The organism is Paraciimarium castrense LEGE 11436, from assembly GCF_056633055.1.
This window is the reverse complement of record NZ_JBSJOW010000005.1, coordinates 1-54,961: the sequence shown is the minus strand read 5'-3', so window position 1 is coordinate 54,961 and position 54,961 is coordinate 1. Positions and strand designations below refer to the sequence as shown.

The 54,961-nt window shown below is 69.7% G+C and carries 53 protein-coding genes and 1 riboswitch; of the genes, 18 read left to right on the top strand and 35 right to left on the bottom strand.

The annotated features are described in order from the left end of the window. Positions 1-5 precede the first annotated feature (5 nt). The gene (locus ACWJIO_RS08800; protein ID WP_186698089.1) at positions 6-194 is read left to right on the top strand and encodes a hypothetical protein; all 189 of its coding nucleotides are present in this window, start codon (positions 6-8) and stop codon (positions 192-194) included. 38 nt (positions 195-232) lie between these two features. Here the strand turns inward: ACWJIO_RS08800 and ACWJIO_RS08795 are convergent, their stop codons facing one another. Beyond that, positions 233-739, bottom strand: coding sequence for a DUF2062 domain-containing protein (locus ACWJIO_RS08795; protein WP_480312888.1), 507 nt, complete (start codon positions 737-739; stop codon positions 233-235). Positions 740-747: 8 nt separating this feature from the next. Here ACWJIO_RS08795 and mnmE point away from each other — a divergent pair, with 8 nt between their 5' ends. From mnmE to grrM, 5 genes are all read left to right on the top strand, one after another. Next, the gene (gene mnmE, locus ACWJIO_RS08790; protein ID WP_480312885.1) at positions 748-2,178 is read left to right on the top strand and encodes a tRNA uridine-5-carboxymethylaminomethyl(34) synthesis GTPase MnmE; all 1,431 of its coding nucleotides are present in this window, start codon (positions 748-750) and stop codon (positions 2,176-2,178) included. A gap of 55 nt (positions 2,179-2,233) precedes the next feature. Continuing rightward, positions 2,234-3,097, top strand: a complete 864-nt coding sequence (nadC, locus tag ACWJIO_RS08785) for a carboxylating nicotinate-nucleotide diphosphorylase (protein ID WP_480312882.1) — start codon at positions 2,234-2,236, stop codon at positions 3,095-3,097. Between the two features lie 101 nt (positions 3,098-3,198). Then, positions 3,199-4,230 (top strand): extracellular substrate binding-like orphan protein GrrP, encoded by a 1,032-nt coding sequence (grrP, locus tag ACWJIO_RS08780; RefSeq protein WP_480312881.1) that lies wholly within the window; start codon positions 3,199-3,201, stop codon positions 4,228-4,230. Between the two features lie 66 nt (positions 4,231-4,296). After that, complete coding sequence (gene grrA / locus ACWJIO_RS08775) at positions 4,297-4,773, top strand: GrrA/OscA1 family cyclophane-containing rSAM-modified RiPP (protein WP_480312880.1); 477 nt, start codon at positions 4,297-4,299, stop codon at positions 4,771-4,773. Positions 4,774-4,784: 11 nt separating this feature from the next. Beyond that, positions 4,785-6,008, top strand: coding sequence for a cyclophane-forming radical SAM/SPASM peptide maturase GrrM/OscB (gene grrM, locus ACWJIO_RS08770; protein WP_480312878.1), 1,224 nt, complete (start codon positions 4,785-4,787; stop codon positions 6,006-6,008). Here the strand turns inward: grrM and stpA are convergent. Next, positions 5,998-7,221 carry a glucosylglycerol 3-phosphatase gene (stpA, locus tag ACWJIO_RS08765; protein ID WP_480313171.1) on the bottom strand — a complete coding sequence of 408 codons (1,224 nt, stop codon included), beginning with the start codon at positions 7,219-7,221 and terminating at the stop codon, positions 5,998-6,000. The genes grrM and stpA overlap by 11 nt on opposite strands. A 145-nt stretch (positions 7,222-7,366) precedes the next feature. On the opposite strand from stpA, the gene ACWJIO_RS08760 reads away from it, so the two are divergent. Together ACWJIO_RS08760 and ACWJIO_RS08755 are read left to right on the top strand one after the other, a co-directional pair. Then, positions 7,367-8,914 carry an FGGY family carbohydrate kinase gene (locus ACWJIO_RS08760; protein ID WP_480312877.1) on the top strand — a complete coding sequence of 516 codons (1,548 nt, stop codon included), beginning with the start codon at positions 7,367-7,369 and terminating at the stop codon, positions 8,912-8,914. Next, on the top strand, positions 8,914-10,479 hold the full coding sequence (locus tag ACWJIO_RS08755; RefSeq protein WP_480312875.1) for a glycerol-3-phosphate dehydrogenase/oxidase: 1,566 nt from the start codon (positions 8,914-8,916) through the stop codon (positions 10,477-10,479). Before ACWJIO_RS08760 ends, ACWJIO_RS08755 begins: the two co-directional genes overlap by 1 nt. On the opposite strand, the gene ACWJIO_RS08750 is transcribed toward ACWJIO_RS08755, so the two are convergent. The 9 genes from ACWJIO_RS08750 to ACWJIO_RS08710 all read right to left on the bottom strand — a co-directional run bounded on the left by ACWJIO_RS08750 (position 10,440) and on the right by ACWJIO_RS08710 (position 21,334). After that, positions 10,440-12,149 (bottom strand): alpha-amylase family protein, encoded by a 1,710-nt coding sequence (locus tag ACWJIO_RS08750; protein WP_193912987.1) that lies wholly within the window; start codon positions 12,147-12,149, stop codon positions 10,440-10,442. The genes ACWJIO_RS08755 and ACWJIO_RS08750 overlap by 40 nt on opposite strands. A 69-nt stretch (positions 12,150-12,218) precedes the next feature. Further along, on the bottom strand, positions 12,219-13,208 hold the full coding sequence (locus ACWJIO_RS08745; protein ID WP_480312873.1) for an ABC transporter ATP-binding protein: 990 nt from the start codon (positions 13,206-13,208) through the stop codon (positions 12,219-12,221). Then, entirely contained in the window at positions 13,205-14,041 is an 837-nt protein-coding gene (locus ACWJIO_RS08740) for a carbohydrate ABC transporter permease (RefSeq protein ID WP_480312871.1), read from the bottom strand. Before ACWJIO_RS08740 ends, ACWJIO_RS08745 begins: the two co-directional genes overlap by 4 nt. Beyond that, a complete protein-coding gene (locus ACWJIO_RS08735; RefSeq protein WP_186698069.1) occupies positions 14,038-14,907 on the bottom strand; it encodes a carbohydrate ABC transporter permease in 870 nt (289 codons plus the stop codon). Before ACWJIO_RS08735 ends, ACWJIO_RS08740 begins: the two co-directional genes overlap by 4 nt. Continuing rightward, positions 14,904-16,154 (bottom strand): ABC transporter substrate-binding protein, encoded by a 1,251-nt coding sequence (locus tag ACWJIO_RS08730; protein WP_480313170.1) that lies wholly within the window; start codon positions 16,152-16,154, stop codon positions 14,904-14,906. The genes ACWJIO_RS08735 and ACWJIO_RS08730 overlap by 4 nt, the downstream gene beginning before the upstream one ends. Before the next feature lie 38 nt (positions 16,155-16,192). Beyond that, complete coding sequence (gene ggpS, locus ACWJIO_RS08725) at positions 16,193-17,743, bottom strand: glucosylglycerol-phosphate synthase (protein ID WP_480312868.1); 1,551 nt, start codon at positions 17,741-17,743, stop codon at positions 16,193-16,195. 314 nt (positions 17,744-18,057) lie between these two features. Continuing rightward, the gene (locus ACWJIO_RS08720) at positions 18,058-18,327 is read right to left on the bottom strand and encodes a FeoC-like transcriptional regulator (RefSeq protein ID WP_480312867.1); all 270 of its coding nucleotides are present in this window, start codon (positions 18,325-18,327) and stop codon (positions 18,058-18,060) included. A 12-nt stretch (positions 18,328-18,339) separates the two neighbouring features. Further along, the gene (gene feoB, locus ACWJIO_RS08715) at positions 18,340-20,721 is read right to left on the bottom strand and encodes a Fe(2+) transporter permease subunit FeoB (protein WP_480312865.1); all 2,382 of its coding nucleotides are present in this window, start codon (positions 20,719-20,721) and stop codon (positions 18,340-18,342) included. Further along, entirely contained in the window at positions 20,714-21,334 is a 621-nt protein-coding gene (locus ACWJIO_RS08710; protein WP_480312863.1) for a FeoA family protein, read from the bottom strand. The genes feoB and ACWJIO_RS08710 overlap by 8 nt, the downstream gene beginning before the upstream one ends. A gap of 441 nt (positions 21,335-21,775) precedes the next feature. On the opposite strand from ACWJIO_RS08710, the gene ACWJIO_RS08705 reads away from it, so the two are divergent. From ACWJIO_RS08705 to argS, 3 genes are all read left to right on the top strand, one after another. Further along, positions 21,776-22,480, top strand: coding sequence for a histidine phosphatase family protein (locus tag ACWJIO_RS08705; RefSeq protein WP_480312861.1), 705 nt, complete (start codon positions 21,776-21,778; stop codon positions 22,478-22,480). A 113-nt stretch (positions 22,481-22,593) separates the two neighbouring features. Beyond that, positions 22,594-24,045, top strand: a complete 1,452-nt coding sequence (locus ACWJIO_RS08700) for an iron uptake porin (RefSeq protein WP_480312859.1) — start codon at positions 22,594-22,596, stop codon at positions 24,043-24,045. 576 nt (positions 24,046-24,621) lie between these two features. Beyond that, positions 24,622-26,457 carry an arginine--tRNA ligase gene (argS, locus tag ACWJIO_RS08695; protein WP_480312857.1) on the top strand — a complete coding sequence of 612 codons (1,836 nt, stop codon included), beginning with the start codon at positions 24,622-24,624 and terminating at the stop codon, positions 26,455-26,457. A gap of 36 nt (positions 26,458-26,493) precedes the next feature. Here the strand turns inward: argS and ACWJIO_RS08690 are convergent, their stop codons facing one another. From ACWJIO_RS08690 to ruvB, 8 genes are all read right to left on the bottom strand, one after another. Further along, positions 26,494-27,705 carry a cation:proton antiporter gene (locus tag ACWJIO_RS08690; protein WP_480312856.1) on the bottom strand — a complete coding sequence of 404 codons (1,212 nt, stop codon included), beginning with the start codon at positions 27,703-27,705 and terminating at the stop codon, positions 26,494-26,496. Between the two features lie 38 nt (positions 27,706-27,743). After that, a complete protein-coding gene (locus ACWJIO_RS08685) occupies positions 27,744-28,661 on the bottom strand; it encodes a DUF6492 family protein (protein ID WP_480312854.1) in 918 nt (305 codons plus the stop codon). A 34-nt stretch (positions 28,662-28,695) separates the two neighbouring features. Further along, complete coding sequence (gene thiC, locus ACWJIO_RS08680) at positions 28,696-30,084, bottom strand: phosphomethylpyrimidine synthase ThiC (RefSeq protein WP_480313168.1); 1,389 nt, start codon at positions 30,082-30,084, stop codon at positions 28,696-28,698. Positions 30,085-30,179: 95 nt separating this feature from the next. Then, positions 30,180-30,297, bottom strand: a riboswitch (TPP riboswitch). 42 nt (positions 30,298-30,339) lie between these two features. Beyond that, the gene (locus tag ACWJIO_RS08675) at positions 30,340-30,990 is read right to left on the bottom strand and encodes a HEAT repeat domain-containing protein (protein ID WP_480312853.1); all 651 of its coding nucleotides are present in this window, start codon (positions 30,988-30,990) and stop codon (positions 30,340-30,342) included. Next, on the bottom strand, positions 30,987-31,238 hold the full coding sequence (locus ACWJIO_RS08670) for a DUF3188 domain-containing protein (RefSeq protein ID WP_480312851.1): 252 nt from the start codon (positions 31,236-31,238) through the stop codon (positions 30,987-30,989). The genes ACWJIO_RS08675 and ACWJIO_RS08670 overlap by 4 nt, the downstream gene beginning before the upstream one ends. Then, the gene (locus ACWJIO_RS08665) at positions 31,235-32,527 is read right to left on the bottom strand and encodes an amidohydrolase (protein ID WP_480312849.1); all 1,293 of its coding nucleotides are present in this window, start codon (positions 32,525-32,527) and stop codon (positions 31,235-31,237) included. The genes ACWJIO_RS08670 and ACWJIO_RS08665 overlap by 4 nt, the downstream gene beginning before the upstream one ends. A gap of 27 nt (positions 32,528-32,554) precedes the next feature. Beyond that, positions 32,555-33,400, bottom strand: a complete 846-nt coding sequence (locus tag ACWJIO_RS08660) for a tetratricopeptide repeat protein (RefSeq protein ID WP_480312848.1) — start codon at positions 33,398-33,400, stop codon at positions 32,555-32,557. Continuing rightward, a complete protein-coding gene (gene ruvB / locus ACWJIO_RS08655; protein ID WP_480312847.1) occupies positions 33,397-34,506 on the bottom strand; it encodes a Holliday junction branch migration DNA helicase RuvB in 1,110 nt (369 codons plus the stop codon). Before ruvB ends, ACWJIO_RS08660 begins: the two co-directional genes overlap by 4 nt. A 101-nt stretch (positions 34,507-34,607) precedes the next feature. On the opposite strand from ruvB, the gene smpB reads away from it, so the two are divergent. Next, positions 34,608-35,108, top strand: coding sequence for an SsrA-binding protein SmpB (gene smpB, locus ACWJIO_RS08650; RefSeq protein WP_193913186.1), 501 nt, complete (start codon positions 34,608-34,610; stop codon positions 35,106-35,108). Here smpB and ACWJIO_RS08645 read toward each other — a convergent pair. Both ACWJIO_RS08645 and ACWJIO_RS08640 read right to left on the bottom strand, forming a co-directional pair. Beyond that, positions 35,105-37,225 carry a serine/threonine protein kinase gene (locus tag ACWJIO_RS08645; protein WP_480312845.1) on the bottom strand — a complete coding sequence of 707 codons (2,121 nt, stop codon included), beginning with the start codon at positions 37,223-37,225 and terminating at the stop codon, positions 35,105-35,107. The genes smpB and ACWJIO_RS08645 overlap by 4 nt on opposite strands. Beyond that, positions 37,225-38,226, bottom strand: coding sequence for a cysteine synthase A (locus ACWJIO_RS08640; RefSeq protein WP_480312843.1), 1,002 nt, complete (start codon positions 38,224-38,226; stop codon positions 37,225-37,227). Before ACWJIO_RS08640 ends, ACWJIO_RS08645 begins: the two co-directional genes overlap by 1 nt. Before the next feature lie 67 nt (positions 38,227-38,293). On the opposite strand from ACWJIO_RS08640, the gene egtB reads away from it, so the two are divergent. The 4 genes from egtB to ACWJIO_RS08620 all read left to right on the top strand — a co-directional run bounded on the left by egtB (position 38,294) and on the right by ACWJIO_RS08620 (position 41,398). After that, complete coding sequence (egtB, locus tag ACWJIO_RS08635; RefSeq protein WP_480312842.1) at positions 38,294-39,598, top strand: ergothioneine biosynthesis protein EgtB; 1,305 nt, start codon at positions 38,294-38,296, stop codon at positions 39,596-39,598. A gap of 89 nt (positions 39,599-39,687) precedes the next feature. After that, entirely contained in the window at positions 39,688-40,665 is a 978-nt protein-coding gene (egtD, locus tag ACWJIO_RS08630; RefSeq protein WP_480313166.1) for an L-histidine N(alpha)-methyltransferase, read from the top strand. A 2-nt stretch (positions 40,666-40,667) separates the two neighbouring features. Beyond that, positions 40,668-40,919, top strand: coding sequence for a hercynine metabolism small protein (locus ACWJIO_RS08625; protein ID WP_480312841.1), 252 nt, complete (start codon positions 40,668-40,670; stop codon positions 40,917-40,919). Further along, positions 40,916-41,398 carry a hercynine metabolism protein gene (locus tag ACWJIO_RS08620; RefSeq protein WP_480312840.1) on the top strand — a complete coding sequence of 161 codons (483 nt, stop codon included), beginning with the start codon at positions 40,916-40,918 and terminating at the stop codon, positions 41,396-41,398. The genes ACWJIO_RS08625 and ACWJIO_RS08620 overlap by 4 nt, the downstream gene beginning before the upstream one ends. A gap of 28 nt (positions 41,399-41,426) precedes the next feature. Here ACWJIO_RS08620 and ACWJIO_RS08615 read toward each other — a convergent pair whose 3' ends face one another. From ACWJIO_RS08615 to ACWJIO_RS08585, 7 genes are all read right to left on the bottom strand, one after another. Then, complete coding sequence (locus tag ACWJIO_RS08615) at positions 41,427-41,690, bottom strand: hypothetical protein (protein ID WP_186698038.1); 264 nt, start codon at positions 41,688-41,690, stop codon at positions 41,427-41,429. Between the two features lie 64 nt (positions 41,691-41,754). After that, entirely contained in the window at positions 41,755-43,263 is a 1,509-nt protein-coding gene (lysS, locus tag ACWJIO_RS08610) for a lysine--tRNA ligase (RefSeq protein WP_480312838.1), read from the bottom strand. A 60-nt stretch (positions 43,264-43,323) separates the two neighbouring features. Beyond that, positions 43,324-44,088, bottom strand: a complete 765-nt coding sequence (gene rpaB / locus ACWJIO_RS08605; protein ID WP_480312837.1) for a response regulator transcription factor RpaB — start codon at positions 44,086-44,088, stop codon at positions 43,324-43,326. 163 nt (positions 44,089-44,251) lie between these two features. Then, entirely contained in the window at positions 44,252-45,580 is a 1,329-nt protein-coding gene (locus ACWJIO_RS08600; RefSeq protein WP_480312836.1) for an ABC transporter substrate-binding protein, read from the bottom strand. Further along, positions 45,571-46,101 (bottom strand): rod shape-determining protein MreD, encoded by a 531-nt coding sequence (mreD, locus tag ACWJIO_RS08595; RefSeq protein ID WP_480312834.1) that lies wholly within the window; start codon positions 46,099-46,101, stop codon positions 45,571-45,573. Before mreD ends, ACWJIO_RS08600 begins: the two co-directional genes overlap by 10 nt. Positions 46,102-46,126: 25 nt before the next feature. Then, on the bottom strand, positions 46,127-46,867 hold the full coding sequence (gene mreC / locus ACWJIO_RS08590) for a rod shape-determining protein MreC (RefSeq protein ID WP_480312832.1): 741 nt from the start codon (positions 46,865-46,867) through the stop codon (positions 46,127-46,129). A gap of 5 nt (positions 46,868-46,872) precedes the next feature. Next, positions 46,873-47,919, bottom strand: a complete 1,047-nt coding sequence (locus tag ACWJIO_RS08585; RefSeq protein ID WP_304523750.1) for a rod shape-determining protein — start codon at positions 47,917-47,919, stop codon at positions 46,873-46,875. A 138-nt stretch (positions 47,920-48,057) separates the two neighbouring features. Between ACWJIO_RS08585 and ACWJIO_RS08580 the strand changes: the two genes are divergently transcribed. Further along, positions 48,058-48,465, top strand: a complete 408-nt coding sequence (locus tag ACWJIO_RS08580; protein WP_480312830.1) for a single-stranded DNA-binding protein — start codon at positions 48,058-48,060, stop codon at positions 48,463-48,465. Between the two features lie 63 nt (positions 48,466-48,528). On the opposite strand, the gene ahcY is transcribed toward ACWJIO_RS08580, so the two are convergent. Then, positions 48,529-49,956: an adenosylhomocysteinase gene (ahcY, locus tag ACWJIO_RS08575; RefSeq protein WP_480312828.1), complete on the bottom strand. Its 1,428-nt coding sequence runs from the start codon at positions 49,954-49,956 to the stop codon at positions 48,529-48,531. 123 nt (positions 49,957-50,079) lie between these two features. Here ahcY and tsaE point away from each other — a divergent pair, with 123 nt between their 5' ends. Then, positions 50,080-50,589 (top strand): tRNA (adenosine(37)-N6)-threonylcarbamoyltransferase complex ATPase subunit type 1 TsaE, encoded by a 510-nt coding sequence (gene tsaE / locus ACWJIO_RS08570; protein ID WP_480312827.1) that lies wholly within the window; start codon positions 50,080-50,082, stop codon positions 50,587-50,589. Here tsaE and ACWJIO_RS08565 read toward each other — a convergent pair. The 6 genes from ACWJIO_RS08565 to ACWJIO_RS08540 form a co-directional block, all read right to left on the bottom strand. Next, positions 50,586-51,656: a carbohydrate kinase family protein gene (locus tag ACWJIO_RS08565; RefSeq protein ID WP_480312826.1), complete on the bottom strand. Its 1,071-nt coding sequence runs from the start codon at positions 51,654-51,656 to the stop codon at positions 50,586-50,588. The two genes, tsaE and ACWJIO_RS08565, sit on opposite strands and share 4 nt — an antisense overlap. 47 nt (positions 51,657-51,703) lie before the next feature. After that, a complete protein-coding gene (gene mutT / locus ACWJIO_RS08560; protein WP_480312824.1) occupies positions 51,704-52,858 on the bottom strand; it encodes an 8-oxo-dGTP diphosphatase MutT in 1,155 nt (384 codons plus the stop codon). Positions 52,859-52,937: 79 nt separating this feature from the next. Then, a complete protein-coding gene (locus tag ACWJIO_RS08555) occupies positions 52,938-53,723 on the bottom strand; it encodes a glycosyltransferase family 2 protein (protein ID WP_480312822.1) in 786 nt (261 codons plus the stop codon). Beyond that, positions 53,720-54,253: an NDP-hexose 2,3-dehydratase family protein gene (locus ACWJIO_RS08550; RefSeq protein ID WP_480312820.1), complete on the bottom strand. Its 534-nt coding sequence runs from the start codon at positions 54,251-54,253 to the stop codon at positions 53,720-53,722. Before ACWJIO_RS08550 ends, ACWJIO_RS08555 begins: the two co-directional genes overlap by 4 nt. Next, on the bottom strand, positions 54,253-54,690 hold the full coding sequence (locus tag ACWJIO_RS08545; protein WP_480312819.1) for an NDP-hexose 2,3-dehydratase family protein: 438 nt from the start codon (positions 54,688-54,690) through the stop codon (positions 54,253-54,255). The genes ACWJIO_RS08550 and ACWJIO_RS08545 overlap by 1 nt, the downstream gene beginning before the upstream one ends. Positions 54,691-54,759: 69 nt before the next feature. After that, on the bottom strand, positions 54,760-54,961 hold a 202-nt coding region (locus tag ACWJIO_RS08540), incomplete at its 5' end, for a sigma factor-like helix-turn-helix DNA-binding protein (protein WP_480312818.1).

Genomic DNA, 54,961 nt, shown 5'->3' with positions numbered 1-54,961 from the left:
TGGCCATGACATCTGAACAGGCCGCCGAACTGATTGACCACACCCTCGATCAGGTGCATCAGCGCCTGCAGGATCTCCAGGATCAGTGCCTCAGCGAAGACCATCAGGCCCTGGCTGAGGAGTTCCGCGAATGGCGCCATCCCACCGGTGGCCACATCGACCTGATGGTGTTTCCCGGCCTGGCCAATTCCTGAACCCTCTATCTCATCCGGGTTCCAGAACGAGCCCACGCTCAAGCCGGAGGGGGCGATGGAGGCAGCCCAGCATCCGCGCGAGCCCCGACCTGCACCAGCCAGCGCCAGTAGAGCCAGCCGCCCAGGGGCCCAGCGGCGAGACCCACCAGCAGGGATCCCAGCAACATGCGGCTCACAAAGGCCCAGCCCAGCTGCCAGATCGCCTCACTGCGCAGGCTCTCCATCCCTGGCCAGCCCTGTCCCGGCCCCAGAAACAGGCTGCCCAGCTTGAAGTTGAACCAGTAGAGGGGCAGGTAGGTGAAGGGGTTGCTGATCCAGGTGCCCGCGGCGGCGAGCAGGTGGTTGCCCCGCACCAGGCTCGCCAGGGCCACCCCCAGCAGGGTCTGCAGCCCGAAGAACGGGAAGCAGCCGCAGAACACCCCCGCCGCCAGCCCCCTGGCCCGCTCACCGGGGCTGCCCTCCTGCTGCCACAGCCACTGGATCGCCCGCTGGATGGCACGCACCGCGGGGGCAAGCGGTTGAAACTGGGGAGGACGCAGCGCCATGGAACGGGGTGACAGGCGAGCTGGAGCTGGATGACGAAGCGATCACGGCCAGCGCCCAAGGCGGCGGCACGATCGCAGCGGTCGCCACGGCGATCGCGCCCGGGCAGGGGAGTGTGGCGATCGTAAGAATCTCCGGCCCCCGGGCCGAGGCCATCGGCGCCCGACTGTTCCGGGCGCCGGGGTCCCAGGTGTGGGACACCCATCGGGTGCTCTATGGCCACGTGGTGGATCCGGCCACGCAGGAGCGGGTGGATGAGGCCCTGCTGCTGCTGATGCGGGCGCCGCGCAGCTTCACCCGCGAAACCGTGGTGGAACTCCATTGCCATGGCGGCCTGGTGCCGGTGCAGCGGGTGCTGGAGCTGGTGCTGGCCGCCGGGGCCCGCCGGGCCCAGCCCGGCGAATTCAGCCAGCGGGCCTTTCTGAACGGCCGCCTCGATCTCACCCGGGCCGAGGCGGTGAGCGAGATGATCACGGCCCGCAGCCGCCGCGCCGCCCAGCTGGCCATGGCCGGCCTCGATGGCGGCCTGCAGCGCCGTATCGGCAGCCTGCGGGAGCGGCTGCTCGACCAGCTGGCCGAACTGGAAGCCCGGGTCGACTTCGAAGACGACCTCCCCCGCCTCGACGCCGCTGCCGTAGTGGCCGCCCTTGTGGCGGTGCAGCGGGAGCTGGAGGCCCTGGTGCTGGAGGCGCGTCAGGGCGCGGCCCTGCGGGAGGGGTTGCGGGTGGCGATCGTGGGGCGCCCCAATGTGGGCAAGAGCAGCCTGCTCAACCGCCTCAGCCGCCGCGAGCGGGCGATCGTGACCGACCTGCCCGGCACCACCCGCGACCTGCTGGAGAGCGAGCTCGTGCTCGACGGCGTGCCGCTCACCCTGCTCGACACCGCCGGCATCCGGCCCACCGCCGACGCCGTGGAGCAGCTCGGCATCGCCCGCAGCCACGAGGCCCTGGCCAGCGCCGATGCGGTGCTGCTGTTGTTCGATCTCCAGGCCGGCTGGACCGAGGAGGACGCCGCCCTGCGGAACCTGGTGCCGGAGGGGGTGCCCCTGCTGCTGGTGGGCAACAAGGCGGATCTGATCGCCCCGGATCAGGCAGGGCCGCCTCCAGCCCAGCCCGAGTCGGTGGCGACAAGCCCCGATGGCGTGATCAGCGCGCTGACCGGCGCCGGCAGCGATGCCCTGGTGCAGCAGCTGCTGCGGCGCTGCGGGGCGGGCGATGGGCAGGGTCTCCAGGTGGCCCTCAACGCCCGTCAGCGCGATCTGGCCAGGGAGGCGGCGACTGCCCTGACGGGCAGCCTGGAGGCCGCCGAGCAGGGGCTGCCCTGGGATTTCTGGACCATCGACCTGCGCACGGCGGTGCGGGCCCTCGGCGCCATCACCGGCGAGGAGGTGAACGAGGCGGTGCTGGATCGGGTGTTCTCGCGCTTCTGCATCGGCAAGTGAGCCGGGCAGGCTGCCATGGTCCTGGAGGGTCTGCCCCCCTGCCGCGCTCGCTGCCATGCCACCGCTGAGCCCCCTGCAACTCGAGCCCCTGCTGCGCGCCTGGCTGGCGGAAGATCTGGGCCGCGGCGACCTCACGGCGCCCGCCCTGACGGGGGTGCGCGGCCGGGCCCACTGGGTGGCCAGGCGCGCCGGGGTGTTCAGTGGCGGGGCGTTGGTGGAGCCCCTGTTCCGCCTGCTCGATGCCGAGCTGCAGGTGCGGCTGCTGGTGGGTGATGGCGAGCGGATCCAGGCCGATCAGCGGTTGCTGGAGCTGGAGGGAGATGCCGCGGCCCTGGTGGCAGGCGAGCGCACGGCCCTGAACCTGGCGATGCGCCTGAGCGGCATCGCCACGGCCACCGCCGAGCTGGTGCAGCAGCTGGAGGGCAGCGGCGTGCGTCTGGCCGACACCCGCAAGACAACTCCAGGGCTGCGGCTGCTGGAGAAATACGCCGTGCGCTGTGGCGGCGGCCTCAACCACCGCTTCGGGCTCGACGACGCCGCCATGCTCAAGGAGAACCACCTGGCCTGGGCGGGCGGGGTGGTGCCGGCCCTGGCGGCGGTGCGGGCTGCGGCCCCCTGGCCCGCCCGGGTGATCGTGGAAGCGGAGACGGCCGCCGAGGCCGAGCAGGCGATCCAGGCCGGCGCTGACGCGGTGCTGCTCGATGGCTTCAGCCCTGGTGCCCTGGCCGAGCTGGTGCCGGTCCTGCGCCGGCTGGCCACAGACCTGGGCCGGGCCGTGGTGCTGGAGGCCTCCGGGGTGGAGCCGGCCCAGTTGCGCGCCTGTGCAGCCAGCGGCGTGGACCTGATCTCCAGCAGTGCGCCGATCACCCGCAGCCCCTGGCTGGACATCAGCATGCGCTTTGCGCAGCAGTGGATCTGAGCGGGCGTCGTCGCAATGAAGAATCCCGCAGGCTGCAGCCCGCCGCATGGCCGGATGCCCCAGGCCTTGCCAGAGTCCTGGGGCATCCGGCGTGGCGTGCTTTGTCTTCCCCAGGCCCTTCGGCCGCTCCCTCCCGAGGGGGATCGGCCCATCACGGCAGCCCCCTCGGCCTGAGCTGCCGCCGAGCCCGCCGCCTCGGCCGCGCGCTCTGCAGCACGGCCACCCTGGCAGCCCTGGCCGTGGCTGGGGGGCTGGCGGTTCCGGCTGCCGCCCTGGCGGGAGGAGCCGTGGAACGGGTGGCCCGCTCCGGGGAACTGGTGCTGGTCGGCCCCGCCGACGCGCCGCCCCTGCTGAGCGGTGGCAACGAGGGCCAGCCCCAGGGCTACGCGGTGCTGCTGGGCGAGCGGATCGCCGCCGAGCTGGCCAGGGCCGTGGGCCGTCCCGTGAGGCTCCGGCTGGTCATGGAGCCCGACCTGGCCGCCACCGCCGCTCGGGTGACGGCCGGCACCGCCGACCTGGCCTGCGGCATTCCCTTCAGCTGGGAAGCCGACATGACCGCCGACTTCTCAATGCCCATCGGCGTGTCGGGCCTGCGCCTGCTGGCCCCGGCCGGCCGCTTCGACGGCAATCCCGCCGCCCTGACCGGCCGCCCGATCGGCGTGGTGCGCTCCACCCTGGCGGAGACGGAGCTCGAGGGGATGCAGCCCGAGGCCCGGCTGGTGCCGTTCGCCAACCTGTCCGAGGCCCTCGATGCCCTGGAGGCGAACCGGGTGGAGGGAGTGATCGGTGACACCAAGGTGCTCGCTGCCCTGGCCCGGGCCCGGGGCCTCAAGGACCTGGCGCTGGTGCCCGACGAGCCCTTCGAGAGCTATGGGGTGGCCTGCCTGCTGCCGGAGAACGACTCCGCCTTCCGCAACCTGGTGGATCTGGCCATCGCCCGGCTGCTGCAGGGCTATGTGGACGGCAGGCCAGAAGACGTGGCCGCAGTGGATCGCTGGCTGGCGCCCGGCACCGGCCCCGGCGCTGCCCATGAGCAGGTCGATGAGATCTTCCAGGGGCTGTTGCTGGGCCGGGAGGCGATCAGGCCCCTGCCCGCGGCCGACGGCGATCAGCAGCCCGAACCCGGCAGCTGAAGCGGCCTCTGCTCCCCTTCCCGCCGTTCCTTTTTTCCGTCCGCGCGTCTCTTCCCAGCACCTGTCATGGCCTTTCTGACCCGCTCCCGCCTGTTCGGCCTGCTGCTGCTGGTGTCGTTGCCGCTCGACTGCGCAGCGGCCCTGGCCACCGCCGCCGCGCAGCAGGGATCGACCGCCAGCATCGAGGAGCGGATGCAGCGCATTGCAGCGGTGGTGCGGGACAGGGAGCAGCAGGCCGGCACCGACCTGGAAGGCCAGGATCGTGAGGAACTGGGGCCAGAGGCCGGGCCACCGGACGCCCTGGCCTACGTGTTCGTCAACGCCCCCACCGTGGGCTGGGGCAACGGCGGCTTCCGCAATGGCGGCTTCTACAACGGAGGCTTCCGCAACGGCGGCTTCTTCAATGGCGGCTTCCGCAACGGGGGGTTCCGCAACGGCGGCTTCCGCAATGGCGGTGGCTTCCGTAATGGCGGCTTCCGCAATGGGGGCGGCTTCAGGAATGGGGGCTTCCGCAACGGCGGTGGCTTCCGCAACTTCCGCTGAGCAAGGCCCCGATGAGCGTCACCCCGGTGCCTGAGCTGCCCCCAGCCGAGCTGGCCGCCAGGGAGGCGGCTTCAGGGGAGCTGGCCTATGGGCCGGTGCGGCTGTTGGTGCTGCAGCCCACCCCCTTCTGCAACCTCGACTGCAGTTACTGCTACCTGCCCCAGCGGGACGACCGCACCCGGCTGTCGCTGGAGCTGCTGGAGGCGGCCCTGGAGCGGGTGCTGGAGAGCCCCTTCTTTGACGGGGGATTCACCCTGCTCTGGCATGCGGGCGAGCCGCTCACCATGCCGATCGCCTTCTACGACGCCGCCAGCGCCCGCATCCAGGCCGTGCTGCAGCGCCACGGGCTGCCGCCCTCCACGGTGGTGCAGTCGCTGCAGACCAACGCCACCGTGATCGATGCGGCCTGGTGCGACTGCTTCGAGCGCCACGACATCCACGTGGGCGTGAGCATGGATGGCCCCGCCTTCCTGCACGACGCCCACCGGGTCACCCGCACCGGCCTGCCCAGCCATGCCGCCGTGATGCGGGGGGTGGACTGGCTGCAACGGCGGGGCATCCCCTTCGAGGTGATCTGCGTGCTCACCGCCGCCGGGCTCGACCATGCCGACGCGATCGTCGATTTCTTCCTGCAGCAGGGCATCGGCGACGTGGGCTTCAACATGGAGGAGACCGAGGGCGTCAACACCCAGTCCAGCCTGGAGGTCTCGGCGGGGGAGCGGCCCGCCCTGGAGGCCCGCTACCGCCAGTTCATGGAGCGCGTCTGGGACCGCTGCGGCGACCAGCCCGAGCGGTTGCGGATCCGCGAGTTCGAGGGAATCACCAGCCTGGCCTGCGGCGAAGCCCGCCTGGTGCAGACCGACATGAACACCCCCTTCGCGATCGTGAACGTGGATGCCCGCGGCAACATGTCCACCTTCGATCCGGAGCTGCTGTCGGTGCACACCGAACGCTTCGGCGATTTCTGCTTCGGCCATGTGCTGCGCGACAGCCTGGTGGATCTGGCCGGCACGCCGAAGTTCCAGCAGGTGGAGCGCGAGATCCGCACCGGTGTGGAGCGCTGCCGGGCCAGCTGCGACTATTTCGGCCTCTGCGGTGGCGGCGCCGGCAGCAACAAGTACTGGGAGCACGGCCGCTTCGACGGCACCACCACGCAGCACTGCCGCTACCGCATCCAGCTGGTGGCCGAGGTGGCCCTGGCCGGCATGGAGCGCGAGCTGGGCCTCAACCCCTGAGGGCCTGACCCCGGCGCTCGGCGAGCCTGCCGAACAGCTCCACGTATTGCCGCGGCCCGCCGGCCAGGCTGGCGTCGATGCGCAGGGAATCCTGCGGATCGGTGAGACCCACCAGGCGGCCATCGGCGTGGGAGGGGCGGTCCACGGCGCCGCCGCTGCTGTCCACCAGCACCACCCGGTTGGCCGTGCCGAACACCGCGCCCAGCTCCTGCAGCAGGGTGAGGAAGCCCCGGTCGCTGCCGCCCCGCAGCCAGCCCCCGCCTGGCGCCGGCACCGAGGTGATCGTGTCGCCCACCCCCACCAGGGTGGGCATCAGCGCCGGCTCGAAGGCCGAGCGGGCCAGCTCCAGCAGGCTGGGGTGGTCGTGGGGGGCCGTGCGCACGTTGAAGTCGGCGCCGAGGGGTGGGCTGCCGCTGCGGCGGCCGATGGCCTGATTGAGCAGCACCAGCAGGCCCACCTCCTTGAGGGCGCCGCGCAGCATCAGCTGGAAGTCCGTGGTGCCGGTGCCGGCGGGGCTGGCGGGCTTGAGCTGCTCAGCGCCGTCCCGGCTGCCGAGGTTCGGGGCCAGGTGCAGGAAGAAAGCCTCGCCCAGGCCCGCCGCCGCGGCCTCCGCCAGCACCTCCCCCATCACCGCCAGCGCCAGGGCCTGCAGATCCTGCTGGCGGGCCACGTTCGCCTCCACCGCGGCGAACAGCCCGTTGAGGTTGAGGCTGGGGGAGAGGAGGTTGTCGAGCACGGCCGCCTCCACCAGGGCCTGCCGCCGATCCCCATCCAGGTGGGGCAACAGCGCCGGCAGCCGCTCCAGCAAGGTCCGCCGCAGCCGCTGCGGCACCGCCGCCAGGAAGGCGATCTCCCCGGCCGACACCCCCGGATGGCTCACCCGGCCAAAGCGGTCCTGCAGCTGCACGCCACCGGCCGCCAGCCCGGGCAGGTAGAGACCCTCGGCGGCGGGCTCGGCCAGGCTGGCCAGGGCCTGCTCCACCACCCGGTTGACGCCGCGGCTGCCCTCGTGCTCGCCGTTGGTGAGCACCGCAAACTGCCCCTCCAGCTGCCGCGCCGCGCGGATGTAGGCCGGCTCCAGCCGCCGCTGGCGCGGATCGTGCACCAGCTCCATGCACACCCCGTCGAGGTCCTGCACGATCAGCAGCTCGGCAGGGGCGGCCAGGTCCTCGAGCAGGGCGTCCGGGCTCAGGGGGTTGGGCGAGAGGGGCATGGCGCGGGCTGCCGGGGCGTCGGGCGGCCGGGGGCCGCTGCAGTCACCCTGCCCCATCGGCCCACCGTTGCACTTCCTTGCGGCCGGGTGGATCCCTGGGTTCAGCCCGGCCTGTTGTGGTACCAAACTCAAAACAGGTGGCTGCATGGGTTCTGCCCTCTTTCTGAGCATCGACCAGGGCACCACCAGTTCCCGGGCGGCGCTTTACGACCACCAGGGCCAGCAGGTGGCCTGCTGCAGCGCCCCCCTGGAGTGCCACTACCCGGCGGATGGCTGGGTGGAGCAGCACCCGGAGGCGATCTGGCAGAGCCAGCTGGCCGCTCTGCAGCAGCTGGAGCAGGCGATCAGCCCGGAGCAGCGCCGCGCCGTGGTGGCCTGCGGGATCGCCAACCAGCGTGAAACCACCGTGCTCTGGCGCCGGGGCACCGAGGAGCCCCTGGCCCCGGCGATCGTGTGGCAGGACGGCCGCACCGCCGCCCTCTGCGCCGCCTGGAAGCAGCAGGGGCTGGAGGCCACCATCCGCCAGCGCACCGGCCTGCTGGTGGACCCCTACTTCAGCGCCAGCAAGATTGTGTGGCTGCTGCGCGAGCTGCCGGCGGCGGCGGCGGCAGCGGCGGCCGGGGAGCTGTGTTTCGGCACCGTGGACAGCTGGCTGCTGTGGCGGCTGTGCGGACGCCATGCCACCGACTGCAGCAATGCCAGCCGCACCCTGCTGATGGACCTGGAGCAGCTGCGCTGGGATCTCGAGCTCGCCTCCAGCCTGGGGGTGCCGCCCGATGCCCTGCCGGAGCTGCTGCCGAGCCAGGCCGCCTTCGGCACGATCGCGGCGGGGCTGCCCTTCGCCGGCGTGCCGATCACGGCGGTGCTGGGAGACCAGCAGGCCGCCACCCTGGGCCAGAGCTGCCTGACCAGCGGCGAGGGCAAGTGCACCTACGGCACCGGCGCCTTCCTGGTGATCAACACCGGCGCCACGATCCAGCGCTCCGACGCCGGCCTGCTCAGCACCGTCGGCTGGACCGATGCCGCCGGCCGGCCCACCTACTGCCTGGAGGGCAGCCTTTTCAATGCCGGCACCGCCATTCAGTGGCTGCGCGACGGCCTGCGGCTGATCGAGCGCTCCGACCAGGTGAACGCCCTGGCGGCCAGCTGCAGCAGCAGCGGCGGCGTGATGCTGGTGCCCGCCTTCACCGGCTGGGGCACGCCCCACTGGGATCCGGCGGCGCGGGGCCTGCTGATCGGCCTCAGCCGCGACACCGGCCCGGCCCAGCTCGCCCGGGCCACCCTGGAGGGGATCGCCCTGGCGGTGGCCACCCTGGTGGAGCTGGCCGAAGAGGCCCTGGGCGAGCCCCTGCAGGAGCTCGCTGCCGATGGCGGAGCCGCAGCCGCCGATCTGCTGCTCCAGGCCCAGGCCGATGCCACCGGCCTGCCGGTGCGGCGCCGGGCCGACCTGGAGAGCACGGCGCGGGGCGTGGCCCTGCTGGCCGGGGTGCAGGCTGGAGAGCTGGAGGGCCTGGGCGCCTGGAGCGACCTGGCCGAGGCCCCCGGTGCCCGGCGCTTTGAGCCCGCGATCAGCCCGGAGCAGCGCCAACATCGGCAGCAGCGCTGGCGGTCCGCCGTGGAGCGCAGCCTGCACTGGCATGAACCCGACCAGCCCCTGCAGAGCCCAGTGAATTCCCCTTCCGGAGCAGCCTGATGACCGTGGATCTGCTCGTGATCGGTGGCGGCGCTACCGGGGCCAGCGTGGCGCTTGAGGCCGTGCGCCGTGGCCTCTCGGTGACCCTGGTGGAGGCGGGCGACATCGCCCAGGGCACCAGCAGCCGCAGCACCAAGCTGCTGCACGGCGGCGTGCGCTACCTGGAACTGGCCTTCCGCCGGCTGGACTGGCGCCAGCTGCAGCTGGTGCGGGAGGCACTGGGGGAGCGGGGCCACTGGCTGGAGGCGGTGCCGTTTCTGGCCCACCGGCTGGAGCTGCTGCTGCCCACCGCCGGCTTCATTCAGCAGGCTTACTACGGCATCGGCCTGGGGCTCTACGACCTGTTGGCCGGGCGCCGCGGCATCGGCGCCAGCCGCTGGCTGGCCCGCGGCACCGTGCAGCAGCAGTTGCCCGAGCTGGCTCCCGGCTACAGCGGCGTGGCCTACAGCGATGGTCAGTTCGACGACGCCCGGCTCAACCTGCTGATCGCCCGCACCGCCGCGGGCCTCGGCGTGAGCGTGCACACCCGCACCCGGGTGGTGGAGCTGCTGCGCCAGCAGGACCGCCTCAGCGGCGCGGTGGTGGAAGACCTGCAGACGGGCGAGCGCCGCGAGCTGCAGGCCCGGGTGGTGCTCAACGCCACGGGCATCGGCGCCGACGCGATCCGCCGCATGGCCGATCCCGACCAGGGCCCGCGGCTGCAGGCCAGCCGTGGCATCCACCTGGTGCTGAAGGGAAACCTCTGCCCCGGCGGCACCGGCCTGTTGATTCCCGCCACCGACGACGGCCGGGTGCTGTTCGTGCTGCCCTTCTTCGGCCGCACCCTGGTGGGCACCACCGACACCCCCTGCCCGGTCGGGGAGGCCAACGCCCCCAGCGCCGAGGAGGAGGCCTACCTGCTCAGCTACGTGCGGCGCTGGTTCCCCCAGCACGGAGAGCCGCAGGTGTGCAGCCGCTGGGCAGGGGCCCGCCCCCTGCTGCGCCCGGCCAGCGCGGCCAGCCCCGCTGCGGCGGGTTCCGCCCCGGAAACCTCCACCGTGGTGCGCGAGCACGAGGTGGAGCAGCTCCCCTCCGGGCTGATCAGCGTGATGGGCGGCAAGTGGACCACCTGCCGCCCCATGGCCCTCGATGGCCTGAAGGCCGTGGCAGCCCAGCTGGGCCGTCCCCTGGCGGAGCCCGCCGGACCCACGCCCATCCTTGGTGCCGAAGAGGAGCCTGAGTCCACCCGCCGGGGGCTCGCCGCCCTGAAGCAGCGCCTCGGCGCTGAGCACCCACCGGCCCTGGTGCAGCATCTGCTCGCCAGCCACGGGTTGCAGGCCGAGGCGGTGCTGGCCTGCGCCGCCTCGCCCCAGGAAAGGGAACCCCTGAGCCCGGTGATTCCACTCACCGCCGCGGAAGTGCGCCACGCCGTGCGCCACGAGTGGGCCCGCAGCAGCGACGACGTGCTCTGGCGGCGCTGCCGCCTCGGCTTCGTGGACAGCGCCGAGGCCGAACGGCTGCGGCCCGAGGTGCAGCGGCTGCTGGATCAGGAGCTGGCGGCCACCGGCTCCGCCCTTTCGGGCTGAGGCGGCTCCTCAGCCTCGGACACCATGTCCGCTTCGCCCACGAGCCACCAGAAGAAGCCGTAGGCGGGCAGGTAGATGAACCAGCTGTCATTGGCGGCGGGAAACTCGCAGCCCCACACCACCTCGCGCATGCGGCTGCCCCGCCACTGGCCCAGATCGAGCTGGGTGGAGGCGCCCGTGCCCGACACATTGGCCGCCACCACCATGGTCATGTCGCCGGTGCTGCGGGCGTAGCTCAGCACGGAGGGGTGGTCGCTCTCCAGCAGCTGGAAATCCCCCAGCCGCAGGGCCGGCAACTGCTGGCGGCTGGTGAGCATGCGGTGATGCCAGTTGAGCAGGGAGCCGGAGAGCTGTTGCTGCACGGCCACGTTCACCACCCGGTAGTCGTAGCCGGGGGCGGTGATCGGCGGCAGCACCAGCAGGGGATCGGGCGCCGTGGAGAAGCCGCCGGCGCGGTCCCGCGTCCAGGCCATCGGCGTGCGGTTGGCATCGCGGTCGCGCAGCCCGGGCCAGTCGCCCATGCCCAGCTCATCGCCGTAGTAGAGGCAGGGGATGCCGGGCAGGCTGTAGATGAGGCTGTGCAGCAGGGTGTTGGGGCGCGGATCACCGTTGAGCATCGGCGCCAGCCGACGGTTGATGCCCCAGTTCAGCCAGTGGCCCTCGGCGTTGGGGAAGCCCGTGCACACCGCCTCCACCACCGCATCGCTCACCAGGTGGCCATCGCCCAGCCACAGCTCGTCGTGGTTGCGCAGGGGCAGGGCCCAGCGGCAGCCCGGTACGGCGTTCTGGGCCTCGCGCAGGCAGGTGTAGAGCTGGTCGCAGCGCCCCTGGGCCACCGCCGCGAACAGGTGGGCGGTGAGGGCGAACTCGAAGGCCGCATGCAGCTCCCCCTCCGCCAGGTAGGGAGCCGACTCCTGCACCGGCTGGATCGCCTCGGCCAGCAGCAGCACGTCGCGGTCACAGGCGTCCACCCGCTGCCGCACCCGCCGCAGGAAGGCGTGGGTCTCAGGCAGGCCCTCGCAGCGGCTGCCCTCCTCTTCGAACAGGAAGGGCACCGCGTCGAGCCGGAAGCCGTCGATCCCCTGCTCCAACCAGAAGTCCACCACCGCCAGCATCTCCTCCTGCACGGCGGGGTTGGCGTAGTTGAGGTCGGGCTGGTGGCGCAGGAAGCGGTGCAGGAAGTACTGGCCCGCCACCTCATCCCACTCCCAGTTGGAGCTCTCGTAGCGGCGGAACAGCACGGGGGCGTCGGCGTAGCCGTCGTCGCGATCCCGCCACACGTAGAAGTCGCGCTCGGAGCTGCCGCTCGGCGCCCAGCGGGCCCGCTGGAACCAGGGGTGCAGCACGCTGGTGTGGTTCAGCACCAGATCGAGCACCACCTTGATGCCGAGCCGATGGGCCTGCTCCAGCAGCTGGCGCAGGTCGGCCATGCAGCCCAGATCAGGGTGGATCGACTTGAAGTCGGTGATGTCGTAGCCGCCGTCCTTGAGCGGAGAGGGGTAGATCGGCGTCATCCAGATCGCGTCCACCCCCAGCCAGCTCAGGTAGGGCAGCCTCTCCCTGATGCCGGCCAGATCGCCGATGCCGTCACCATTGGCATCGGCAAAGCTGCGCGGCAGCAACTGGTAGATCACACAGCCTTCCCACCAGTGCGCCACCGGATCAGGCATCAGGCATCCAGACCCTCTCGCTCTGTCTTGGTTTAAGCGCAAATGGCCGCCAGCGCCAGCACCCGGGCCTCAGCAGCGCAGCCCGCTGGCCTGCTGGAAGCGATGTTCGTGGCGCCGGTCCCAGCCCAGCTGCAGCGTGCTGGCGATCGGCTGGCTGCCGTCGCAGGTCCAGCGCAGCTCGCCGTGGGGGCTGCTGAGCGTGAGCTGCTGGCTGGCACCGTGCCACTCGCGGCTGAGCACCTGCACCGGCAGACCGCCCTCGGTGACTGGATACAGGTGCTCGGGGCGGATGCCCACCAGGAGGCCGTGCTGCATCGGCAGCAGGTTGATCTGGGGCCGGCCGATGAAACGGGCCACCGCCACGTTGGCGGGCGTGCCGTAGAGCTCCTGGGGCGTGCCGCACTGCTGCAGGCGTCCCTGCTGCAGCACGGCGATGCGGTCGGCGATGCCCATGGCCTCCTGCTGGTCGTGGGTCACGTACACCACCGGGGCCTGGCTGCCGCAGAGGATCGTGCGCAGCTGGGGGCGCAACTCCTCCCGCAGCTGGGCATCGAGGTTGCTCATCGGTTCATCGAGCAGGAACACCCGCGGCTGGCGCAGCAGGGCCCGGGCCAGGGCCACCCGCTGGCGCTGACCGCCCGAGAGGTCGGCGGGGCGGCGCTGGCTCTGGTCCTCCAGCTGCAGCATGGCCAGCACCCGGGCGATCTCCAGCTGCCGCTGCTGCCGCGGCACCCCCCGCAGCTCCATGCCCAGGGAGAGGTTGCGGGCCACGCTCAGGTGCGGGTAGAGCGCATAGCTCTGGAACACCATGGCCACCTGGCGCCGCCCGGCCGGCAGGGCGGTGATGTCCCGCTCACCCAGCAGGATGCGGCCGCCATCGGGCTGATCGAGGCCGGCGATCAGCCGCAGGATCGTGCTCTTGCCGCAGCCGCTCGGCCCCAGCAGGGCCACACACTCGCCCGGCTCCACCCGCAGGTCGATGCCCGCCAGGATCGAGCGCTGGCCGAGGCGGCGTTCGAGGCCTTCGAGGCGCAGGGCAGGGGCTGGTGCGCTGCTCATCCCTTGATCGCTCCCTGGGTGAGGCCGGCCACGATCTGGCGCTGGAACAGCAGCAACAGGGCCAGCAGCGGCACGCTGCCCAGCACGGTGGCGGCGGCGAAGGCGCCGTAGGGCACCGTAAACACCGAGGAGCCGGCGATGCGGGCCATGGCCGGCGCCAGGGTGAGCAGCTCACTGCGGCTGAGCCAGGTGAGAGCGATCGGAAACTCGTTCCAGCTGAACAGGAACACCAGCAGCGCCGTGCTCACCACCGAGGGCCCCATCAGCGGCAGCAGGATCCAGCGCAGCCGCTGCCAGAGGCTGAAGCCCTCCAGCACGGCGTTCTCCTCCAGCTCCCGCGGCAGCTCCGCAAAGGCCGCCTGCAGCAGCAGCAGGGCCAGGGGCAGCGACAGACCGGCGTAGGGCAGGCACAGGGCCAGCAGGTTGTTGGCCAGTCCCAGCTGCCGCGCCACCTGCAGCAGGGCCAGAAACAGCAGCACGTAGGGGAACACCGCCGCCGCCAGCAGACCGCCGCCCACCAGCAGCCGCAGCAGGCCGCCGCGGCGGCTGAGGGCATAGGCACAGGGGATGGCGAGGGCGAGGGTGAGCAGGGTGCTCAGGGCCCCCACCACGGTGCTGTTGAGCAGGTAGCGCCAGAAGGGGGGATCGCTGCCCAGCACGGCGCCGTAGTTGGCCAGGGTCCAGCCGCGGCCCAGGGCCTCTGCGCCGGCCAGCAGGGCCTCCGGGGTGCGCAGGGAGGTGTAGAGCTGCCAGAGCATGGGCGCCAGACTCCAGATCAGCAGCAGCGCCACCAGGGCCAGGCGACCGCCACGGGGGGAAGGGGCCTGGCTCATGCCGCGCCCTCCCGCCGCCGGCGCTGGCTGAGCACCAGGGCCAGGGCGCAGGCCAGCAGCAGGGCGAACATGCCCAGCATCACCGTGGCGCTGTAGCCGAAGTCGAGAAAGCGCATGGCATTGAGGTAGGCGTAGAGGGCCAGGCTCTCGGTGCTGCTGGCGGGGCCGCCGCCGGTGAGCACGGCCACCAGATCGAACACCCCCAGGGCCTGGGCCAGGCGGAACAGCAGCACGATGAAGATGTAGGGGCGCAGCAGCGGCAGGGTGATCCAGCGCAGGGCCTGCCAGGGGCGGCCACCCTCGAGGGCCAGGGCCTCGTAGAGATCGGCCGGAATGCTCTGCAGCCCGGCCAGCAGCAGCAGGGCCACGAAGGGAGTGGTTTTCCAGACATCGGCCAGCACCACGGCCAGCCAGGCCAGCTGGGGCGACGCCAGGAAGGGCAGGCTCGGCAGGCCGATGGTCTGCAGCAGGCCGTTGATCGGCCCGTTGGGGTCGTTGAAGATCCAGCGCCAGCCCAGGGCCATCACGGTGGTGGGCAGGGCCCAGGGCAGCAGGCTGAGGCTGCGCACCAGGCCCCGGCCCCGCCAGCGCTGATGGAGCAGCAGGGCGATGGCCAGCCCCAGCAGCAGCTCCAGTCCCACCGACACCACCGCGAAGCGCAGGGTCTGGGCGGCGTCCTGCCAGAAGCGGCCGTCGCCGAGCAGCCGCTGCCAGTTGGCCAGCCCCACCGGCACGGGCTCCAGGCCCGTGAACACCGACTGGGCCTGCAGGCTCAGCCAGGCGTAATCCAGGATCGGCCACACGAACACGGCCAGCAGCAGCAGCAGCGCCGGGGCGATCAGCAGCAGGGCGAGGGCCGCACTCATCGCAGCGCCGCCTGGCCGCTCGCCTGCAGCAGCTGCTGGCTGGCTCGCCCAGCCCGGTCCATCGCCTGGGCCGGCGGGGTGTCGCCGGTGATCACGCCACTGAGCTGGCGCTGCACGATGTCGCTGAGCTGGGCGTAGCCGGGGTTGATCGGACGCAGCACCACGGCCTCCAGGGCCTGCTGCAGCACGGGCAGCAGGGGGCGCTCCAGCACGAGCTCCGGGTCGTCGAACAGGGCGGTGAGGGTGGGGGTGTAGCCCCAGCGCCGCACCAGCTGGCGCTGGCTCTCGGCGCCGCTGAGGGCCTGCAGCACCTGCACGGCCTCGGCGGGATGGGGCGTGCCGGCCAGCACCGAGAGTCCCCAGCTGCCCTGGGTGGCGCCGGAGGTCTGACCGGGCTCGGCCACCATGGTGGTGACGCCCACCTTGCCAGCTACGGCGCTCTGGGGCCGTTGCAGCTCCTGCCAGGCGTAGGGCCAGTTGCGCATCAGGGCGGCGTCGCCGGCCTCGAAGCTCTGCAGGGCCTCCGGTTCGGCGAAGTTGGCCACGGCGGCGGGGCTGACGCCCGTGTCGATCAGGGAGCGCATCCAGGCGGCGGCCTGGTCGGCGGCGGGTGTCAGCAATCCCATGCCGGGCTGGTCGGCCTGCCAGGCGCCGCCGAAGCCGTGCAACACCTCCAGGAACACGCAGCTGAGGCCTTCGTACTGGCGGCCCTGCCACACGTAGCCCCAGCGCACCCGGCCTTGGCGCTGCAGCTGCTCCGACACGGCCACCAGCTCGGCGGGGGTGCGGGGCGGGGCGTCCATCAGGTCGGTGCGCCAGTAGAGCAGGCCCATGTCGGCCACCAGGGGCAGGCGCCAGAGGCGGCCATCGATGCGGTTGCCGGCGCGGGCGCCCGGGGCGAGAGGCTCGAGGGCCTCGGCGCCGAGCCAGTCGTCGAGGGGCAGCAACCAGCCGGCGGCGGCGTACTTGGCCGTCCAGGTGACGTCCATCAGCAGCAGGTCGTAGGGGCTGTCCCCCAGCAGCAGGCTGCTGATCGCCAGATCCGACACCGACTCAGTCTCAAAGGGGCCCCGGGTCACGGCGATGCGCAGATCGCGGTGCTCGCGGTTGAAGGCCGCCACCTGCTCGGCGGTGGCATCGGCGAAGGGAGCGGGCATCAGCACCCGCACCGAGGTGGGCTCCTGAGCACCGGCCAGGCTGCGCCAGCCACCCACGGCCCCGGCCAGGGCGACCACCATCCCGAGCATCAGGCCGAGGGCCAGGAGCCAGCGTCTGGAGGGGATGCTCAAATCGCGCGCAGGGTGCCCAGTTGTTGTTCGGCCCAGTGCTGCACCGTGAATTCCTCCACCGCCTCCGACATCGAGGCCATTCTCTGCTTCTGCTCCTCCAGGGGCATCTCCAGGGCCGCGACGATGGCCGCGTCCATGCTGCGGTGGGAGTAGGGGTTGGTGACCACGGCGTCTTCCAGTTCCACCGAGGCCCCGGAGAACTCCGAGAGCACGAGCACCCCGCCCTGGCCCTGGCGGGCGGCGACGTATTCCTTCGCCACCAGGTTGAGGCCGTCCCGCAGCGGCGTGATCCAGCACACGTCGGACTGGCTGAACCAGGCCACCAGCTCGTCGTAGGGGGTGCGGCGGGTGGAAAGGCGCACCGGGGTCCAGTCGATGCGGCCGAAGCGGCCATTGATGCGGCCCACGATCTCCTCCACCGAGCGCTGGATGTCTTCGTAGATGCGCATGCCGCTGGCGGCGGCCACACAGGCGAGGAACAACTCCACTTCACCGTGCCACTGGGGCTGCTGCTCGAGCACGCGCTCGTAGGAGAGCAGCATCTCCTCATTGCCCTTGGTGTAATCCACCCTGGAGGCCGAGATGATCAGCTTGCGGCCGGCATGCTGCTCGGAGATCTGGGCCGCCATGGTCTGCACCTCGGCACTGTCCCTGAGCTCGCGAATCACATCCGGGGAGGTCCCCACCGGTGAGGCCTGGATGTGCACCCGACGACCGTTGTGCTCCAACCAGGGCAACACCGTGGGCTGGGCCAGGGCGCTGCCGTGGTGGCGGAACTTCACGGCCACGGGCACGGGATCCCCACAGCGGGCGCCGCGCAGATTGATGGCGGTGCGGGAGAAGTTGTCGGCGTAGCGGGGGATGTGGAAGCCCACCAGGTCGCAGCAGAGCAGGCTGTCGAGGATTTCGTCCCGCCAGGGCAGGATGCTGAATACGTCGTTGGAGGGGAACGGCGTGTGGTGGAAGAAAGCGATCCGCACATCGGGCCTGAGGGCCCGGATCTGGGCTGGGGCCAGCCAGAGGTTGTAGTCGTGCACCCAGATGGTGGCTCCTTCGGCCGCCTCCTCACAGGCCGCACGGGCAAACGACTGGTTGACCCCTACGAAGGTGTCCCAGTCTGAGTTGTCAACACTGAACAGGCCTGGGAAGCTGTGCAGAATCGGCCAGAAGGATTCCTTCGAGGTCACATGATAGAAGCTTGAAATCTGCTTCTCGGTGAGCGGCAACCGTCGCAAGGTGAACGGGTTGGCCGATGGAACGGTGAGTCGTTCATCAGCGGCATTGGCGGCGTCGTCATCCTGGCGCCAGGAAATCCAGGTGCCGGAGCGCTCCTCCAGAAACAGATTGCGGAGGGTGGGAATGATGCCGTTCGGGCTCTTCTGGTCGACAAACTCAGTGCTGCCATCGGCAGCGGTTTTCAGGTCATAGGGAGAGCGGTGGTACACCAGCACAAAGCTGCTGCTGCCGAAGGCCTGGCTGGAAGCCGAGCGCTCAAGGTTGCTGGGCGTGGTCGGACTGGATGTGGTCGGACTGGGTGTGGCACGCATGGCTTGGGACACTGGCATCAACAGAAGATCGCTGGACTGAAGGGTGTTGGCTGCATGGCGGGTCAGCGTGGGACGAGCCTGCGATCAGCGCGTTCACCAGGCAGGCCGAGGGCCTGATCGCGTCGCCAGCGCTGCGCGCCGAAAATGATTTGCAGAGTCGAATTTAACGTTCCACACTAGATCATGCGTACCATTTTGTCAAGTGCTTTTCATCGTCGCTTGCGCGTCGCTGATGTCCTCAGTGTGCTGGGCAGAGTCACATCAAGCTGATCGATGGGCGGCAAGGATGATGCAGAAGCGATCTCCAGCGAGACTCACTGAGGACACTGCTCCTGCTGACAGGGCCATTGAACCGGTACGTCCGTGTCGCCCATCCAGCGGTAGAACTCCAATGCTTTCTCATCGCAAAGCGTGCAGCCATGGCAGCGCTGCGCACGAGGCAGGCGCTGGGCCCGGCCCTTACGCTCCAGCAGATCCAACATGCCTCGCAGAGCGTCAGCTGGTACACCCAGGCTGGCTTCCATCTGGGTGAGCGAAGCCGCTCGATGGTCTCGTAAGTAATTCTGGAGAAGACTGAGAATCACAGGATCTGGATCTCACAGGGCTTGGGCAGAGGCATCATTCAGCCGCTCGCGCTCCGGGGCCACGGCCCGGGGGCCGATGGCCTTCAAGCCGAGAATGGTGAGGGCAGCAGCCACCATGACGGCCAGAATCCAGCCCATGGACAGGCGCGGATGGCTGGCAAAGGTTCCCACCTGATAGAAGAGGGTGGATGCGGCGTAGGCCAGACCCGTGGTCCAGAGGCCGACAAAGGCTGTCCAGCCCCCGTTGGTTTCCCGGTAGACCGCACCCATGGCGGCCACACAGGGGAAGTAGAGCAGCACAAAGATCAGGTAGGCAAAAGCTCCGATCCTGCCGTTGAAGCGGGTGGCCATGGCGCCGAACGTTCCCACCCCAACCGCTTGCGCCTCGGCCGCTGCATCCACGTTGCTGACATCACCCACATTGATGCCCAGGGGGTCGAGCAGCATGGCGGGAACCTCCGACAAGTTTGCTGGAATGGTGGCCACCGCCTCGGCCAGGCCATCCCAGAAGCGGAAGTCGTCGTCGGCCTGGGGAGCGAGGCCTCGGGCTGCATCATCCTGGACCCCAAGCGTGGAATAGAGCGCATCAAGGGTTCCCACAACGGCCTCCTTGGCAAACACACCGGTGAAGATTCCCACCGTGGCCGGCCAGTTCTCCTGACGGATGCCAAGAGGGCTGAAAACAGGAGTGATTGATCGGCTGACACTGCTGAGCACAGATCGATCACTGTTGTCATTGGAAAAGCTGCCATCAACACCCACTGAACTGAGGATGCTGAGCACCATCACCATGATCACAATCACTTTTCCGGCCCGCATGATGAAGCTTTTCAACCGCTCCCAGGCTCGGATCAGCACCCCTTTGATGGTAGGCATGTGGTAGGCCGGCAACTCCATGACGAAATGGGATGCCTGGCCACGCAGGATGGTGGTTTTCAGGATCAGGCCGGTGAGTACGGCCATGGCAATGCCGATGAGGTAAAGACCAAACACCACGTTCTGACCGGATAAAGGGAAAAAGGCCGCAGCGAATAGGGCGTAGACCGGCAGTCGCGCCCCACAGGACATGAAGGGATTCATCATGATCGTGAGCAACCGATCGCGCCTGTTTTCAAGCGTACGGGTGGCCATGATGGCAGGCACATTACAGCCAAACCCAATCAGCATGGGTACAAATGATTTGCCTGGCAGGCCGATCACGCGCATGAAGCGATCCATCACGAAGGCCGCCCGGGCCATGTAGCCCGAATCCTCCAGAATGGCCAGAAAAAGGAACAGGATTCCAATGATGGGAATGAACGTGGCTACGGTCTGGATGCCGGCACCGACACCTCCGGCGAGGATCAGGATCAGCCATTCAGGCATCCGAGCCGCAGCCAGCAGGGCGCCGAATCCATCCACGAAGATGGTGCCCGCAGCAATGTCAAAGAAATCAATAAATGCTCCACCGATGTTGATCGTCACCAGAAAGAGTGCATACATCACCAGCAGGAAGATGGGGATCCCCAGCCAGCGGTTCAGCACCACCTGATCGATCCGGTCTGACACACTGCGGCTGACGAGACGGGTCTGCCGGGCAACGCCAGAGACCAGCTGCCGGATCCAGCCGTAGCGGCTGTCGGCGAAGACCACATCGATGTCGTCCTGGAGAACCTGGCGGATGCGGCGCCGATGGCTCGCCACCTGCTGGCTCAGCTCGCGCCGGCCGGTTAGCAGGGTCTCGCCCTGGGAACCGCCCTCCAGAAGCTTGAGGGCCAGCCAGCGGTGGTCCGGCGTGAGGCTGCCGGCGCCCACAGCGGCGCTCAGGCAGCCGAGCTGGGGCATCAGGGCGGCGATGGCATCCTCCACCACTGGCGGGTAGGCCACATAGGGCCGGGGTGGCGTCGGGCTCTGCAGCTCACGCTCCACGCCATGCAGGAGGCTCTCCACCCCAATGCCCTTCGCAGCCACAAGCGGAACGACCGGGGATCCCAGCCGCTCGGAGAGGGCGACGCTGTCGGTGGCGAAGCCCGCCTCTTCGGCCACATCAATCATGTTGAGGGCCACGATCATGGGGAGACGCATCTCCATGATCTGGGCAGTGAGATAGAGATTCCGCTCCAGATTCGAGGCATCAACAATATTAATGATCAGATTCACCTTGCCGGAGGTCAGATAATCCCTGGCCACCTTTTCATCGAGGCCTCCCTGGGAATCAGCCAGGTCAAGCGAGTAGATACCAGGCAGATCCACGAGCCGCACCGGCATGGAACCAACCTCGAGCAGGCCTTCCTTGCGCTCGACCGTGACTCCGGGCCAATTGCCAACCCTCTGATTGGTGCCAGTCAGCTCGTTGAACAGGGTTGTCTTGCCACAATTCGGATTGCCACAAAGGGCGATGATGGCTTCAGGCATGGCGTAACACCGTAACGATCAACATGTCAGCTTCATGCTTACGCAGCATGAGTGAGAATCCCCGCACTTTCAATTCCACCGGATCGCCCATCGGGGCATGGCGAGTGACTTCAAACTCGGTTCCAGGAGTGAGGCCCATGGCCAGAAGTTTCTGGCGGTAACTTCTCGAGCCCTGCCGATACCCCTGAACACGGCCGCGGCTGCCTGCGGGGAGGGTCTGCAGCTGCACCTGATCCACCGGGTGCGCTGAGCCGGGCTGCTGCGTGGCTCCCTGGGGTGACATGTCCATGGATGAAGCGAGCGATGGAATGGAGCTTGACGGCGCGTCCGGGGCGATCTGGATGGCTGAGCGGCGTACCCGGATGGCTCGGCTCATCGCCCCATCCAGGGCCAGGCGGGCATTGGCGACCGCCACCAGATGGGAGTCGCGGGCAGCGCGCATCACCACCCGCAGCGGGCAACCCCGATGCAGGCCCATGCTGATCAACCTGTCCCTGAGCTCTGCCTGGGCGCTCACCTCCACAACCCAGAGTGGTTCCTCCAGGCAAGCCTCAGCGAGCAGAAACGACGACGCATCGCAGCTGGATGGGTTGGCTGGATCGCCTGGTTTCACGTACGCCGCGGCGGAGCGCCAGAGCCCGGGCCAGGACCTCCACCACCGCAGGGCAGCCACACCTTTGCCGATATCTGGCCAGGTCAATGCAGACCTCTACTCCTGAACCACACACCTTGTTTAGCCATTTCGACTGCAGATGGCATCGGTCATGACACCCGTAAACGTATGAAATGTCACCCTGACCGATCAAGAGCGCACTCAGTGTGTCCAGCCTGTAATAATCAGCACTTGCAGGAGTGATGCACAAGCCATCGGCTTCTTCCTTGATCCCATAGGGTTCAGACGCGGATTGGCGCTCCTTAGCCTGTGCTCCACCGTCTAACATTTATCTGTGGATGGGTGATGAGATCTGACAAGCATGATTCCATTGAACAAGTTGCTTCTAGTTCCGTTCTAAAGAGGTTTTGCTTCATGTCCCGACTAGTCCTGTCTCTTGCCTTGGGCATCATCGGAGTGTCGGCTGCCCATCAGCCTGCATGGACTGCAGTGAGTGAATCTGAACGCGTCTCAACGCGCACAGGGGGCCAGACCATTGCCCCACTTCGCTTGGCTCAGGCGCTGTCCCCTGGTGAACAGGCCAACGCAGACTTTCAAGATCGAATTAGTGGCAAAGCGCTGCTATCAGCCCTGAAACAGGGAGGCTATGTCATCTATTTTCGTCACGCTCAAACCGTGAAAGACTATGCCGATCAAGCCGATCCCAACATGAGCCTGGGCGAGTGCTCGACCCAGCGTCAGTTGAGCCAGCAGGGCATTCAGGATGCCAGAGATATTGGTGCCGCCTTCACGACCAAGGGCATTCCCGTGAGCAGAGTGATCTCCAGCGAGTACTGTCGCTCCTGGCAGACGGCGAACCTGGCCTTTGGAGGGTATGACAAGAAGGATTCACGTCTGAATTTTCTTCCCTACGAGGAGTACACCGATGACTTGGTTGCTTTGATGAAGAAGAACGTCACTCCCTTACTGACTGAACTTCCAGAACGCGGCAGCAACACAGTGATTGTTGGCCATGACGACATTTTTGAATCTGCAACTGGCATCTATCCAGATCCCCAAGGCATCGCCTATGTGATCAAGCCGGATGGCCGAGGCGGATTCACTCTCGTGGCCAATGTACTGCCAGGGGAATGGGCGCAACTCTGAGCCTGACGACAGCCCGCTTGACCCAACCAGCCAGAAGGCCCACCGGCACAGACCACTGTGTTGAGAATGAGAATCGTTACTACGCTTACCTTTCCTTTTCGTGTGAGGAACCCATGCACCTGTTCCAGCAACTGCTGGTTGCCCCCGCAGCACTTGGACTGCTGGCCCCTGTGGCCGCCACGGCTGCCGAGCTCAACTTCGACGGCGTTGACCGGTACGCCTCCCAGGAGCAGGTGACCAGCATCTCCCAGTTCTCGGACGTGCAGCCCACGGACTGGGCCTACCAGGCTCTCTCCAACCTGGTTGAGCGCTACGGCTGCGTCGCCGGCTACCCCGACGGCACCTACCGCGGCCAGCGGGCCATGACCCGTTTTGAAGCCGCTGCGCTTCTGAACGCCTGTCTCGACCGCGTCACCGAGGTGACCGACGAGCTCAAGCGCCTGATGGCCGAGTTCGAGAAGGAGCTGGCCATCCTCAAGGGTCGCGTCGACGGCCTTGAGGCCAAGGTGGGTGAGCTGGAGGCCAGCCAGTTCTCCACCACCACCAAGCTCAGCGGTCAGGCCACCATGGTGCTGGGTGGCGCCGGGAACACCGGTTTTGGTGACAACATCACCGCCAACTACGACGTTCAGCTCAGCTTCGACACCAGCTTCTCCGGCAAGGACCTGCTGCGCACCACCCTGCGGGCAGGCAACTTCGGCAGCTCTGTGTTCGGCAACGGCAACACCGCCCTGGGCATCAGCTTCGGTGAGGAGGACTCCGCCGACTCCGTATTCATCGATCGTCTCTTCTATCAGTTCCCCATCGGTGAGAACTTCATCGCCACCGTGGGTGCCAACGTTGCCCAGGACGACATCGTGCTCTGGCCCACCGCTTATCCGGTGGACATGGGCCTCGACATCTTCAACTACGCCGGCGCCCAGGCCACCTACAACAAGACCCAGGGTGCCGGAGCCGGCCTGCAGTGGCAGAAGGAAGGATGGGCTTTTACCATGGCCTACGTGTCTGACATCGGTGCAGCCTCCGACTCAACCGTCGGCGCCGGGCGGGACTTTATCGTGACCGCGCAGGGGGGCTACATCGGAGAGAACTGGGGCGGTGCCATTGCCTATACCTACTCTGACTACGATCCGTTCGAGCTCTTCCCCACCAGCGCCAGCAATAACGTGGCCGTGAGCGGCTACTGGCAGCCGAAGGAAGCTGGCTGGGTACCTTCGATCAGCGCCGGTTTCGGCTGGTCGGACATCGACCGCCGCTCCAACGATGAGGCGTGGAGCTGGATGGTGGGCCTCACCTGGGATGACATGTTCATCAAGGGCAACAGCCTGGGCATGGCCTTGGGCAGTGTGGGAGTGGTGGATGGGGGCAAGTGCGGCACGGTGGGAACCTGCAGCAACAGCCTCTGGGTTGATGGGGGCGATGGGAATGACAACCTGGCCTACGAGCTCTGGTACAACTGGCAGGTCACGGACAACATCGCCGTGACTCCCGCCTTTTTCTACATCGAGAACACCGGCACGGATGACACCTTTGGTGGCATGTTGAAAACCACGTTCTCCTTCTAAGGCTGATTCAGCCCGTTTGATAACGATCTCTGGCGCCGAAGCTCTCTGGAGTTTCGGCGCTTTTTCAGCAAGGAGGCAACGCTGAAGCTCAGGCCTGGCCGCCACGCCGGTCTGCAACCTGCGGCATCGCCCGAGGCCTGAGGCCTGGGCTGCGCCCCAGCGGGATCTGCCCCGGCGTCACCGTTCCAGAGCAGGAACCAGCGCTGACCCCGGCGCCAACCACCTGGGGCACCGCTGCGTTGCAAGCGAGGCCGCTGATCGATTGGGGTCATGACGGGAGTGGTGCCGCAGCGTGGCCAGCGAAACGATGGGGATCGGGCAACAGATCACTCTCCAATCAGGCCGAAGCGCGGGCACACCAGCGGAAGCGAGTGCTGCTCCCCACCCCTAGCGCCATTCACCGCTGCGACCCAGGAAGAAAGCGTGAATCGGAGGTGACCCAGGGCAGCCGACGGCGTGCCCGATGTGACATGGCCCTGCAGCCCGGGGGCTGGGGGCACAGCGACGGAAGGCGGAGGGGGATGATCGGAGCCGGATTGTTGTTCCACCCCGGCACACCGGCCGCCCCTGCCACCCATGCTGCGCATCGTCCACGCCCTTGAAGCCCAGCTCACGGCGGCCCTGGAGCGGGCGTTTCCCGATCAGGCGGCGGCGGCGCAGCAGGACGGAGGTCGCCTGGATCCCCAGCTGGCGGCGGCCAGCAAGCCTGAATTCGGCGATTTCCAGGCCAATGGCGCCCTGGCCCTGGCCAAGCCGCTGCGCCAGGCGCCCCGCGCCATCGCCAGCGCACTCGTGGCTGAGCTCGGCACCGACCCCAGCTTCACGGAGCTCTGCCTGGAGCCCCAGATTGCCGGCCCGGGCTTCATCAACCTCACCCTGCGGCAGGAGCGGCTGGCGGCCGAGCTGGCGCAGCGGCTGGATGATCCGCGCCTGGGGGTGCCGAGCGTGCGGGAGCCCGGCGCCGAAGCGCCGGCGCCGGTGATCGTGGACTTCTCCAGCCCCAACATCGCCAAGGAGATGCACGTGGGGCACCTGCGCTCCACGATCATCGGCGACTCCCTGGCCCGGGTGCTGGAGTTTCGCGGCCATCCGGTGCTGCGGCTCAACCACGTGGGCGACTGGGGCACCCAGTTCGGCATGCTGATCACCCATCTCAAGCAGGTGGCGCCGGAGGCCCTCAGCACCGCCGACGCGGTGGACCTGGGCGATCTGGTGGCCTTCTACCGCCAGGCCAAGGCCCGCTTCGATGCCGATGACGCCTTCCAGGCCAGCTCCCGCGAGGAGGTGGTGAAGCTGCAGGGGGGCGATCCGGTGTCGCTGAAGGCCTGGGGGCTGCTGTGCGACCAGAGCCGCCGCGAGTTTCAGAAGCTCTACGACCGCCTCGCCATCGACCTGAGCGAGCGGGGTGAGTCGTTCTACAACCGCTATCTGGCGGCGGTGGTGGCCGATCTGGAGGCCTGTGGCCTGCTGGTGACCGACGACGGCGCCCGCTGCGTGTTCCTCGAAGGCGTGAGTGGAAAAGACGGCAAGCCCCTGCCGGTGATCGTGCAAAAGCGCGACGGCGGCTTCAACTACGCCACCACCGACCTGGCCGCGATCCGCTACCGCTTCGCGGCGCCGCCGGAGGGGGATGGGGCCCGGCGGGTGATCTACGTGACCGATGCGGGCCAGGCGGCCCACTTTGCGGGGGTGTTCCAGGTGGCCGAGAGGGCCGGCTGGATCCCGGCCGGGGCACGCCTGGAGCATGTGCCCTTCGGGCTGGTTCAGGGCGACGACGGCAAGAAGCTGAAGACCCGCGCCGGCGACACCGTGCGCCTGCGCGACCTGCTGGATGAGGCCGTGGAGCGGGCCGAGGCCGACCTGCGCCGAAGGCTCAGCGAGGAAGGCCGCAGCGAAGACGAGGCCTTCATCGAGCAGGTGGCCACCACCGTGGGCCTGGCGGCGGTGAAGTACGCCGATCTCAGCCAGAACCGCAGCACCAACTACCAGTTCAGCTTTGATCGCATGCTGGCGCTGCAGGGCAACACGGCCCCCTACCTGCTCTATTCCGTGGTGCGCATCGCCGGCATCGCCCGCAAGGGGGGCGATGGGGCGGCGGCCGGTTCCGAAGCTGCCGCGGTAGCGGCGGATGCCTCACTGATCTTCAGCGAACCGCAGGAATGGGCCCTGGTGCGGGAGCTGCTCAAGCTCGATGGCGTGATCGTGGAGGTGGAGGAGGAGCTGCTGCCCAACCGCCTGTGCAGTTACCTGTTCGAGCTCAGCCAGGTGTTCAACCGCTTCTACGACCAGGTGCCCGTTCTCAAGGCACCTGAGCCGGCCCGCGCCTCCCGCCTGGCCCTCTGCCAACTCACCGCCGCCACCCTGAAGCTGGGCATGGGGCTGCTGGGCATTCCCACCCTGGAGCGGATGTGAGCGCAAGGGGGGCGGCGCCGCAGAGGCCCGCTCAGCTCAGCCCGAGAACTCGACAGGACTGCCGGACGGTGCAGGCGCGATCTCCCCAAGCCCCCGCATCAGCGGCGTGATCGACAGCCCCTGCACGATCACCGAGAAGGCCACAACCGCAAAGGCCGTTGTCACCACGGCGTCGCGGTAGGGAAGGCTGGTGGGCAAGCCCAGGGCGAGCGCCAGGGCGAGGGCACCGCGCAGGCCGCCCCAGAAGAGCACGTGCTGGTGGTTGGCCTTCACCCGCAGCGGCGACGAACCGAACAGCACACAGCAGCCATAGGTGGAGAGGGCCCGGCCGGCCAGCACCAGGCCAATGGCGATGCCGATCGGCAGCAGCACCCGGGAGAAATTCTGGTGGGCCTCCAGCATTCCCATCAGCAGGAAGATCAGCGAATTCACCACGAAGGCGGCGTACTCCCAGAAGGATTCCACCGCTTCGCGGCCTTTGGGGGAGATGGCGCCCAGGGGCCCGAGGTTGCCCAGCATGATGCCGGCGGTGAGGGTGGCCAGCACCCCCGACACCTCCAGTTGCTCCGCCAGCAGAAAGGAGCCGTAGGCCGCCACCGTGGTGAAGGTGATCTCCACCAGGGGGTCCTCGGTGCGGCCGGCCAGGGCGAGCAGGGCCGCGGCCACGGCGGCTCCACAGGCCACCCCACCCACGATCGTGAGTGCCAGAAACTGGACGGTGCCCAGGGGCGTGATCGTGGCGCCGGTGGCGAAGGCGATCGCAATGGCGAAACCCACAGCGGCGGTGCTGTCGTTGAGCAGGCTCTCCGCCTCCACCAGCTCCCGCAGGCGGCCATGCACCCCGGCCTCCTTGAAGGTGGCGATCACCGACACCGGATCCGTGGCCGAGATCAGCACACCGAACAGCAGGGCCGCCTGCCAGCTCCAGTGGGCCAGGTAGTGCATGCCCAGGGTGGTGACGCCGGCGGACACCACCACCCCCAGGGTGGCCAGGGTGAGCACCACCGGCAGGTCCTTGCGCAGGGCGGGCCAGGCGATGCAGATCGCCGCCTCGAAGATCAGGGGCGGCAGGAAGGCATTGAAGATCAGCTCCCGCGTCAGGGCGATATCAGGAGCGAAGGGCAGCCAGGCCAGCAGGATGCCCCCCAGCACCAGACCTACGCTGTAGGGCAGGCGCCAGCGGCGGGCCAGCATGGCCACCACGGCCGCCACCAGCAGCAGAAGCTCAACTGTTTCGATTGTGAGCATGGGGAAGGTGAGGGCAGGGCGTGGGGGTGTGCGTCGATCTACCTGGCCAAGGCGAAGGCGGCTCGCCGCTGCTCCTTGCCCCGGTTGGTGAGCCGGCAGAACGCGAAGCTGGCCCTGGAGATCGCGCGTCTGGTCAACACGCCAAGCCTGGAGGTCCGATGCCTGGACTCAAAAGTGGCGTAGGCATGGCCTGAGCGCATCAGGCTGAACAGGGCGTAGGGATCTGGCGGGAAGCCAAATAGAACCGTGCCCATTCGCGTGGATTGAAGCTCCCGAACACAAAAGCTATGGGCAGACCTGAAAGCGAGGAAGTTCCCGTAGGTTTCATATTCACTAAACCCAGAGGCGCGAAGATGACCATCTTCGATGCAAGAAAAAAGGTAGTCAATCCAGGTCATGCCGGCAGGCGCGTTGGCAGACAACTCACTCAGAAGAAACTTCATCGTGACAGTATTGATCATAAAGTGTTCGGCTATAAACGAGAAATCAACCCGCTTATCGATCCCCAGAACACGCCGCAACACAGAGAAATAGGGTGGGTGGTGCTCCGTCCTGGGATTGATCAGCACCCTGCCGTCAGCATCAAAAAACTGAATGGGCTTCAGCATTACGGTATCGCTGTCCCAGATGAGGTAATGGTCCGCCATCTCCGGGAGACAGCTCACACCCATTTTCAGGAGCTGCTGGTAGTACCAACCAGCCCTCAGGTCAGATGACACGCGCCTGAGCAGAAGCTCCTTGATGGCATCAAGGCCGACACCATCAAGCAGAAGGCTCTCGTTCAACCATTGAATGCGGGAGTCGTGCTCCAACCTGGCGGCGATGCGCTGCCACGATTGAACTGCGGCGATGGCAAAGATAGTCCGTGCCCCGGAGAAGAGCAGCAACGACCTGATCGAGGTGACGGCGACATCAACGTGATGCTCTCCAATGCACAAGACCGCGTCAAAGATCATCGGACATCGTCGCCATCGCCAAGCCGCTCTGGCCTCAGACCCCCACTGGCTCCGCTGCAGCCGTTTCCTGGGCCTTCAGCACCTCCTCCAAGCCGACCAGATCCTCATCGGTGATCTTGGTCTGCATCGGGCAGTGCTTGGGTCCGCACATCGAGCAGAACTCGGCCTGCTTGTAGATGTCAGCCGGCAGGGTTTCGTCGTGGTATTCCTTGGCCCGCTCCGGGTCCAGGCTGAGCTCGAACTGTCTGTTCCAGTCGAAGGCATAGCGGGCGCGGCTGAGTTCGTCGTCGCGGTCGCGGGCTCCCGGGCGGTGGCGGGCGAGGTCGGCGGCGTGGGCGGCGATCTTGTAGGCGATCAGGCCCTCTCGCACGTCCTCGGCGTTGGGCAGGCCGAGGTGCTCCTTGGGGGTCACGTAGCAGAGCATGGCCGTGCCGTGCCAGCCGGCCAGGGCGGCACCGATGGCGCTGGTGATGTGGTCGTAGCCGGGGGCGATATCTGTGACGAGCGGGCCGAGCACGTAGAAGGGCGCCTCGCTGCACTCCTCCATCTGTTTTTTGACGTTGAACTCGATCTGGTCCATCGGCACATGGCCCGGACCCTCCACCATCACCTGGATGTCGTGCTCCCAGGCGCGGCGGGTGAGCTGACCCAGCGTCTTCAGTTCAGCCAGCTGGGCGGCATCGGAGGCGTCGTGCTGACAGCCGGGACGCAGCGAATCGCCCAGCGAGAAGCTGCAGTCGTAGCGCTTGAAAATCTCGATGATGTCATCGAAGCGGGTGAACAGCGGGTTCTGCTTGTGGTGGTAGAGCATCCACTGGGCCAGGATGCCGCCGCCGCGGCTCACGATGCCGGTGAGGCGACCCTTCACCAGCGGCAGGTGCTCGATCAGCAGGCCGGCATGGATCGTCTGGTAATCAACGCCCTGCTGGCAGTGCTTCTCGATGATGTGCAGGAAGTCGTCGGCGTCGAGCTTCTCGATCGAGCCGTGCACACTCTCCAGCGCCTGATACACAGGCACGGTGCCGATCGGCACGGTGGAGGCGTTGATGATCGCCGTGCGCACCTCATCGAGGTTGACACCGCCGGTGGAGAGATCCATCACCGTGTCGGCGCCGTATTTCACGGCCAGGCGCAGCTTGGCCACCTCCTCATCGAGGTCGGAGGCGTTGGGGGAGGCGCCGATGTTGGCGTTCACCTTGCAGCGGCTGGCGATGCCGATCGCCATCGGCTCCAGGTTGGGGTGGTTGATGTTGGCGGGGATGATCATCCGGCCCCGGGCCACCTCCTCCATCACCAGCGATTCAGGCAGGTTCTCCCGCTTGGCCACGAAGGCCATTTCCTCGGTGACCACGCCCTGGCGGGCGTAGTGCATCTGGGACACGTTGGCGTCGCCACGACGCTTCTCAATCCAGGCGCTGCGCATGATCGGCTCGGGAAGGGGGTGCAAACGGACCGGGGGCCAGGGGATGGGAAGGCACGACTCCGGATCCGAACACTCCCGGGACCAGGCGGACCACGGTTGGATTCGGCACACTTCCCTGCGCCGGCATGACCCGGATCAGGTTCGGAGGGTGTGATCTCAGCCCTGGCAACACCCGCCGGAAGTGGCGTGTGCGGGGCACCCCTAGTGACAGCAAAAAGCTAGCAAGGTTGCCCCGGCTGCGCCTTGCCGCGGCCCTCAGCCCTGGGCTGGATTGCCCTGCAGTCCGTTCAGTGCCGCTGCCACCACCCGGTGGTCGCCGTCCTGCTGCAGGCCGCTGAGCAGGGTTCTGGCCCGCTCAACCACGCCGGCATCAGCCGGGGCCGGGCTCTGCTGCGCCAGGCGGCCGAGGATCTCGGTGCCCCCCACCCGCACGGTGTCGTCGGCATCGGCCAGGGCCAGTTCCGCCAGTTCGAGCAGATCCGCCGCCCGCGCCTCGGGGTGCTCCGCCACGGCCGAGAGCACGCTGCAGCGCAGCAGCCACTGGGTGTCGGCCCGGAAGGCCTCGAGCACCACGGGCCAGGCCCGCTCCAGCCCGTAGCTCACCAGGGCATTGGCCGCCTCGGCGCGCACGTTGGCGTCCTCGTCGTGGTGCACGGCCTGCACCAGGGCCTCCCAGCCGGCCTCGGTCTGCTTCACCCCCAGGCCGGCGCAGCTCAGGGAGCGCACGATGAAGGCCGACTGCTCCAGCCCCCGCAGCAGCAGCGGCACCGCCTGCTCATCCGGCACCTCCCGCAGCCCCACCAGGGCCGGCATGGAACGGGAGGGATCACCGGAGAGGATGGCCTCCTCCAGCGCCGGAAGGTCGGCGGGCTGGTTCTGGGGGCGGGGGTCGGAAGCTTCGCTCATGGCTCCAGCCTGGCGGATGGCCGGCCCTGGCGCAGGGCCGCCAGCAACGAGCGGCGCCGCCTGCGGCGGCTGTGAAGACTGGTGCCGAGCAGCGCCGTGCCGATCACCAGCGCCGGCACCGCCTGCCAGCGGTCGGGGCCGCGGCGCTGGGCCAGCACCACCAGGGCCACCACCAGCAGCAGCGGGGCCGAGAGGGCCAGCATGGTGTGCAGCAGCGGGCGCTGGCGGGTTGCAACGGGGGGACTCATCGGGGCCGCTCCATCCAGCGCAGCAGGCTCAGGGTGAGCACCCGCACGCCCACCGCCAGGGCGCCCTCATCGGGGGCGAAGGTGTTGCTGTGCAGGGGGGCGCAGCCGTCGGGCCCCGCCACCCCGAGGCGGAACATCGTGCCGCGGATGCCGTCGAGCAGCTCGGCGAAGTCCTCCGCCCCCAGAGACGGCTGATCCAGCCACTGCACCTGCTGGCTGCCCAGCACCTCACAGCCGGCCTCCGCCACCAGCTGGGTGAGGGCCGCATCGTTCTGCACGGGCGGCGAGATGCAGCGGTAGCGCACCCGGGCCTCACCGCCATGGCCCCGGCACAGGGCGTGGACCGTCTCCTCGATCCAGGCAGGCAGCTGGGCGTGCACGTCGTTGTCGAGGCAGCGCACCGTGCCCAGCAGGCGCACGTGGTCAGCGATCACATTGAAGGCCTTGCCCCCCTCGATCCGGCCGAAGCTCACCACAACCGGATGCAGGGCATCGAGCCGCCGCGAGATCGCCTCCTGCAGCCCACTCACCACCCTGGCCGCGATCCAGATGGCATCGGTGCTCTGGTGGGGCCGGGCGCCGTGGCCCCCCTCCCCCAGCACCTCCACCTCCAGCTCGCCCGCCGCCGCCGTGAGGCTGCCGCTGCGCACGCCGATCATGCCCACCGGAATGCTCGGAAAGGCATGCAGGCCGAACAGGGCCGCCACGTTCTGCACGGCCCCGTCGGCCTTCATCCAGGCCGCTCCCTGGGCGGTTTCCTCAGCGGGCTGGAACAACAGCCTCACCCGGTGACGCAGCAGCTGGGGCTGCCGTTGGGCCACCGCACTGAGCAGGCGGGCCACCCCCAGGCCCACGCTGGTGTGGAGGTCATGGGCACAGGCGTGCATCAGGCCCTGCGTGGTGGAGGCGTAGTCGAGCCCGGTGCGCTCCTCCACCGGCAGGGCATCCATGTCCACCCGCAGGGCCACGACGCAGGAAGCGGTGGAATCGGAGGGATCGGCGCCCGGGCCAGCCCCAGCCGGCCCCAGCTCGGCCAGCACGCCGGTGCGGCCCACCCCCTCGCGCACCTGCCAGCCCCAGCGGCGCAGCTCCCCGGCCACCAGCGCCGCCGTCTGCTGCTCGTGGCCACTGAGTTCAGGGTGGCGATGCAGGTGGCGGCGCAGCTGGATCAGCTCCGGCAGCACGGCCTGCAGCTCCGCCTCCAGGCCCAGGCACTGCCAGCTGAAGCCGGCACCGGAGCCGCCGGCCTGGCCAGAGGTCGCCGCAAGAGGAGTGGGGCTGGTGGGCATCAGGGGATCAGCTCAGGGGGGTGCGGCTCAGGAGAGGGCCAGGAACTGCTGGAGAGCCTCCACCGGAGCGGGCGGCCAGCGCCGCGTCTGCCGTAACCATTCTTCCTGGCGGTAGCGGGGATCGAGGCCCGAGGCGGCCGCCCAGTTGCTCTCGGCCTCGCCGCGGTGGCCCTGTTGCCAGAGCAGGGCCGTGAGGCCGGCGCGGGCGTCGGCGAACAGGGGATAGCGGCGGATCAGCGAGCGCAGGGCCTGTTCAGCGCCGGCGCGATCGCCCAGCTGGAAGGCGGCCAGGGCGGCGCTGGAGCGGGCCATCGCAAAGCCCGGCCGGGCCAGCGACGCCGCCTCGAAGCTGGCCCGGGCCGCCGGCCAGTCGCCCTGGGAGCCCAGCACATTGCCGAGGTTGTAGAGGGCCGAGGCATCGGCCGGATCGCGCTCCAGGATCCAGTGGTAGTCGTCTGCGGCGGCCTGCCAGCGCCCCAGCGACTCCTCAGCGGTGCCGCGGTTGAGGTGGGGGTCGGGGCTGGCCGGATCGAGCTCTGCGGCGCGGCTCTGGTCGGCAATCGCCGCCTCGGCATCGCCCAGGGCCAGGCGCACATTGCCGCGGTTGCTCCAGGCGGCGGCGTCGCCGGGCGCCAGGGTCAGCACCTGATCCCACAGGGGCAGGGCCTCGCCGAAGCGCCCCTGACGGCTGGCCAGCAGAGCCTGCTCGAACAGCCTCTCGTGGGCGGCGGGATCCGGCTCGGCACCTGCGGCCCCTCCACCGGTACCCCCATCGGCACCAACAGCGGCAGCGCTGCCCAGCCAGACCAGCAGCACCAACCCGGTGGCCAGCAGAAGCCTCGACAGGCGGGTAGCGAGGGCTCGCCAGCTCATGCGATGGCGCCCTGGGCGTCGAGATGGGCGCGGCCGGCCGGTGTGAGCAAGCGCCCCCGGGGGGTGCGTTGCAGCAGGCCCTGCTGCAGCAGATAGGGCTCCACCACGGCCTCGAGGGTGGCGGGGTCCTCGCCGAGGCCGGCGGCCAGGGTGTCGAGCCCCACCGGGCCGCCCCCGTAGGCCTCCAGCATCAGCCGCAGCAGGCGACGGTCGTGGGCGTCGAGGCCGCGGCCGTCGACGCGGTGCAGGCTGAGGGCCTGGTCCACCAGGGCCGCCGTGATCAAGGGCTCACCGTTGACGGCCGCCACATCCCGCACCCGGCGCAGCAGCCGGTTGGCGATCCGCGGCGTGCCCCGGCAGCGGCGGGCCACCTCCAGGGCCGCCTCGGGCTCAAGCTGCAGGCGCAGCAGCCCGGCCGCCCGCTGCACGATGGCCTGCAGGTCCTGCAGGCCGTAGAACTCCAGCCGCTGGATCAGACCGAAGCGATCCCGCAGCGGCGAACTCAGCGAGCCCGCCCTGGTGGTGGCCCCCACCAGGGTGAAGGGCGGCAGCGGCAGGCTGCGGGTGCGGGCGGTGGTGCCCTTGCCCACGGTGAGATCGAGGCGGAAGTCCTCCATCGCCGGATAGAGCAGCTCCTCGGCCACCCGGCTGAGCCGGTGGATCTCATCGATGAACAGCAGCTCGCGGGGCTGCAGGTTCACCAGCAGACCCACGATGTCGCGGGGGCGCTCCAGGGCCGGCGCGCTGGTGATGCGGCAGCGCACCCCCAGCTCCTCGGCCAGCACCAGGGCCATGGTGGTCTTGCCCAGGCCCGGGGGGCCGTAGAGCAGCACGTGATCGAGGGCCTCGGCGCGGGCCTGGGTGGCCTCGATGGCGATGCCGAGCACCTGCTTGAGTTCTCCCTGGCCGATGTAGTCGGCCAGGCGACGCGGGCGCAGCGAGTCCTCGCGGGCCTGGGGAGCCTCGGGGGCAGCCTCGGGCCGGGGTTCAGTCTCGGACCGGGGGTCAGTCTCGGCATCAGCCTGGGGATCCACCAGCCGCTGGCCGGAGCCAGCGCCGCTGCGGCGAGGGTGCTGGCCCTGGGATCCGGAGGAGACGATCGCCATGGCTGGAGGGTACCGGCCCCGCCCAGCCGCTGTGCCGCCTGGGGCGGCCTGCAGGGCACCTAGGGTCGGCAGTGGAGCAGGCGCGCAGCGAGAGCGAAACCATGGCCAAGGGCGGCACCAAGAAGCTGGCCGCCAGGGCCCAGCGGGATGCGGCGCGGCGCCTGCTGGCCGACAACCGCTTCGCCCGGCACCAGTACGAGATCCTCGACGACCTCGAATGCGGCATCGAGCTGCTCGGCACGGAGGTGAAATCGGTGCGGGCGGGTCAGGCGAACCTGCGCGACGGCTTCTGTCTGATCCGCAACGGCGAGCTGCAGCTGCACAACGTGCACATCTCGCCCCACAGCCATGCCGGCGCCTACTTCAACCACGAGCCGCTGCGGGTGCGCCGCCTGCTGGCCCACCGCCGCGAGATCGAGCGGCTGCGCGTGGCCCTGGAGCAGAAGGGCCTCACCCTGATCCCGCTCAACCTGCACCTGCACGGCTCCTGGATCAAGGTGTCCCTGGGCCTGGGCAAGGGCCGCAAGCTGCACGACAAACGGCAGGAGGAGCGGCGCAAACAGGAGGCCAAGGACACCCGCTCCGCCATCGCCCGGCTCTAGGGACCCGGCTCGCCCGGCCCGTCGTCTCCGTTGGGGGAGTTGCCGGCCGCGGGCGAGGGATCCCGGGGCAGCGGAGGGCCGCCGTCAGGGGGATCCTCAGGTCGGGTCAAAGCAGGAGCTGAGCGCGGCGGCGAGTCCTGCGTCCCGGCAGGCTCCGGCGCTACCGGGGTGGGGGGCTCCGGAGGGGCGCTCGGCACGGGCAGATCGGCCCGCAGCGACAGGGTGATCAACGCCGGCGCGACCCCCTCATTGGTCACCAGCAGCTGCACCGGGGAGGCCTTCTGAGCCGGCAGGCTCACCACGCGCAGCGGGCCCTTGGGCTCCAGCAGCGTGCCGTCGGCGCTGAACACGCTCATCGCCATCAGGGGCGAGCCATTCACCCCCAGCACCAGCCGGTGGCCCGGGGTGAGCCGCACCGGGAAGAGCCGCGCTCCGCCGGCCTCCACCGAGGCCGAGATCGTCTGGGTCTGCAGGGGCCGGGCTTCGATCGCTTCGATCTGCATGCTGCCGAGGATCTGCTCCGCGGCGGCAAACCAGAGCTGGCGGAACGGCTCCGCCGGGATCGCCGTGCCCTGGCGGCCGCGCAGCAGACTCTGGGCATTGCCCGACACCAGCTGGAGCAGCACCTGGGGGCTGATGCCCTGGCTGGCCAGACTCTGCTGACGGCGTTGCCAGTCGGCGTTGCTGAAGCCGCCCAGACGACGGCGGATCTCCAGCGGCAGTTGCTCCACCCGGGCCAGCCACTCCTCGGCCAGGTCGTTCCACACCTTGCGCAGGGGCGCGTCTTCCAGGGAGTCGCTGGGCGGGCGCCCGCCCCGCTCCGGGAACTGGGCCAGCAGGCTGGCGTCCACCAGCTTCAGAAACCAGGTGCGATCCACCTGCAGGGCCCGCAGCCGGTTGAGCAGCTGCTGGCGCTGGTCCACTTCGCCAGGAGGGAGGCTGTCGGGCAGCTGCAGGGCCGCATCCGGGGCCGTGGGCGCCGCCTGGCGGCCGCGGCTGAGCCACCACCAACCGAGCGCCGTGCCGACCACGGCGGAGAGCACCAGCGCCATCACCACTGGCCAGAGACCGCCCTCAGCGGCCTCATCCCTGGCCTGACCACGGCTGCGGGCCGGGGTGGCGGCCGCGGGGGAGCGCAGGGGCGGCAGTTCCGGCGGAGCGGCAGGGGCGGCGGCCAGCGGGGCGGCCGCGGCCAGGGAGGCCGCAGCAGCGGCGCCTGGGGGGCCGGCGCTGTCCCTGGCGGCTGCCACCGAGCTGGCCGGCTCCCGCACCGGCGGCGGCACCAGCACCACGGTGCGGTCGGCCCGGGGCACCGGGCCGGTGGACTCAGGCATGGCCAGGGCCTGAAAGGCCGTGAGCGCCTGGCTGGCCGACGCGAAGCGCTGATCCGGCTGGCGCTGCAGAAGCCGTTGCAGGGTGTTCTGCAGATCCGGCTCAGCGGACAGGGCGGCGGGCATGCGCCACTGGGCCGTGACCGGATCGAGCAGGGTGGCCGGCGCATCGCCACTCAGCAGCACCAGAGCCGTCACGCCGAGGGCATGCAGGTCCATCCAGGCCTCGGGCCTGGAGCTGTGGGCCAGCTCCGGCGGCGCATAGCCGGGAGTCACCACCACGCCGCCCGCCACCAGCCCGTAGTCGAGCAGCACGGGCAGGCCGTCGCTGTCGCGCCGCAGCAGGTTGGCCGGACAGAGATCGCCGTGCACCAGCTCCTGGCCATGCAGCACCGCCAGCACGGGCAGCAGCTGGCGCACCAGCAACAGCACCTCGCCGGCACCGAACACCATCTGCCGTTCGGCCCGCACCTCGATCAGCTGCTGGTAGGTGCGGCCCGCCTGCCACTCCCGCACCAGCCAGAGGGCGTCAGCGTCCCGCACCGCGCTGCCCAACCGTGGCACCTGGGGATGGAGCACCCCCTGCAGCTGGCCCCAGCGGGCCAGGGCGGCGGCCTGGTCAATGCTGGGCTCCAGCCGCCGCAAAGCCACGAAGCCGTCGCCGGCCAGCTGGTCGCGGGCGCGCCAGAGGCTGCCCTGGGCTCCCTGGCTGAGGCATTGATCGAGCCTGTAACGATCGCCGATCAGCACACCCGGCTGCAAGGCAGGAGCGGAATCAGGGGGCATCAGCCGGCCGCGGCCAGGGCCCGCTCAGGTTGCCGCAACCCCTTGGTGGCGAGCCACTCCCGGTCATAGAGCCGGGAGCGGTAGCGGTCGCCGCTGTCACACAGCACGGTGACGATCGTGTGGCCTGGGCCGAGGCGGCGGGCCGTCTCCACAGCCGCGGCCACGTTGATGCCCACCGACCCCCCCAGGAACAGGCCCTCCTGCCAGAGCAGGCCATAGATGGTGTCGAGGGCGGCCTGGTCGACGATGCGCACGGCGTCATCCACCGGCGCCCCCTCGAGGTTCGCGGTGATGCGGCTGTTGCCGATCCCCTCGGTGATCGAGCTGCCCTCACTGCACAGCTCGCCGCTGCTGGCCCAGCTGTAGAGGGCGCTGCCCTCCGGATCGGCGAGCACACAGCGCACGGCGGCGTTGCGTTCCTTCAGGTACAGGGCCACGCCGGCGTAGGTGCCGCCCGTGCCGGTGGCCGCCACCCAGGCATCGATCCGGCCGTCGGTCTGCTCCCAGATCTCGGGGCCGGTGGAGCTGTAGTGGGCGCGGCGGTTGGCCAGGTTGTCGAACTGATTGGCCCACACCGCCCCGGGGGTTTCGGCGGCGATGCGGCCCGAGAGCTTCACGTAGTTGTTGGGGTCGCGGTAGGGCACGGCGGGCACGGTGCGTACCTCGGCCCCGAGGCTGCGCAGCAGCCCGATCTTCTCGGCCGACTGGGTGTCGGGAATCACGATCAGGGCGCGGTAGCCGCGGGCATTGCAGAGGTGGGTGAGGCCGATGCCGGTGTTGCCCGCCGTGCCCTCCACCACGGTGCCCCCGGGCCGCAGCAGACCCTCCTGCTCAGCCTCCAGCAGGATGCCCAGGGCGGCTCTGTCCTTCACCGAGCCGCCGGGGTTCATGAACTCCGCCTTGCCCAGAATCTCGCAGCCCGTGAGCTCACTCAGGGCATGCAGGCGGATCAGGGGGGTGTGACCCACCGCCCCGACGAAGCCCTGAGTGATCTGCCCCATGCCGTGACCGCCGCCTGGCGGGATCGTAGGCAACCTCCCTAAGGTCGGGCCTGCACCCGGCACTCCCATGACCACAGGCCTGCCGGCCAGGCTCCGTCAGGTGCGTCAGCACAGCCTGGATCTGATCGCACCGCTGCAGCCGGAAGACCTCTGCCTGCAGGGCATGGCCGACGCCAGTCCGCCCAAGTGGCACCTGGGCCATACCACCTGGTTCTTCGAGACCTTCGTGCTCCGGCCCCAGCAGGCGGCCGGCGCGGAGCTGGGCTTCACGGCGGCGCCCGAGGCCTGGGGCTTCCTGTTCAACAGCTACTACGACACGATCGGCGCCCGCCACCCCAGGCCCGAGCGGGGGCTGCTGAGCCGCCCGCCGATCGAGGCCGTGCTGGCCTGGCGCCAGCAGGTGGATCAGGCCCTGGAAAGGCTGCTGGAGCAGCACGGGCCACTGGAGCAGGAGCCAGGCCCGGGCCCGTCATCCAGCAGCCACGAACTGCTGGAACTGGGCCTGCAGCACGAGCAGCAGCACCAGGAACTGCTGCTGATGGACCTCCTGGACGGCTTCAGCCGCAATCCCCTCGAGCCCTGCTACGCGGCCGAACCCGAGGAGCGCTTCCGCAGCGCCTGGGTTGCAGGCGGCGAAGCCTCCCCGTCGGCATCCGGCTGGCTGGAGCACCCCGGCGGGCTGCTGGAGATCGGCCACGAGGGCGCCGGCTTCCACTTCGACAACGAGGCGCCCAGGCATCGCCAGTGGCTAGACCCCTTCGCGCTCGCCGAGCGGCTGGTGACCAACGGCGCCTACGCCGCCTTCATCGCCGATGGGGGCTACAGCCGAGCGGAGCTGTGGATGAGCGAGGGCTGGGCCCTGGCCAGGGCCGAGGGCTGGCGGGCCCCCCTCTACTGGCGCGACGGCACGGCCGAGCCCTATGCCTTCACCCTGGCGGGCCCGCAGCCGCTGCACCCCGAGGCGCCCGTGCGTCACCTGAGCTGGTTCGAGGCCGACGCCTTTGCCCGCTGGGCCGGGGCCCGCCTGCCCACGGAGGCCGAGTGGGAAGCCCTGGCCGGGCGCCTGCCCCAGGCCCATGGCCTGCTCTGGCAGTGGACCGCCAGCCCCTACCGCCCCTATCCGGGCTTCCGCGCCGCCCCGGGAGCCGTGGGCGAATACAACGGCAAATTCATGAGCTCCCAGATGGTGCTGCGCGGCAGCTCCTACCTGACGCCCCCGGGCCATGCTCGACCCACCTACCGCAATTTCTTCCCGCCTGGCTGCCGCTGGATGGCCTCCGGCCTGCGGCTGGCCCAGGACCGCCCCGAAGCCCGCCCCGACCTGGCCAGCCCGCCCGATCACCCCAGCCCCTCCAGCCCCTCAGCCGCGTGACCGCTCCGCCATCCGCCCCCGCCAGCCGCCCTGCCGCCGCCACGGCCACCCCCACCGAGCTGATCGACCTGCACCCCGAGCCAGCCGACATGGTGCGCCTGGTGAGCGAGGGCATGGCCCGGCAGCCGCGGCAGCTGCCCGCCTGGCTCCTCTACGACGCCGAGGGCTCCCGCCTGTTCGAGGCGATCTGCGCCCAGCCTGAATACAGCCTTACCCGGGTGGAAACGGCCCTGCTGGAGAGCCGGGCAGACGAGCTCGCCGCGGCCCTGGGCGAGGGCGTGCTGGTGGAATTCGGCGCCGGCAATGCCCGCAAGGTGGCGCCGCTGCTGAGGGCGCTGCGACCACCGGCCTACGTGCCGATGGACATCAGCGCCAGCCACCTGGCCGGCGCCTGCGAGGCCCTGCAGGCCCAGCACCCGGCCGTGCCCGTGCTCGGCATCTGCTGTGACTACAGCCTGCTGGCCCAGCTGCCCGAGCACCCCCTGTTGCAGGGCGAGCGCCTGCTGGGCTTCTACCCCGGCAGCTCCCTGGGCAACTTCAGCCCCGACCAGGCCAGGCGGCTGCTGGAGCAGTTCAGCCGGCTGCTCGGCCCCGGCAGCTGCCTGCTGATCGGCATCGACCAACCCAAGGACAGGGCCCAGCTGGAGGCGGCCTACAACGATGCGGCCGGGGCCTCAGCCGCCTTCGGCCGCAACCTGCTGGTGCGCCTCAACCGCGACCTGGGCGGCAGCTTCGATCCCAGCGCCTTCACCTACCGGGCCCGCTGGGAAGCCGACCACAGCCGCATCGCCATGGCCCTGGTGAGCCGGCAGGAGCAGGAGGTGCAGCTGGCCGGCCGCCGCTGGCGGTTCGGGGCGGGCGAGGAGCTGATCACCGAATACAGCGTCAAGTACAGCCCCGAGGCCTTCACCGCCCTGGCGGCAGCGGCGGGCTGGCGGGCCGTGCGGCGCTGGAGCGACCCCGCCGGCGACCTGTCGCTGCACCTGCTGGTGCCGGAGGCGCAGGGCCGGGGCGTCCCCCAGGGAGCAGACTCAGAGCGGACTGCGCCAGAGCAGCGGGAGAGCTGACCATGAGCCGGGAAGAACAGCGGGCGGCGATGCGCCAGGTGCGCGAGGAGCTGGTGGGCGAGCTGGAGGAGCTCTACCGCCGGGCCTTTGACCGGATCGGCGATGCCAGCCTGGGCGAGGGGGCCGTAGCGCGCCTCACGCAGTTGCTGCTCTGTTCCCGGGAGGCCGCGATCACACCCCTGCAGCAGGAGATTGAGGCGCCGCTGCTCACCACCCCCGAGGGTGAGCCCACGCCGGTTCAGCCGCCGCTATGAGCTGGCTGGAGGATCTGGAGGCCCGGCTGGAGACCCAGCTGGAGGCCTTTCTGGCCGCCAACCCCGAGCAGGAAGCCCTGCTGCGGGATCAGAACGATCGCGACCAGCGCCGCGACCTGCTGGCCCAGCGCCGGGCCCTGCAGAGCCAGGCCGAGCGCCAGCGCCAGGGGCTGCTGCAGCTGGCCGAGGAGATCCGCTCCTGGCAGGCCCGCATCCTCAAGGCCCGATCCGCCGGCGCCGGCGCCCTGGCCGACCGGGCCGAGGCGCGGGTCGAGGCGCTGATGCTGCAGGGCCGGCGCCACTGGGAGGAACTCGCCGCCCTGGGCAGCCGCTTCGCGGAGATCGAGCAGGGAATCGCTGAGCTGGCCGCCCGCCAGAGCCAGGCCCGCCGGGCCGCCGGCGGCGCCGACCTGGAGCGGGACTGGGCCGCCTTCGAAGCGGAACAGGACCTGGAACGTCTGCGGCGCCGCCAGGGCTGAGCGACCCGCCTAGGCCCTGGTTACCGGCTCAAGCCTTGGGGGCGGGGGGCACCAGGCTGACGCCCTCGGGTGGGGGGGTGGGGTCGGGATCGGCGATCAGCATGTGCTGCAGCACGATCTCGGGGCGTTCGCTGTCCCGCCAGCGGATCCGATAGGCGGGCATCTTGGTGCCCCGGCTGGTGGTCTGCTCGACCGGCTCCATCACCCAGCCGCGGCGAGAGCGGCCCTGGGGGTTGCGCTTCACCACCGCATCTGCGTGCTGGAAGCGAAAACCGACGCGCTCGCCACTCATGGAATCGCTGCCCCCATTGGGGAAGATTGCCTACCGGTGCAATTATCTCATTGCGCCCCGCCGCTCAACCGTCCTCGCCGTCCCGGCTCCGCTGTAACTCGGGTCGTAGCAGCGGAAAGGCGATCACATCGCGTATCGAGGCGCTGTCGGTGAGCAGCATCACCAGGCGGTCGATGCCGATGCCGAGACCGCCGGTGGGGGGCATCCCCACCTCCAGGGCCTGGAGAAAGTCCTCGTCCACGCCCTGGGCCTCCAGGTCGCCGGCCGCCTTGCGCAGCTGCTGGGCCTCCAGCCGCTGCCGCTGATCCACCGGATCGATCAGCTCGCTGAAGGCATTGGCGGTCTCGCGGCCCACGATGAACAGCTCAAAGCGCTCCACCAGGCCGGGCTTGCTGCGGTGGGCCCTGGCCAGGGGAGAGTTCTCCACCGGGTAATCCAGCACGAAGGTGGGCTGGATCAGGCTCTCCTCCACCCGCTGCTCAAAGGCCTCCACCAGGAGGCGGCCCACTGAATCGGCCAGGGCCGGCACCTCAAGGCCCTGGGCGGCCATGGCGGCGGCGGCCTCCTCCCGACTGCTGAACAGGCTGAAGTCGAGCCCGGTGGCCTGCTGCACGAGCTCAAGCATGGTGGCCCGCCGCCAGGGGGGGGTGAGGTCGATCGTGCTGCCCTGGTAGGGAATCACGGTGCCGCCGCACACCTCCTGGCACACATGGGCGATCAACGCCTCGGTGAGCTCCATCATGTCGGTGTAGTCGGCATAGGCCTGGTACACCTCCACCGAGGTGAACTCCGGGTTGTGGCGGGTGCTCACCCCCTCGTTGCGGAAGATGCGGCCCAGCTCATAGACCCGCTCGAAGCCGCCCACCACCAGGCGCTTCAGGTGCAGCTCCGTGGCGATGCGCAGGGTGAGGGGCAGGTCGAGGGTGTTGTGGTGGGTCTCGAAGGGGCGGGCATCGGCGCCGCCGGGCTGGCTCTGCAGTACCGGGGTCTCGATCTCGAAGAAACCGCGCTCGTCGAGCCAGCGGCGCAGGGCGCCGATCGCCCTGGCCCGGCGCCGGAAGGTCTCACGGGTGTGGGGGGAGACGATCAGATCGAGGTAGCGCTGGCGGTAGCGCTTCTCCACGTCCGCCAGGCCATGCCACTTGTCCGGCAGGGGCTGCAGGGCCTTGCAGAGCATGGTCCAGCCGGTCACCTTCACTGACAGCTCGCCGCGGTCGGTGCGGCGCAGGCTGCCCTCCACGCCGATCAGGTCGCCGGCATCCACCAGGGAGGTGAGCTGCTGGAAGGCCTCGGGATCGCTGGCCGCCAGGGTGGCCTTGTCGATGAACAGCTGAATCGGGCCGCTCTCATCGGCCAGGGTGAAGAAGGCGAGCTTGCCCATCACCCGGCGGGTCATCACCCGGCCGGCCACACACACCGGAGTCCCATCCTCGGCGCCGTTGGCCAGGTCGGCGTAGGTGGCCTGCAGGTCGGCCGTGCGGTGGGTGGGGGCAAAACGCAGCGCGTAGGGCCCCTTGCCGAGCTCAGCCAGGGTGTGGGCCTTCTCCAGGCGGGTCTTGCGCAGCTCCGACAAGGGAATGAGGATCTCAGCTGGCAGCCATCCTGCAGGAGAGGAGCCCAGCTGCGGCTGGGCTCAGCCCGCGGCGCTGAGGCCCACGTCGCCAAGGCGCTGGGAGGCGTAGCCGGTGCCCCGCACCGTGAGGATCAGCTCGGGGTTGCGGGGATCGGGCTCCAGCTTGCCCCGCAGCCGGGCCACATAGACATCCACCACCCGCAGGTCCGCGGCGCGGCGGGGCGGATAGCCCCACAGCTGCTCGAGGATTTCGGCCCGGGGCACAACGCGGCCGGGTTCGCGGAAGAGCAGCTCCAGCAGGCTGAACTCCGTGTAGGTGAGGGCGATGCGGTCGCCTTCGCGGGTCACCTGGCGGCGGTTGGTGTCCACCACCAGGTCTCCGAGCCGCAGCACGCCGCTGCCGCTGGGCATCTCCCGCGGCTCACTGGCGGCCGAGCCCCGGCCCACCCGCCGCAGAATCGTGGCGATGCGCGCCTCAAGTTCCTTGGGGCTGAAGGGCTTGGGCAGGTAGTCGTCGGCGCCGAGGTCGAGGCCGGACACCCGCTCGGCGATGGCATCGAGGGCCGAGAGAAAAATGATCGGCACGCACGATTCAGCCCGCAGCCGCCGGCAGACGGCAAAGCCATCCAGCTTGGGCAGCATCACATCGAGCACCACCAGATCGGGCTGCTCCTGGTGAAAAAGCGTGAGGGCCTCTTCGCCGTCCTCAGCACAGAGAACGCGGTAGCCCGCCAGCTGGAGACGCATCAGCAGCACCCGCCTCACGGCCGCCTCGTCGTCGACTACGAGCAGCGTGGCCTTGGGCTCCGCTGGCGTGATCGACATGTCCGCGGAGGGCATGGGCGCAGCGCCTGGGGATGAAGAATCGCAACCATACCCCTGAGAGAGGCGTTAGGTCATCCCCCAGATCGGCTCCGGCAGTGCCGTTCTGCCCAGGCTTAAGCATTTCTGCAGAAACAGACAGAAGCGGGTGCTGCTGCTACGCGGTTCAGGGCCAACGGGACGCGGCATAGCGGTCCCAGTCCTGCCGCGCCGTGGCCAGGGCCGTGTCGCTGTCGCTCTGGCCCAGCATGGCGCGCTGCAGCTGGGTGTAGACGATCGTCTGCAGTCGCTTGATGCCGGGGATCGCCGGCACCAGCACCTGGGCCCGCTCCAGGGTGGTGGCCGAGAGCAGGCGGGCGCTCTCCACCAGCCGTTGCTCGGCGGTGGCACCGCCCTCCTGCCGGCGCAGGCTGACCTGCAGCCGCTCCAGGGCCGCAACGCTGGAGGGCAGCACCCGGGCCTCCTCGGCAAAGCGGTATTGGTTGTCGGCGTTGGTGAGGAACAGCCCGAAGCTCACCGCGGCCGCGGCCATGGCGCTCTGCTTCGGCACCACCAGGTTCATCACAGCCACGTTGGCGGCGCCATCGGCGCCGGTGAGGGGCGCGAAGGGGCTGGTGCGTGCGGCGATGCCGGGGGCGTTGGTCTGGAGGTTGCGCAGGAAATCCGGCCCGGTGGACACCTGGGCGAGATCCCCGGATTGGTAGAGCTCGATGGCACGCCGGTAGCCCTGGCTCACCACTTCCCTGGGCAGCAGGCCCCGGCGGTAGAGATCACTCCAGAAGGCAAAGGCCCGCCGGCCAGCGGGGCTGTCGAAGGCCGCCCGGCGGCGGTCATCGAGCAGGCGCACGCCCATCTGCACCATCGACTCCAGCAGCTCGGCCGAGTCGTCCGGCACCACGGTGGTGAACAGGGCATAGCGGCCCGTGCGGCGCCGCACCGCCTCGGCATAGGCGGGCACCTGATCCCAGCGGCTCGGTGGCGCCGGGTAGCCAGCCTGCTGCAGCAGCTCCCGGTTGGCCATCGTGATCCGGGCCGTGAGATACCAGGGGATGGCGAACTGGCTGCCGTCCTGCCGGCCCGCCTGCCAGATCCGTGGCAGGTAGCGCTGCTCGGCCCCGGCAGGCAGCACCGGCTCCAGGTCGAGCAGGCCCCCTTTGCTGGCCAGGTTGGCCGCGAAGGGGGGGTTGAGGTTCACCAGATCCGGAGCGGTGCGGGCGAACACGGCGGCCAGCAGCTTGCGCTCCACCGAGCCCCAGGGCACATCGGTCCAGCGCACCCGGATGCCGGGATTCTGGGCCTCCCAGGCCGCGATCACAGCCGCCAGGTAGTCGTTGAAGCGCGGGGCCAGATCCAGGGTCCACACGTTCAGCTCACGCCGGCCATCGGGGCCGACTCCGCCGCCGCCGCCGCCGCAGGCCCCCAGGGCAGCGCTGATCCCGGCCGAAGCACCGGCCATCGCCAGCAGCCGCAGCAGCTGTCTCCGCGTCAGGGCCATCGGGTTCCACCTCCCATCACGTCGCTGCGCAGTCCTGGAACCTGCAGGCGCCAGAGCAGCAGCTGCAGCGAGCACAGCATGGGCGCCAGCAGGGCCGTGATCAGGGTCTGGGCCGTGAGCACCTGCAGGGGCGCTGCGCCCAGCTGGCCCGCCAAGCGCTGCTGCAGCATCACGCTGAGGCCCAGCAGGGCAGTGCCAAACAGGGCCAGCAGGCCGAGGTTGAAGCTGCGCTCCAGCCGGGGGTGCCGGCGGCCCAGCCGCCCCCACCACCAGCCCAGCAGCACCAGCGCCGGGATCTGGCTCACCGGGCCGAGCTGGAGGGCATCGAGCATCAGGCCCAGCACCAGCCCCGCCAGCATCCCCGACCAGGGTCCATCCACCAGGGACCAGGGCAGCAGCCAGAGCACGGCCCAGCTCGGACCCACCCCCGCGAGCTGCAGGACGGCCGGGGACCCCAGGCTGAGCAGGGGCACCAGCAGCACCGTGGACGCGCACCAGCGTTGACGCGCCAGCCCACTCATGGGCTGGCCTCCGCGATGGCGTCGCTCACTTCGGCCTCACCTGCACCCAGTCCACCGCATCCAGGGGGGCGCTGAGCTGCACCACGGCCTCCGGGGCCGGCACCGCGTCCTCATTCACCGTCTGCACCACCCCCACCGTCAGGTTGGGGGGCACCAGGGTGCTGGCCGGGGAGGTCACGATCACGTCGCCGGGGCGCACATTGAGATCCCGATCAATGAAGCGCAGCACGGGCCTGGGGGTGCCGAGGCCCACCAGCAGCCCATGGCGCCGGACCCTGGCCACCCACACCCCCACCCGGCTGCTGGAATCGGTGAGCAGGGCCACCGTGGCCGTACTCGGCGTCACGCTCACCACCCGCCCCACCAGACCGCCCGGGGCTACCACCGCCTGGCCCGGCGCCACCCCCTGCAGGGAGCCTCGCCCGAGCACCAGCTGGCGCCACCAGCCCCCGGCGGTGCGGGAGATCACCGGGGCAGGGATCGCCTTGCCGCCGGCCTGCTGCAGATCCAGCAGCTCCCGCAGCCGCAGGTTGTCCGCCTCCAGCATCGAGAGGCGGGTCTGCTGGTCGAGCTGCTGGGCGGACCTGATCCACTCCCCCTGGGCACTGCCTGGCCAGAACGGGCGGCTGAGCAGGGCATAGGCATCGCTCAGCCCAGCGCCCTTGCTGAGGCGTACCCCCACCAGGGCCAGCACCACCAGTGCCCAGGGCCAGAAGGCCCTGAGCCGGCGCAGCGGCGGCAGTCGCGGCTGGCGGTCCGACTGCATGGAGCTCAGGCCGCCATGCGCACGAAGTCAGGGGTATCGAGCACGCGCTCCAGCCGCTTGTAGTCCTCCAGCACCATGCCGCAGCCCATCACCACACAGAGGAGCGGGTCTTCGGCGATGTGGGTGAGGATGCCCGTCTCGTGGCTGATCAGGTCGCTGATGCCGCGCACCATGGCGCCGCCGCCGGCCAGCATGATGCCGCGATCAACGATGTCGGCCGCCAGCTCCGGCGGCGTGCGCTCCAGGGTGCGCTTCACGGCCTCCACGATCACGTTGAGGGGCTCGGCCATGGCCTCGCGGATGTCGCCGGCCCGCACGTTGATGGTGCGGGGCAGGCCGGAGAGCAGGTGCAGGCCGCGCACGTCCATGGAGGTCTCGTCGTGCTCGTCGTCGGGGAAGGCCGAGCCGATCCGGATCTTGATGTCCTCGGCGGTGCGCTCACCCACCACCAGGTTGTGCACCTTCTTGAGGTACACCCCGATCGAATCACTGAGTTCATCGCCCGCCACGCGGACGGATTCACTCAGCACCGTGCCGCCGAGGCTGAGCACCGCCACCTCGGTGGTGCCGCCGCCGATGTCCACGATCATGGTGCCCACGGGCTCGGTCACCGGCAGACCGGCGCCGATGGCGGCGGCCACGGGCTCATCGATCAGGTGCACCTCGCGGGCCCCCGCCAACCCCGCTTCGCGCACGGCACGGCGCTCCACGCCGGTGACGCCGCTGGGGATGCCGATCACCAGCCGCGGCGCCACGATGCCGCGCCCCTCGTTGCCCTTCTGGATGAAGGTCTTGATCATCTGTTCGGCGGCGTCGAAATCGGCGATCACGCCGTCGCGCAGCGGCCGGATGGCTCGGATGTTGCCGGGGGTGCGGCCCAGCATCAGCTTGGCCTCATCGCCCACCGCCAGAGGCACGCCGCGCTCCAGATCCAGGGCTACCACTGAGGGCTCCTGCAGCACAATGCCCTTGCCCGACACATACATCAGGGTGTTGGCCGTGCCCAGATCGATGCCGATGTCGCGGGAGAACTGGAAACGACGAAAGAACACGGACATCCGTTCAGGCAGCCCCGCATCATACGGGGGCCATCGGGGAGCGTTACAGCCGGACCCCAGGGTGGAACTGAACCGCTGAGGGCGCCTCAAGGGGTGCCGCATCATTGATCCAATCGACCAAGGAGACCCGCTATGGGCGTCAATTCCATCACCCTCGTCGGCCGTGCCGGCCGCGATCCCGAAGTGCGCTACTTCGAGTCCGGCAGCGTGGTGGCCAACCTCACGCTGGCGGTGAACCGGCGCAGCCGCGATGACGAACCGGACTGGTTCAACCTCGAGATCTGGGGCAAGCAGGCCCAGGTGGCCGCCGACTATGTGCGCAAGGGCTCCCTGCTGGGGATCATCGGCAGCTTCAAGCTCGACCGCTGGACCGACCGCACCAGCGGCGAGGAGCGCACCAAACCTGTGATCCGGGTGGATCGCCTCGAGCTGCTGGGCTCCCGCCGCGACGCCGAGGGCGGTATGGGCGGAGGCGGCGGCAGCTTCGAAGGTGGCGGTTTCGGGGGTGGCCAACCCAGTGAGGAGGAAGTGCCCTTCTGAGCGGAGAGCAGGGCCCCCTCATCAGGGGCACCCACCCTGGAGAGCCGGCAACTGGCCGGTGGCTCAGTAGCGGTAGTGCTCGAGCTTGTAGGGCCCTTCCACCGGCACGTTGATGTAGGCGGCCTGCTCGGCGCTGAGCTCGGTGAGCCTGGCGCCGATCTTCTCGAGGTGCAGGCGGGCCACCATCTCGTCGAGGTGCTTGGGCAGCACGTACACCTCCTTGCCGTAGTGATCGCCCTTGGTGAACAGCTCGATCTGGGCCAGCACCTGGTTGGTGAAGGAGTTGCTCATCACGAAGCTGGGGTGGCCGGTGGCGCAGCCCAGGTTCACCAGCCGGCCCTCAGCCAGCAGGATGATCCTGTTGCCGCTGGGCAGCAGGATGTGATCCACCTGGGGCTTGATGTTGTCCCAGGCGTACTGCTTCAGGGAGGCCACATCGATCTCGTTGTCGAAGTGGCCGATGTTGCACACGATCGCCTGATCCTTCATGCGGATCAGATGCTCGTGGCGGATCACCTGGAAGTTGCCGGTGGCGGTCACGAAGATGTCCACATCGGCCACCACGTCGTCGAGGCGCACCACGCGGTAGCCCTCCATGGCCGCCTGCAGGGCACAGATGGGATCGATCTCGGCAATCATCACGGTGGCGCCGAGGCCTCTGAGCGACTGGGCCGAGCCCTTGCCCACATCGCCGTAGCCCATCACCAGGGCCACCTTGCCGGCCACCATCACGTCGGTGGCGCGCTTGATCGAATCCACCAGGGATTCGCGGCAGCCGTAGAGGTTGTCGAACTTGCTCTTGGTGACCGAATCGTTGACGTTGATCGCCGGGAAAGGCAGCTCCCCGGCCTTCTGCAACTGATAAAGCCGCGCCACGCCCGTTGTGGTTTCCTCCGTGACACCCTGGATGGCGGCATGGATGCGGGAGTAGAAGCCCGGCTGGGCGGCGAGCTTCTGGCGGATACTGTTGAAGAGGGCGGTCTCCTCTTCATTGGAGGGGTGATCGAGAACGGAGGGATCCTGCTCGGCCTTGGTGCCGAGAATCACCAGCCCGGTGGCATCGCCACCGTCGTCGAGGATCATGTTGGGCGTGCCGCCATCGCCCCACTCGAGGATGCGGTGGGTGAAGGCCCAGTATTCATCGAGGCTTTCGCCCTTGTAGGCGAACACGGGGATGCCGCTGGCGGCGATCGCGGCGGCGGCGTGGTCCTGGGTGGAGAAGATGTTGCAGCTGGCCCAGCGCACTTCGGCGCCGAGGGCCGTGAGAGTGTCGATCAGAACGGCCGTCTGGATCGTCATGTGCAGCGACCCGGCGATGCGGGCGCCCTTGAGGGGCTGCTGGGCGCCGAAGCTGCGGCGCAGGGCCATCAGGCCCGGCATCTCGGTTTCGGCAATGGCGATCTCCTTGCGACCGAAGTCAGCGAGGTCGATGTCGGCGATCACATACGACGATGTGGTCTGCAGCGTGGGCGCAGTGGGGCTGGCCACCATGGTTGGGACTCCTGAAGAACTGCTCACTCCCGGCTGGGAGGGCATGGTTGGGCAAATATCTGCAGAGACGCCGAGGCTTCGGGCTCGCTTGAGCGGCAATCTACAGACAGCCACCGGATCCGCGTGAGCCCCTCCAGCCCGCCCTGGCGCCGCCAGCAGCTCGCCGATGCCAGCGCCACCCGGGCCCTGGGGGCGGCGTTGGCGCAGTGGCTCAGGCCCGGGAGCCAGGTGCTGGTGGCCCAGGCGCCGATGCTGCTCCTGCAGGGCGACCTCGGCAGCGGCAAGACCTGCCTGGTGCAGGGCCTGGCCGCAGCCCTGGGCATCGGCGAGCCGATCACCAGCCCCACTTTCGCCCTGGCCCAGCACTACCTGCCGCAGGGAGCCGATGCGGCGGCGCGGCCCCTGGTGCACCTCGATCTCTACCGGCTGGAGCAGCCCGGCGCGGCCGATGAGCTGCTGGCCCAGGAAGAGGAAAGTGCGTTTGAGCTCGGTGCCGTGCTGGCCGTGGAATGGCCCGAGCGGCTGAGCCGGCCGCCCGGCACGGCCTGGTGGGTGGAGCTGCAGCTGCTGGACGGCTCCGACCCCGAGGCCGGCCGCCAGGCCCTGCTCTGGCGCCCGTCCGAGGCGCGCTAGTCCCGATCGGAGCGGGGCTCCGCCGATCCGTGCGGAGGCCCGCTCAGCTGGGCAGCCAGAAAGGCCTCCACTTGGGCGGCGCTGGGCTGGGGATCGATGGCGCCAGCCCCCTGGCACACCAGGGCCCCGCAGGCGCTGGCGAAGCGCATCAGCTGCTCCACCGCCAACCCGTCATCCCCCTGCAGCAGCTCAGGCCTGGCCACCAGACCATGCAGCACCCCGGCCGTGAAGGCATCGCCGGCGCCGGTGGTGTCAAGCACCGGCACCCGGTAGGGAGCCATGACGCCGCTGGAGTGGCCGAGGCACCAGCGCAGCCGCGCCGCCCCATCGGTGACCACCACGGCCGGCTGCTGGGGCAGGGCCGCCCGCACCAGCTCCGGATCGGCACTGCCGAACAGCCATCGCGCTTCCTCCGCGGCGCACTTCACCAGGGCGGCCCGCTGCAGCAGGGCGCGGATGCGCCCGGCCTGCTCTGGCCTGGGCCCCGCCTGCGGCGCCGCCGCGCCATCCCAGAAGGTGGGTCGCCAGTTGACATCCACGGCCAGATCTACGCCGCAGCTGCCGGCGTGCTCCACGGCGCGTTCCAGGGCCGCCGCGGCGCCGCCGGCCAGGGGCAGGGTTCCCACCAGCAACCAGCTCGCCGGCTCCGGCAGGGCCGCCGGCTCCAGGGCCCCATCGGCGAAGCCCTCGCCACGGTCGCCCGCGAAGCCGCCGAACTGGCGCTCGCCGGCCAGGTCACGGCGCACCAGCACGATGCGGGTGGGCCGCTGGGCATCCCACTGCAGGCCGCTGGTGTCGACGCCCCGGGCCCGGAACAGCGCCGCCAGGGCCTCGCCAGCCGGGTCACGCCCCAGCCGGCCCAGGAAGGCCGCCCCCGTCCCCAGGCGGGCCAGGGCGCAGGCCACGTTGGCGGGGGCCCCACCGAGGCGGTCGTCGCAGTCGCCAGGGGGGGCGCTGGCGGGATCGCCGCCCAGGGGTCCCAGGCGATCCACCAGCGCCTCGCCAAGGCACAGCACCAGCGCTCGTGGGGCGGCCGGGGGCGGAGCAGCCAATGGTGGGGCAGCCATGGGAGCGGGGCCAGCTCCCCCCAGGCTGGACCAGGGCCGAGCCGGTGTCAGCCGGGCTCCACCAGCCCCCGGGCAAGCCGTTCCTGCAGGGCGGCGATGATACGGGCATTGGCAGCCGGGAAGGGAAACTGCGCGAGCTGCTCCGGCCGCACCCAGCGCACCTGCTGGCTGGCCAGGGGCTGGGGCTCGCCACTGCTCCAGCGGCAGAGGTGCACCACGAAGCGCAGCCGCTTGTGGCTGTAGGCATGCTCGAGGCAGATCAGCTCCTCCCCCACCTGCACCTCGATGGCCAGTTCCTCGCGCAATTCGCGGGCGATGGTGGCCGCAATCGCCTCGCCCGGCTCCTGCTTGCCACCGGGAAACTCCCACAGCCCCCCCAGCAGACCCTCCGGCAGGCGCTGGTCGATCAGCACCCGGCCGTCGGCGTCGAGCACCACCCCCACCCCGATCACCTGGAAGGGCACGGTCTTGGCGGCATCCTTCACGGGGAAGCGGGCGGGATCGCCGGCAGCGTAGGCAGCGCAGTGGCCCTGCCAGGGGCAGACCCCGCAGCGCGGTTGGCGGGGGGTGCAGACGCTGGCGCCCAGGTCCATCAGGGCCTGGTTGAAGGCGCGGGGATGGCGGCGATCCAGGAGGGTGTGGCTCAGCTGCCAGTACGCCGCCTGCTGGCGGGCCGGGGGCTGGGGGCAGGCGAGCAGCCGCGCCAGCAGCCGCCGCACGTTGCCATCCAGGATCGGGTGGGGCAGGTCGTAGGCCGAGGAGAGGACGCTGCCGGCGGTGCTGGGGCCCACCCCCGGCAGCGCCAGCCAACCCTCCAGCTGCCGCGGCCAGGGGTCGCGCGGGGCTTGGCCTTGAGGGCCCTGGTCAGGAGGGGCCTGCATCAACAGCTGCCTGGCCCCCTGATGCAACCGCCGCGCCCGGGCGTAATAGCCGAGGCCCTGCCAGAGCAGCAGCACCTGATGCTGGTCAGCGGCCGCCAGGGCCTCCAGGCTCGGGAAGGCCGCCATCCAGCGCTGCCAGTAGGGGAGCGCCACCTGCAGCTGGGTCTGCTGCAGCATGATCTCGGCCACCCAGATCCCCCAGGGATCGAGGGCCTCGCCGGGCTGGGGCGGGCGGCCATCGGCATGCAGCTTCCAGGGGAGGTCATGGCGTCCCTCCAGGCGCCACCAGGTCAGCAGACGGCTGCGCAGCCTGGGCGCCAAGCCACTGAGCCGCTGTTTGGCTGCCTCCAGACTCCACACCACCGCTGATTCCAAACCGGCCTGCATCCCCCGCTTCCCCCTAACGCGCCTGCTGCTGGCCGGAGGCAGACATCTCCAGGTAGCGCTCAGGGTCGGCCTGCAGCCGCAGGGCCAGGGTGAGTCCGGCAGACCGCCCACGGCGGGCCATGGGGCGGCCGAGCTGGGCGGCGCTCTGGCGCAGCTTGCGCGGAGGGCGCTCACGCAAGGGCCCGGGGCTGAGCGATTCGAACAGGCGGATCAGCCGCTGGTGCTCCGGGGTGAGGGCGTTGTAGCGATGGCGGCTGCCGCGGTGGTTGTGGGTCACCACCCGGATGCCGGCCAGGCGCCAGGCCCGCAGCAGCCAGTCGCGCAGGGAGGTGCGCCAGAGGCGGCTGGAATGGATCCAGGGGCCGACGCAGCGGGCACAGGCCGTGCGCACCAGCCAGAAACTGCTGGGGTCGGCGTAGAGGTCTTCGGGGCGCAGCATCAGCCGCAGATCCCTGAGCTCGGGGCAGATCGAGAGCCGCTTCATGAACACCGGACGAATCGAACCATCGGGCTCTTCCTGGCAGGTCGCCAGCTTCAGGGTCGGCGCCTGAGCGAAGGAGTTGGGGCCGGACTGCTCCCCGAAGCGCTCGCTCAGGTTGTAGTGGCGCACGCGGGGATCGGCCGGGGCGGCGAGCATGGCGCCTGTGTCCGGCGCGCAGCAGTTGCCCACCACCAGGGCCTCCCAGTCGGCACAGGCCTGCAGCCGCAGCGCCCGCAGGGTGCTGCGCAGAGCATCCACCCGTTTGTACGTGGCGATCACGACACTGACGCGGGCGGCCGGGGGCAGCACGGCGCTCACGGGTAAACCAGCAGCATCGTGACCAGGCTGCGGGCCTCATTGGAGAACACGCCCTGGCACTTGAGCAGCCGCTCGATCTGGCCGAGGGTCATCCAGCGCAGTGATGGCGAGCTGGGCAGCGCATCGTCCTCCGCCATCAGGGCGATGCTGTAGCGGGCGATGGAGCGGTAGAGGCGCTCTCCTTGATCGGCATGGAGGCTGCCGAGCAAGGGGGTGGCCCGTCCCAGGAGCTGCTGCAGCACGAGCTCCTCAGCATCGAGTTCCGGCACCGGCGAGGGGACGCCGCCGGCATCCTGCAGGGCCGGACCGTACTGAAAACCCTCGCGGAAGCCGATCTCAGCGCGGCGGCGGAACAGCAGGTGCGGCACCCCGTTGACGTGGCGGGCCAGCAGCACCGCCGTGGCCTGGCGCTCCTGGGCCACGATCGTCTGATCCCAGCTCCGAACCGGGCGTTCGCTGGAGCGCACCTGGAAGCGGTGGGCCTGTCGCAGCTGCTGCAGCGTGGACAGGATCTCTGCGTCACTGCTCATCACCTGGTTGGAGGGGGCGGCATGGGGGCGCAGCAAGCCCTCACCGATCCCCCCTGCCCCTGCCAGCGGCCGAAGGGCACCGTGCCGCCGGCCGGCAGCGACCAGTCGGAGCTGGCCAGCACCGAGCGGGCATCGGTGTCGATCTGGAAGTCGGTGCCCAACAGGGCACACACCTCAGGCAGGGGGGCCCAGTGATCGCCCTCGGCCGTGTCGAGGGGCAGCTCCGGCGGCACCTCCACGGTCATGTTGCGGTTGTATTTGCCCAGGAAGCGGGTGGCCTGCACCGCCACGATGCTGAAGCCGCCGCCGGAGTGGTGCCGCAGGGCACCGCCGCTGGGGGGACACTCACGCGATTGCCGCCAGGGGATCTCTTCCCCATGCAGGACGCAGAGCTGGCGGCGATGGTCCAACCAGGACAGCAGCGACTCATGCGGCATGGGCTGGGAAGAGGAGCAGGGCGCCGCGGGGCTTTCCGGGCCGACGCCCTAACCCTGCAGCCGTCACCCTCAGCTCGCCACGTAGGCCTCCACGGCACTGCCCAGACGGCGCAGGCCGGCCAGGCCGTCGCGCTCCAGGTTGCGCACCCGGTCACGGCTGATGCCAAGCACGCGGCCGATGCCGGTGAGGCTCATCGGCTCGGCCACGTCCGCCGACTCCGGATCGATGCCGTAGCGCATCTTCAGCACCCGCCCCTGCAACTCCGGCAGC

What these genes read in the sequence shown, in the direction of transcription:
- feoB (WP_480312865.1), bottom strand. Translation starts at nt 20,721, where the DNA reads ATGCCTGAAGCCATCATCGCCCTTTGTGGCAATCCGAATTGTGGCAAG.
- ACWJIO_RS08800 (WP_186698089.1), top strand. Translation starts at nt 6, where the DNA reads ATGACATCTGAACAGGCCGCCGAACTGATTGACCACACCCTCGATCAG.
- ACWJIO_RS08795 (WP_480312888.1), bottom strand. Translation starts at nt 739, where the DNA reads ATGGCGCTGCGTCCTCCCCAGTTTCAACCGCTTGCCCCCGCGGTGCGT.
- ACWJIO_RS08550 (WP_480312820.1), bottom strand. Translation starts at nt 54,253, where the DNA reads ATGAGCAGTGACGCAGAGATCCTGTCCACGCTGCAGCAGCTGCGACAG.
- ACWJIO_RS08690 (WP_480312856.1), bottom strand. Translation starts at nt 27,705, where the DNA reads ATGCTCACAATCGAAACAGTTGAGCTTCTGCTGCTGGTGGCGGCCGTG.
- ACWJIO_RS08735 (WP_186698069.1), bottom strand. Translation starts at nt 14,907, where the DNA reads ATGAGTGCGGCCCTCGCCCTGCTGCTGATCGCCCCGGCGCTGCTGCTG.
- ACWJIO_RS08760 (WP_480312877.1), top strand. Translation starts at nt 7,367, where the DNA reads ATGGGTTCTGCCCTCTTTCTGAGCATCGACCAGGGCACCACCAGTTCC.
- egtB (WP_480312842.1), top strand. Translation starts at nt 38,294, where the DNA reads ATGACCACAGGCCTGCCGGCCAGGCTCCGTCAGGTGCGTCAGCACAGC.
- ACWJIO_RS08685 (WP_480312854.1), bottom strand. Translation starts at nt 28,661, where the DNA reads ATGATCTTTGACGCGGTCTTGTGCATTGGAGAGCATCACGTTGATGTC.
- ACWJIO_RS08615 (WP_186698038.1), bottom strand. Translation starts at nt 41,690, where the DNA reads ATGAGTGGCGAGCGCGTCGGTTTTCGCTTCCAGCACGCAGATGCGGTG.
- ACWJIO_RS08670 (WP_480312851.1), bottom strand. Translation starts at nt 31,238, where the DNA reads ATGAGTCCCCCCGTTGCAACCCGCCAGCGCCCGCTGCTGCACACCATG.
- egtD (WP_480313166.1), top strand. Translation starts at nt 39,688, where the DNA reads ATGGTGCGCCTGGTGAGCGAGGGCATGGCCCGGCAGCCGCGGCAGCTG.
- ACWJIO_RS08700 (WP_480312859.1), top strand. Translation starts at nt 22,594, where the DNA reads ATGCACCTGTTCCAGCAACTGCTGGTTGCCCCCGCAGCACTTGGACTG.
- thiC (WP_480313168.1), bottom strand. Translation starts at nt 30,084, where the DNA reads ATGCGCAGCGCCTGGATTGAGAAGCGTCGTGGCGACGCCAACGTGTCC.
- smpB (WP_193913186.1), top strand. Translation starts at nt 34,608, where the DNA reads ATGGCCAAGGGCGGCACCAAGAAGCTGGCCGCCAGGGCCCAGCGGGAT.
- grrA (WP_480312880.1), top strand. Translation starts at nt 4,297, where the DNA reads ATGGCCTTTCTGACCCGCTCCCGCCTGTTCGGCCTGCTGCTGCTGGTG.
- grrM (WP_480312878.1), top strand. Translation starts at nt 4,785, where the DNA reads ATGAGCGTCACCCCGGTGCCTGAGCTGCCCCCAGCCGAGCTGGCCGCC.
- mreC (WP_480312832.1), bottom strand. Translation starts at nt 46,867, where the DNA reads ATGCAGTCGGACCGCCAGCCGCGACTGCCGCCGCTGCGCCGGCTCAGG.
- ACWJIO_RS08745 (WP_480312873.1), bottom strand. Translation starts at nt 13,208, where the DNA reads ATGAGCAGCGCACCAGCCCCTGCCCTGCGCCTCGAAGGCCTCGAACGC.
- rpaB (WP_480312837.1), bottom strand. Translation starts at nt 44,088, where the DNA reads ATGTCGATCACGCCAGCGGAGCCCAAGGCCACGCTGCTCGTAGTCGAC.
- ACWJIO_RS08730 (WP_480313170.1), bottom strand. Translation starts at nt 16,154, where the DNA reads ATGCTCGGGATGGTGGTCGCCCTGGCCGGGGCCGTGGGTGGCTGGCGC.
- argS (WP_480312857.1), top strand. Translation starts at nt 24,622, where the DNA reads ATGCTGCGCATCGTCCACGCCCTTGAAGCCCAGCTCACGGCGGCCCTG.
- ACWJIO_RS08580 (WP_480312830.1), top strand. Translation starts at nt 48,058, where the DNA reads ATGGGCGTCAATTCCATCACCCTCGTCGGCCGTGCCGGCCGCGATCCC.
- ACWJIO_RS08740 (WP_480312871.1), bottom strand. Translation starts at nt 14,041, where the DNA reads ATGAGCCAGGCCCCTTCCCCCCGTGGCGGTCGCCTGGCCCTGGTGGCG.
- ACWJIO_RS08600 (WP_480312836.1), bottom strand. Translation starts at nt 45,580, where the DNA reads ATGGCCCTGACGCGGAGACAGCTGCTGCGGCTGCTGGCGATGGCCGGT.
- ruvB (WP_480312847.1), bottom strand. Translation starts at nt 34,506, where the DNA reads ATGGCGATCGTCTCCTCCGGATCCCAGGGCCAGCACCCTCGCCGCAGC.
- ACWJIO_RS08665 (WP_480312849.1), bottom strand. Translation starts at nt 32,527, where the DNA reads ATGCCCACCAGCCCCACTCCTCTTGCGGCGACCTCTGGCCAGGCCGGC.
- ACWJIO_RS08640 (WP_480312843.1), bottom strand. Translation starts at nt 38,226, where the DNA reads ATGGGGCAGATCACTCAGGGCTTCGTCGGGGCGGTGGGTCACACCCCC.
- ACWJIO_RS08565 (WP_480312826.1), bottom strand. Translation starts at nt 51,656, where the DNA reads ATGGCTGCCCCACCATTGGCTGCTCCGCCCCCGGCCGCCCCACGAGCG.
- ACWJIO_RS08645 (WP_480312845.1), bottom strand. Translation starts at nt 37,225, where the DNA reads ATGCCCCCTGATTCCGCTCCTGCCTTGCAGCCGGGTGTGCTGATCGGC.
- ACWJIO_RS08750 (WP_193912987.1), bottom strand. Translation starts at nt 12,149, where the DNA reads ATGCCTGATCCGGTGGCGCACTGGTGGGAAGGCTGTGTGATCTACCAG.
- ACWJIO_RS08755 (WP_480312875.1), top strand. Translation starts at nt 8,914, where the DNA reads ATGACCGTGGATCTGCTCGTGATCGGTGGCGGCGCTACCGGGGCCAGC.
- stpA (WP_480313171.1), bottom strand. Translation starts at nt 7,221, where the DNA reads ATGCCCCTCTCGCCCAACCCCCTGAGCCCGGACGCCCTGCTCGAGGAC.
- nadC (WP_480312882.1), top strand. Translation starts at nt 2,234, where the DNA reads ATGCCACCGCTGAGCCCCCTGCAACTCGAGCCCCTGCTGCGCGCCTGG.
- ggpS (WP_480312868.1), bottom strand. Translation starts at nt 17,743, where the DNA reads ATGCGTGCCACACCCAGTCCGACCACATCCAGTCCGACCACGCCCAGC.
- ACWJIO_RS08545 (WP_480312819.1), bottom strand. Translation starts at nt 54,690, where the DNA reads ATGCCGCATGAGTCGCTGCTGTCCTGGTTGGACCATCGCCGCCAGCTC.
- ACWJIO_RS08620 (WP_480312840.1), top strand. Translation starts at nt 40,916, where the DNA reads ATGAGCTGGCTGGAGGATCTGGAGGCCCGGCTGGAGACCCAGCTGGAG.
- ACWJIO_RS08625 (WP_480312841.1), top strand. Translation starts at nt 40,668, where the DNA reads ATGAGCCGGGAAGAACAGCGGGCGGCGATGCGCCAGGTGCGCGAGGAG.
- ahcY (WP_480312828.1), bottom strand. Translation starts at nt 49,956, where the DNA reads ATGGTGGCCAGCCCCACTGCGCCCACGCTGCAGACCACATCGTCGTAT.
- ACWJIO_RS08660 (WP_480312848.1), bottom strand. Translation starts at nt 33,400, where the DNA reads ATGAGCTGGCGAGCCCTCGCTACCCGCCTGTCGAGGCTTCTGCTGGCC.
- mreD (WP_480312834.1), bottom strand. Translation starts at nt 46,101, where the DNA reads ATGAGTGGGCTGGCGCGTCAACGCTGGTGCGCGTCCACGGTGCTGCTG.
- ACWJIO_RS08675 (WP_480312853.1), bottom strand. Translation starts at nt 30,990, where the DNA reads ATGAGCGAAGCTTCCGACCCCCGCCCCCAGAACCAGCCCGCCGACCTT.